This is a genomic window from Mucilaginibacter terrae, assembly GCF_042679325.1.
GTDB lineage: Bacteria > Bacteroidota > Bacteroidia > Sphingobacteriales > Sphingobacteriaceae > Mucilaginibacter > Mucilaginibacter terrae.
Map to the genome: position 1 here is coordinate 57,672 of NZ_JBHTMJ010000006.1, position 57,671 is coordinate 115,342.

General features: G+C 42.6%; 57 protein-coding genes (2 of these 57 cut by a window edge). 16 read left to right on the top strand and 41 right to left on the bottom strand.

Translation table 11 applies throughout. The features are described 5' to 3' along the window. On the top strand, positions 1 to 20 hold the 3' end of the coding sequence (locus tag ACFQ3S_RS06460; protein WP_377162484.1) for a hypothetical protein. It extends 505 nt beyond the left edge of the window; 20 of the gene's 525 nt are visible here — the last part of the coding sequence; its start codon lies beyond the left edge, outside the window; the stop codon is at positions 18 to 20. Positions 21 to 103: 83 nt separating this feature from the next. Then, on the top strand, positions 104 to 1,078 hold the full coding sequence (locus ACFQ3S_RS06465) for a lipid A deacylase LpxR family protein (protein WP_377162486.1): 975 nt from the start codon (positions 104 to 106) through the stop codon (positions 1,076 to 1,078). Positions 1,079 to 1,159: 81 nt separating this feature from the next. Here ACFQ3S_RS06465 and arfB read toward each other — a convergent pair whose 3' ends face one another. Beyond that, on the bottom strand, positions 1,160 to 1,573 hold the full coding sequence (gene arfB / locus ACFQ3S_RS06470; protein ID WP_377162488.1) for an alternative ribosome rescue aminoacyl-tRNA hydrolase ArfB: 414 nt from the start codon (positions 1,571 to 1,573) through the stop codon (positions 1,160 to 1,162). A 66-nt stretch (positions 1,574 to 1,639) separates the two neighbouring features. On the opposite strand from arfB, the gene cmk reads away from it, so the two are divergent. Then, on the top strand, positions 1,640 to 2,317 hold the full coding sequence (gene cmk / locus ACFQ3S_RS06475) for a (d)CMP kinase (protein ID WP_377162490.1): 678 nt from the start codon (positions 1,640 to 1,642) through the stop codon (positions 2,315 to 2,317). Here the strand turns inward: cmk and ACFQ3S_RS06480 are convergent. Beyond that, positions 2,307 to 2,783, bottom strand: a complete 477-nt coding sequence (locus ACFQ3S_RS06480) for a deoxycytidylate deaminase (protein ID WP_377162492.1) — start codon at positions 2,781 to 2,783, stop codon at positions 2,307 to 2,309. The genes cmk and ACFQ3S_RS06480 overlap by 11 nt on opposite strands. Positions 2,784 to 2,790: 7 nt before the next feature. Continuing rightward, positions 2,791 to 4,398: an MFS transporter gene (locus ACFQ3S_RS06485; RefSeq protein WP_377162494.1), complete on the bottom strand. Its 1,608-nt coding sequence runs from the start codon at positions 4,396 to 4,398 to the stop codon at positions 2,791 to 2,793. Between the two features lie 153 nt (positions 4,399 to 4,551). On the opposite strand from ACFQ3S_RS06485, the gene ACFQ3S_RS06490 reads away from it, so the two are divergent. Both ACFQ3S_RS06490 and ACFQ3S_RS06495 read left to right on the top strand, forming a co-directional pair. Then, positions 4,552 to 5,208, top strand: a complete 657-nt coding sequence (locus tag ACFQ3S_RS06490) for a LysE family translocator (RefSeq protein ID WP_377162496.1) — start codon at positions 4,552 to 4,554, stop codon at positions 5,206 to 5,208. 71 nt (positions 5,209 to 5,279) lie between these two features. Then, on the top strand, positions 5,280 to 5,807 hold the full coding sequence (locus tag ACFQ3S_RS06495; RefSeq protein WP_377162498.1) for a hypothetical protein: 528 nt from the start codon (positions 5,280 to 5,282) through the stop codon (positions 5,805 to 5,807). Positions 5,808 to 5,896: 89 nt separating this feature from the next. Here ACFQ3S_RS06495 and ACFQ3S_RS06500 read toward each other — a convergent pair whose 3' ends face one another. From ACFQ3S_RS06500 to ubiE, 22 genes are all read right to left on the bottom strand, one after another. Next, the gene (locus ACFQ3S_RS06500; protein ID WP_377162500.1) at positions 5,897 to 7,804 is read right to left on the bottom strand and encodes an amidophosphoribosyltransferase; all 1,908 of its coding nucleotides are present in this window, start codon (positions 7,802 to 7,804) and stop codon (positions 5,897 to 5,899) included. A gap of 131 nt (positions 7,805 to 7,935) precedes the next feature. Continuing rightward, positions 7,936 to 9,435: an NADH-quinone oxidoreductase subunit N gene (locus tag ACFQ3S_RS06505; protein WP_377162502.1), complete on the bottom strand. Its 1,500-nt coding sequence runs from the start codon at positions 9,433 to 9,435 to the stop codon at positions 7,936 to 7,938. Between the two features lies 1 nt (position 9,436). Beyond that, positions 9,437 to 11,035 carry a complex I subunit 4 family protein gene (locus tag ACFQ3S_RS06510; protein ID WP_377162504.1) on the bottom strand — a complete coding sequence of 533 codons (1,599 nt, stop codon included), beginning with the start codon at positions 11,033 to 11,035 and terminating at the stop codon, positions 9,437 to 9,439. 5 nt (positions 11,036 to 11,040) lie between these two features. After that, on the bottom strand, positions 11,041 to 13,098 hold the full coding sequence (locus ACFQ3S_RS06515; RefSeq protein WP_377162506.1) for an NADH-quinone oxidoreductase subunit 5 family protein: 2,058 nt from the start codon (positions 13,096 to 13,098) through the stop codon (positions 11,041 to 11,043). Between the two features lies 1 nt (position 13,099). Further along, a complete protein-coding gene (nuoK, locus tag ACFQ3S_RS06520; protein ID WP_377162653.1) occupies positions 13,100 to 13,405 on the bottom strand; it encodes an NADH-quinone oxidoreductase subunit NuoK in 306 nt (101 codons plus the stop codon). Then, entirely contained in the window at positions 13,405 to 13,926 is a 522-nt protein-coding gene (locus tag ACFQ3S_RS06525) for an NADH-quinone oxidoreductase subunit J family protein (RefSeq protein ID WP_377162508.1), read from the bottom strand. The genes nuoK and ACFQ3S_RS06525 overlap by 1 nt, the downstream gene beginning before the upstream one ends. 26 nt (positions 13,927 to 13,952) lie before the next feature. Next, positions 13,953 to 14,546, bottom strand: coding sequence for a 4Fe-4S dicluster domain-containing protein (locus ACFQ3S_RS06530; protein WP_377162510.1), 594 nt, complete (start codon positions 14,544 to 14,546; stop codon positions 13,953 to 13,955). Between the two features lie 138 nt (positions 14,547 to 14,684). Continuing rightward, positions 14,685 to 15,755 carry an NADH-quinone oxidoreductase subunit NuoH gene (gene nuoH / locus ACFQ3S_RS06535; RefSeq protein ID WP_377162512.1) on the bottom strand — a complete coding sequence of 357 codons (1,071 nt, stop codon included), beginning with the start codon at positions 15,753 to 15,755 and terminating at the stop codon, positions 14,685 to 14,687. A 381-nt stretch (positions 15,756 to 16,136) separates the two neighbouring features. Next, entirely contained in the window at positions 16,137 to 16,970 is an 834-nt protein-coding gene (gene murI, locus ACFQ3S_RS06540) for a glutamate racemase (RefSeq protein ID WP_377162514.1), read from the bottom strand. A 64-nt stretch (positions 16,971 to 17,034) separates the two neighbouring features. Then, complete coding sequence (locus ACFQ3S_RS06545) at positions 17,035 to 17,547, bottom strand: OmpH family outer membrane protein (RefSeq protein ID WP_377162516.1); 513 nt, start codon at positions 17,545 to 17,547, stop codon at positions 17,035 to 17,037. 50 nt (positions 17,548 to 17,597) lie between these two features. Further along, positions 17,598 to 18,128, bottom strand: coding sequence for an OmpH family outer membrane protein (locus ACFQ3S_RS06550; RefSeq protein ID WP_377162518.1), 531 nt, complete (start codon positions 18,126 to 18,128; stop codon positions 17,598 to 17,600). A gap of 10 nt (positions 18,129 to 18,138) precedes the next feature. After that, positions 18,139 to 20,685, bottom strand: a complete 2,547-nt coding sequence (bamA, locus tag ACFQ3S_RS06555; RefSeq protein WP_377162520.1) for an outer membrane protein assembly factor BamA — start codon at positions 20,683 to 20,685, stop codon at positions 18,139 to 18,141. A 58-nt stretch (positions 20,686 to 20,743) separates the two neighbouring features. Continuing rightward, on the bottom strand, positions 20,744 to 21,484 hold the full coding sequence (locus ACFQ3S_RS06560; protein ID WP_377162522.1) for an isoprenyl transferase: 741 nt from the start codon (positions 21,482 to 21,484) through the stop codon (positions 20,744 to 20,746). Between the two features lie 315 nt (positions 21,485 to 21,799). Next, positions 21,800 to 22,312 (bottom strand): ExbD/TolR family protein, encoded by a 513-nt coding sequence (locus tag ACFQ3S_RS06565; protein WP_377162524.1) that lies wholly within the window; start codon positions 22,310 to 22,312, stop codon positions 21,800 to 21,802. A 258-nt stretch (positions 22,313 to 22,570) separates the two neighbouring features. Next, on the bottom strand, positions 22,571 to 23,362 hold the full coding sequence (porG, locus tag ACFQ3S_RS06570) for a type IX secretion system protein PorG (RefSeq protein ID WP_377162526.1): 792 nt from the start codon (positions 23,360 to 23,362) through the stop codon (positions 22,571 to 22,573). Positions 23,363 to 23,371: 9 nt separating this feature from the next. Further along, the gene (locus ACFQ3S_RS06575; protein ID WP_377162528.1) at positions 23,372 to 24,250 is read right to left on the bottom strand and encodes an NAD kinase; all 879 of its coding nucleotides are present in this window, start codon (positions 24,248 to 24,250) and stop codon (positions 23,372 to 23,374) included. Between the two features lie 3 nt (positions 24,251 to 24,253). Continuing rightward, complete coding sequence (locus ACFQ3S_RS06580) at positions 24,254 to 24,913, bottom strand: CBS domain-containing protein (protein ID WP_377162530.1); 660 nt, start codon at positions 24,911 to 24,913, stop codon at positions 24,254 to 24,256. A 5-nt stretch (positions 24,914 to 24,918) separates the two neighbouring features. Then, on the bottom strand, positions 24,919 to 25,686 hold the full coding sequence (locus ACFQ3S_RS06585) for an alpha/beta fold hydrolase (RefSeq protein WP_377162532.1): 768 nt from the start codon (positions 25,684 to 25,686) through the stop codon (positions 24,919 to 24,921). 128 nt (positions 25,687 to 25,814) lie between these two features. Next, positions 25,815 to 26,264, bottom strand: coding sequence for a GatB/YqeY domain-containing protein (locus ACFQ3S_RS06590; RefSeq protein WP_377162534.1), 450 nt, complete (start codon positions 26,262 to 26,264; stop codon positions 25,815 to 25,817). 154 nt (positions 26,265 to 26,418) lie between these two features. After that, positions 26,419 to 27,177 carry an SDR family NAD(P)-dependent oxidoreductase gene (locus tag ACFQ3S_RS06595; RefSeq protein WP_377162536.1) on the bottom strand — a complete coding sequence of 253 codons (759 nt, stop codon included), beginning with the start codon at positions 27,175 to 27,177 and terminating at the stop codon, positions 26,419 to 26,421. Between the two features lie 295 nt (positions 27,178 to 27,472). Further along, entirely contained in the window at positions 27,473 to 28,198 is a 726-nt protein-coding gene (gene porT / locus ACFQ3S_RS06600; protein WP_377162538.1) for a type IX secretion/gliding motility protein PorT/SprT, read from the bottom strand. A gap of 3 nt (positions 28,199 to 28,201) precedes the next feature. Beyond that, on the bottom strand, positions 28,202 to 28,933 hold the full coding sequence (gene ubiE / locus ACFQ3S_RS06605; RefSeq protein ID WP_377162540.1) for a bifunctional demethylmenaquinone methyltransferase/2-methoxy-6-polyprenyl-1,4-benzoquinol methylase UbiE: 732 nt from the start codon (positions 28,931 to 28,933) through the stop codon (positions 28,202 to 28,204). Positions 28,934 to 29,110: 177 nt separating this feature from the next. Between ubiE and ACFQ3S_RS06610 the strand changes: the two genes are divergently transcribed. Beyond that, positions 29,111 to 29,386: a DUF3072 domain-containing protein gene (locus tag ACFQ3S_RS06610; RefSeq protein ID WP_377162542.1), complete on the top strand. Its 276-nt coding sequence runs from the start codon at positions 29,111 to 29,113 to the stop codon at positions 29,384 to 29,386. 579 nt (positions 29,387 to 29,965) lie between these two features. Here ACFQ3S_RS06610 and ACFQ3S_RS06615 read toward each other — a convergent pair. Further along, positions 29,966 to 30,337 carry a response regulator gene (locus ACFQ3S_RS06615; protein WP_377162544.1) on the bottom strand — a complete coding sequence of 124 codons (372 nt, stop codon included), beginning with the start codon at positions 30,335 to 30,337 and terminating at the stop codon, positions 29,966 to 29,968. Positions 30,338 to 30,489: 152 nt separating this feature from the next. Here ACFQ3S_RS06615 and ACFQ3S_RS06620 point away from each other — a divergent pair, with 152 nt between their 5' ends. The 4 genes from ACFQ3S_RS06620 (at position 30,490) to ACFQ3S_RS06635 (ending at position 34,184) form a co-directional block, all read left to right on the top strand. Then, positions 30,490 to 31,068: a Crp/Fnr family transcriptional regulator gene (locus ACFQ3S_RS06620; protein WP_377162546.1), complete on the top strand. Its 579-nt coding sequence runs from the start codon at positions 30,490 to 30,492 to the stop codon at positions 31,066 to 31,068. 91 nt (positions 31,069 to 31,159) lie between these two features. Then, entirely contained in the window at positions 31,160 to 31,630 is a 471-nt protein-coding gene (locus tag ACFQ3S_RS06625) for a DUF1905 domain-containing protein (protein WP_377162548.1), read from the top strand. Positions 31,631 to 31,950: 320 nt separating this feature from the next. Then, entirely contained in the window at positions 31,951 to 33,345 is a 1,395-nt protein-coding gene (locus ACFQ3S_RS06630; protein WP_377162550.1) for an arginine decarboxylase, read from the top strand. Between the two features lie 83 nt (positions 33,346 to 33,428). Further along, on the top strand, positions 33,429 to 34,184 hold the full coding sequence (locus ACFQ3S_RS06635; RefSeq protein WP_377162552.1) for a class I SAM-dependent methyltransferase: 756 nt from the start codon (positions 33,429 to 33,431) through the stop codon (positions 34,182 to 34,184). A gap of 232 nt (positions 34,185 to 34,416) precedes the next feature. Here ACFQ3S_RS06635 and ACFQ3S_RS06640 read toward each other — a convergent pair whose 3' ends face one another. From ACFQ3S_RS06640 to carA, 4 genes are all read right to left on the bottom strand, one after another. Continuing rightward, on the bottom strand, positions 34,417 to 34,632 hold the full coding sequence (locus ACFQ3S_RS06640; RefSeq protein ID WP_377162554.1) for a hypervirulence associated TUDOR domain-containing protein: 216 nt from the start codon (positions 34,630 to 34,632) through the stop codon (positions 34,417 to 34,419). Between the two features lie 81 nt (positions 34,633 to 34,713). Continuing rightward, positions 34,714 to 35,613: a DUF6694 family lipoprotein gene (locus ACFQ3S_RS06645; RefSeq protein ID WP_377162556.1), complete on the bottom strand. Its 900-nt coding sequence runs from the start codon at positions 35,611 to 35,613 to the stop codon at positions 34,714 to 34,716. 95 nt (positions 35,614 to 35,708) lie between these two features. Then, entirely contained in the window at positions 35,709 to 36,140 is a 432-nt protein-coding gene (locus ACFQ3S_RS06650) for a hypothetical protein (RefSeq protein WP_377162558.1), read from the bottom strand. Positions 36,141 to 36,614: 474 nt separating this feature from the next. Then, entirely contained in the window at positions 36,615 to 37,715 is a 1,101-nt protein-coding gene (gene carA / locus ACFQ3S_RS06655; RefSeq protein WP_377162560.1) for a glutamine-hydrolyzing carbamoyl-phosphate synthase small subunit, read from the bottom strand. A 251-nt stretch (positions 37,716 to 37,966) separates the two neighbouring features. Between carA and panB the strand changes: the two genes are divergently transcribed. Then, positions 37,967 to 38,782, top strand: a complete 816-nt coding sequence (panB, locus tag ACFQ3S_RS06660) for a 3-methyl-2-oxobutanoate hydroxymethyltransferase (RefSeq protein ID WP_377162562.1) — start codon at positions 37,967 to 37,969, stop codon at positions 38,780 to 38,782. Between the two features lie 49 nt (positions 38,783 to 38,831). Here panB and ACFQ3S_RS06665 read toward each other — a convergent pair whose 3' ends face one another. Then, on the bottom strand, positions 38,832 to 39,557 hold the full coding sequence (locus ACFQ3S_RS06665; RefSeq protein ID WP_377162564.1) for an RluA family pseudouridine synthase: 726 nt from the start codon (positions 39,555 to 39,557) through the stop codon (positions 38,832 to 38,834). Between the two features lie 351 nt (positions 39,558 to 39,908). Here ACFQ3S_RS06665 and ACFQ3S_RS06670 point away from each other — a divergent pair, with 351 nt between their 5' ends. Continuing rightward, a complete protein-coding gene (locus tag ACFQ3S_RS06670; protein WP_377162566.1) occupies positions 39,909 to 40,250 on the top strand; it encodes a hypothetical protein in 342 nt (113 codons plus the stop codon). A gap of 219 nt (positions 40,251 to 40,469) precedes the next feature. On the opposite strand, the gene ACFQ3S_RS06675 is transcribed toward ACFQ3S_RS06670, so the two are convergent. The 4 genes from ACFQ3S_RS06675 to ACFQ3S_RS06690 all read right to left on the bottom strand — a co-directional run bounded on the left by ACFQ3S_RS06675 (position 40,470) and on the right by ACFQ3S_RS06690 (position 45,847). Beyond that, positions 40,470 to 41,165 carry a response regulator transcription factor gene (locus ACFQ3S_RS06675; protein WP_377162568.1) on the bottom strand — a complete coding sequence of 232 codons (696 nt, stop codon included), beginning with the start codon at positions 41,163 to 41,165 and terminating at the stop codon, positions 40,470 to 40,472. An 87-nt stretch (positions 41,166 to 41,252) separates the two neighbouring features. Beyond that, the gene (locus ACFQ3S_RS06680) at positions 41,253 to 42,380 is read right to left on the bottom strand and encodes a redoxin domain-containing protein (RefSeq protein WP_377162570.1); all 1,128 of its coding nucleotides are present in this window, start codon (positions 42,378 to 42,380) and stop codon (positions 41,253 to 41,255) included. Continuing rightward, positions 42,377 to 43,846 (bottom strand): Asp-tRNA(Asn)/Glu-tRNA(Gln) amidotransferase subunit GatB, encoded by a 1,470-nt coding sequence (gene gatB / locus ACFQ3S_RS06685; RefSeq protein WP_377162572.1) that lies wholly within the window; start codon positions 43,844 to 43,846, stop codon positions 42,377 to 42,379. Before gatB ends, ACFQ3S_RS06680 begins: the two co-directional genes overlap by 4 nt. A 285-nt stretch (positions 43,847 to 44,131) precedes the next feature. Continuing rightward, positions 44,132 to 45,847 (bottom strand): alpha-amylase family glycosyl hydrolase, encoded by a 1,716-nt coding sequence (locus ACFQ3S_RS06690; protein WP_377162574.1) that lies wholly within the window; start codon positions 45,845 to 45,847, stop codon positions 44,132 to 44,134. A gap of 225 nt (positions 45,848 to 46,072) precedes the next feature. On the opposite strand from ACFQ3S_RS06690, the gene ACFQ3S_RS06695 reads away from it, so the two are divergent. Next, positions 46,073 to 48,505 carry a penicillin acylase family protein gene (locus ACFQ3S_RS06695; RefSeq protein ID WP_377162576.1) on the top strand — a complete coding sequence of 811 codons (2,433 nt, stop codon included), beginning with the start codon at positions 46,073 to 46,075 and terminating at the stop codon, positions 48,503 to 48,505. 116 nt (positions 48,506 to 48,621) lie between these two features. Next, positions 48,622 to 48,981, top strand: coding sequence for a hypothetical protein (locus ACFQ3S_RS06700; protein ID WP_377162578.1), 360 nt, complete (start codon positions 48,622 to 48,624; stop codon positions 48,979 to 48,981). Positions 48,982 to 49,015: 34 nt separating this feature from the next. Here ACFQ3S_RS06700 and ACFQ3S_RS06705 read toward each other — a convergent pair whose 3' ends face one another. Beyond that, positions 49,016 to 49,687, bottom strand: coding sequence for a lipid-binding SYLF domain-containing protein (locus ACFQ3S_RS06705; RefSeq protein WP_377162580.1), 672 nt, complete (start codon positions 49,685 to 49,687; stop codon positions 49,016 to 49,018). Positions 49,688 to 49,844: 157 nt separating this feature from the next. Between ACFQ3S_RS06705 and ACFQ3S_RS06710 the strand changes: the two genes are divergently transcribed. Continuing rightward, positions 49,845 to 50,831, top strand: a complete 987-nt coding sequence (locus ACFQ3S_RS06710; RefSeq protein ID WP_377162582.1) for a LuxE/PaaK family acyltransferase — start codon at positions 49,845 to 49,847, stop codon at positions 50,829 to 50,831. Between the two features lie 157 nt (positions 50,832 to 50,988). After that, positions 50,989 to 51,636: a PH domain-containing protein gene (locus tag ACFQ3S_RS06715; RefSeq protein ID WP_377162584.1), complete on the top strand. Its 648-nt coding sequence runs from the start codon at positions 50,989 to 50,991 to the stop codon at positions 51,634 to 51,636. Positions 51,637 to 51,941: 305 nt separating this feature from the next. On the opposite strand, the gene ACFQ3S_RS06720 is transcribed toward ACFQ3S_RS06715, so the two are convergent. The 5 genes from ACFQ3S_RS06720 to tyrS all read right to left on the bottom strand — a co-directional run. Further along, a complete protein-coding gene (locus ACFQ3S_RS06720) occupies positions 51,942 to 54,617 on the bottom strand; it encodes a hypothetical protein (protein WP_377162586.1) in 2,676 nt (891 codons plus the stop codon). Further along, entirely contained in the window at positions 54,614 to 55,588 is a 975-nt protein-coding gene (locus ACFQ3S_RS06725) for a GLPGLI family protein (RefSeq protein WP_377162588.1), read from the bottom strand. Before ACFQ3S_RS06725 ends, ACFQ3S_RS06720 begins: the two co-directional genes overlap by 4 nt. A 160-nt stretch (positions 55,589 to 55,748) precedes the next feature. Beyond that, a complete protein-coding gene (locus tag ACFQ3S_RS06730; RefSeq protein ID WP_377162590.1) occupies positions 55,749 to 56,201 on the bottom strand; it encodes an RES family NAD+ phosphorylase in 453 nt (150 codons plus the stop codon). After that, complete coding sequence (gene parS, locus ACFQ3S_RS06735; protein WP_377162592.1) at positions 56,201 to 56,695, bottom strand: type II RES/Xre toxin-antitoxin system antitoxin; 495 nt, start codon at positions 56,693 to 56,695, stop codon at positions 56,201 to 56,203. Before parS ends, ACFQ3S_RS06730 begins: the two co-directional genes overlap by 1 nt. A 37-nt stretch (positions 56,696 to 56,732) precedes the next feature. Further along, positions 56,733 to 57,671, bottom strand: the 3' portion of a protein-coding gene (gene tyrS / locus ACFQ3S_RS06740) for a tyrosine--tRNA ligase (protein WP_377162594.1). 345 nt of this gene lie beyond the right edge of the window; only the last 939 of its 1,284 coding nucleotides appear in the window; the start codon falls outside the window, past its right edge — the gene reads right to left on this strand; it ends in the stop codon at positions 56,733 to 56,735.

Sequence of the window (57,671 nt, forward strand, 5' to 3'; positions counted from 1 at the left end):
GCTTTGGCTATACATTTTAATATATAAAGATCTGTATTCTGTAACAAAAGCCCCGTTATACCGGGGCTTTTGTTATTTTAGCATCTGCTTACTAATTAATTGCATGAAATTTAAAGGATTTACCATAGCCCTGCTTTTATCTGTTGCTGCAACTCAGTTATTAGCTCAAAACCGTACCCAAGAATTTGGCTTCCAGTCGGATAACGATTCGTTTTTAGCACAAGGGTCAGATCGTTATTACACCAACGGCCTGTTTGTATTTTACCGTAGGGGTATGGATTTTAAAAACCCCAAACTGGCTAATAAAGTGTTAGGATTTGAAATAGGGCAGAAAATTTTTAATCCCATATCAGGCAGTGTGCCTGATGCTACTTACGTTGACCGTCCGTTTGCAGGATACCTGTACATCGGCGCTAATATCAATTACCTTTTCCGTAACGAAAGCAACTTTAAGTTCAGCCTGCAAACCGGTGTTATTGGTCCATCGGCCTTGGGTAGGCAGGTACAAATAGCCATTCATAAAACCTTTGGCTTTTACCAGCTTAACGGCTGGCAATACCAAATTAAAAACAACTTTCAGGTGAATGCGTCGGCAGAATATAACCGCTTATTGTTCAGGCAATCGTGGGTTGATTTAACAGCAACCGCTTATGCAAATGGGGGCACTGGCTTTACCGGGGCTGGCATTGGACCTTTGCTGCGTTTAGGTAATTATAACCTGCTCTTTAATTCGGTGAGTACCCAAAGTACCGCTACCCGCAACAGCATTGCTCCCATGCATGCCAAAGAGATCTTTTTACATTACAAACCCCAGTTTAACTATATTGCCTACGATGCTACCGTAAAAGGAAAACTGGGTAACCAGGAACTCGAACCCGGCAGCCTGGAAATTACCAGCGATCCAAAGTCTTTAACCTTTAGTCACCAGGTTGGGGTATCATACGCCGGCCCCCGCTGGATCTTTGATGCCACTGCCACCTTCGTTACCAAAGAAGTAAAAACGCAAACTTTCAACACCCACCAGTGGGGATCGGTGAGTGTGGTGTACCGCTTTAATGGGTACAAGCCAAAAATGTAATTTTTTGTAATTATTTGCGGAAATATGTAATTTTTTGAAAGAATATGAACTTTTATGAAGCGAAAATTAGCCAATAATAGGCTAATCCTCGCTTTTACCACCCTGCCGCATCTGCTTCTTAACCGACTGCATCCGCTTTTGGTCTAACCGTTTGGCCTTAACACCTTTGCTTACTTTGGTAGCCCGGCGAGCCTTTGGCTTATGTAGTGCCTGGGTAAGCAGGCTCACGAGTTTGTCCATCGCCCGCTCCTTGTTCAGGAACTGGCTCCGCTCCTCTTCGCTAATCACCTGCAAGTGGCCGTCCTTGTTCAATCTATTTTGCAACTTATTTATAATCAGCAATTTATCTTCATCAGTAAACAAACCCGACCGCTGAATATTGAACAACAGTTCTACCTTGGTTGACACCTTATTTACGTTTTGCCCTCCTTTACCCCCGCTTCGTGAAGTTTTGTAGATCACTTCTTTTTGAAGGTCGGCCTTATTAAAATCCATTATTCAAAGCTAACTTTAATCCTGCGACCCTCAAAATTTAACGCAAATTTGTACCTTAGCGGCACGATGAGCAAAAACATTGTAGTGGCTATTGATGGTTATTCATCATGCGGAAAAAGCACTTTAGCCAAAGCATTAGCCAAAAACCTTCATTTCATTTACGTTGATAGCGGCGCCATGTACCGCGCCGTAACGCTCTATTTTTTAAGGAATAACGTTGATTTAAATAACCCCGAGCAAGTTTCGGAGGCCCTTAAAAATATTCATCTCAACTTCCATTCTCGCGATTATCAAACGCATATTACCCTGAATGATGAAGAGGTTTCTGACGAGATCCGCTTAATGCCCGTATCGCAAAACGTGAGCCCTGTATCGGCCATACGGGAAGTTCGTAAGGAAATGGTGGCCCAGCAGCAACGGATGGGCAAATCTAAAAATATTATTATGGATGGCAGGGATATTGGCACGGCCGTATTCCCTAATGCGCAGGTAAAACTGTTTATGACCGCCGATCCGCATGTACGTGCCCAACGCCGTTATAAAGAACTGCAAGTTACTAACCCTGATGTTACTTTAGAAGAGATATTTGAGAACATTGCACACCGCGATTATTCGGATACCACCCGTAAAGAAAGCCCGTTGATGCGGGCCGAAGATGCCATTATTTTGGATAACACTAACATTACCCCTGAGGAGCAATTAGCCTTTGCATTAGAAAAAGTCAAACCTTTTATTAAGAGCTAACAGCATCTGTTTCAGGCTCAAACTTGAGGGCCTCCACACCAAAACGCTTTAAAAAGTCAACGCCTTCGTCGCTGGGCAGACCTTTGTATTCAGCGTAGGAATGCTGGTAATATACCTTGGTTATACCGGCCGAAAAGATAAGCCTTGCACAAGGCAAACATGGCGACAGCGTGGTGTACATGGTCGCTCCTTCTAACCGGGCCCCATTCTTTACCGCATAAAGTATCGTATTTTCTTCGGCGTGTAAAGCTAACGAACAGCTGCCCCTGGCATCGCGCGGACAGCCGTTTTCGGGCCATTCTATATCACAATTATGGGTACCTGCAGGCGGTCCGTTATAACCTACTGATATAATGCGGGTATCCTTAGTAAGTACCGCGCCAACCTGTGCTTTAACGCAGTGCGAACGCCTGGCAAAATCATTGGCCAGGTTCATAAATATCTGATCGAAAGAAAGTTTACTCATACCCCTTTTAATGGCCGCCGCCAGCTTCCACATGATCAAGGTCGATGCCTTGCTTTCTTAATTCACCGCTTACCTTCCAGGCAAAAAACGCCAGGTAAGCAAAGCCCAGTACCGGTACAATGTACGACAGGTGAATACCGCTGGTATCGGCCAAAATACCCTGTACAGGCGGAATAATTGCGCCACCAAGAATCATCATAATTAAAAAGGCCGAACCCTGACTGGTATATTTACCTAAACCGGTTATGGATAAAGCAAAAATGGAAGGCCACATAATAGAACAACATAAACCACCGCTAATGAAAGCGAAGGTGGATACGATACCAGTTGTAAATAAGCCTATCAGCATAAAAGCAATACCTAATATACCAAATACGGTAAGCGTACGGGCCGGTTTTTGCTTCCCCAAAAAGAAAGCGATTACCATCACTACAATACATATAGCATAAGGAAATAAATGACTGATTTTAGCACCGGTTAAATAGTTTACAAACAATACAACGCCAAATGCCACAAACGGCATTATAACCGTTAAAATATATTTGGTTGATGTTTTTAAATTGAAAGCTCCCACTGCACCAGCCCAGCGACCAATCATCAAGCTACCCCAATATAAAGAAATAAAAGGTGCTATAGATTTTTCAGAGTAACCGCCAAACTCAGGCAGTTTAAGCAGCGCTCCCATGTTACTTTGAATAGTAACCTCGGTACCTACATAGGTAAAAATAGCCAGCATACCGTAAATTAGCTGTGGGTATTGCATAGCACCCCAGCCCCTGTTATCTTTTTGTGCCGATAATAACGACCCAATAAGCGTAATTAAAATAATGGCTAAAGAAGCATATACAAAATAAGCTTTTGACAATCCGGTATAATTACTTAACGGGCTGGCAGCTAATATCAAGCAAAAAGCAACAAAAATAACACCCAGCGGTAAATTAGCTTTATGACTTTGCTCTATCTTTTCATCGCTGGTTACTTTAGGCAGGTTTGATATGTAGAAAAATGCCGCTACTGCTATAAACAAGCCCGCTAAGGCGTAGTAAAGATTATTAACCGATGCTATATCAACCTTAACGTTACTAGTTTCCTTAGCGGTGCCAAATAGCATCACACCTACTATAACGGGTCCCATTAAGCCACCAAAGTTATTAACGGCACCTGCAAAGTTCAAGCGGTTTGCACCTGTTTCGGGCGTTCCTAAAGCTATAACAAACGGGTTAGCAGCTGTTTGCTGCAAGGAAAATCCAATGGCTATCACAAAGAATGCAGCAAGGATAAATCCAAAAGCACCTGAGCCAATGGCCGGAACCATGCCTAAAGCGCCTACTGCCGAAATAACCAAACCAAGGATGATCCCGTTTTTGTAACCCAGTTTATTTAAAATATCTACCCGGCTGGCTTGCGATGCGAAGTACAATATCAACGAGCCAATGAAATATCCACCGTAAAAGGTAAAATCTATCAACTGCGATTCGAACTGAGTTAAACTAAAATGCTCCTTGCAAAAAGGAATAAATATGCCGTTTGAGGCGGCCAAAAATCCCCAGAAAAAGAAAACTGTAATTAAAGTATAAAGGGCTGAGCCGTAATTTTTTGACGTAGTATCTTGCATATTAAGCGGTTGTTAACTGGCATTTAAGTCTACTAACATAAATCAATTTTTGTGATTTTTAGTCATACTTTTACAACTAATTCGTCAACATTATTAACTTTTTTTGTTTAACAGATATGTTGCATATTCGTGAAAGGTTAATTTACCTGTAAAATGTTTGAAGCTATTATTTCAGGAATTGGTATCGGGCTTGTGCTCACGTTTTTAACCGGTCCTGTATTTTTCTCTTTAATTAAAACCAGCATCGAAAGAGGCTTCAGGGCCGGGTCGGCGCTGGCACTGGGTGTGGTTTGCAGCGATGTGGTATTTGTTGGCGCCATCATATTCGGCTCCCAATTTTTTGACGTGCCCGATAAAGTTAAATTTTGGCTGGGCGTTTTTGGTAGCATTATCCTGCTCCTGATAGGTATTTATTACATTTCTAAAAAGGCCGAAGTAAGCTACAATGCGCACACACCGCCAACTGTTAACCGTGCCGGTTACTTTTTTAAAGGATTTTTAATGTGCATTTTTAATCCTACCCTGCTCTTTCATTGGATAACCGTTATTGGAACGGCCAGTACGGTATATCACGAAGGTGTGGCCAACCGAAAGTTAAAAATTGCGGTGATGTTTCTTACTATTTTACTGGTTCAGTTTGGCATGGACCTGGTTAAGGCATTTTATGCCAATAAACTACGCGACCGTATTTCAGTGAAACTGGTACACCGCTTAAACTATGTGGCTGGTGCCGCCCTTATTATAGCCGCATTTGTCATCTTCGACAGGCTGGTAACCCATTATATATTTTCGCCGATAACAACAAGTTGAGTTTTGTGTTATATAACCAGATGTTATGCAATAAACACAGCAGGCATTATGGTTTCATTAAACATATAACCGTGAAAAAGCAATTATTAATCCTAACTTTCATACTCTCGCTATTCGCCGAATTTACTTATGCGCAGGGCAAAGAAAGTCTTAAAATAAGCTGGCCGGGTGAGTATAAATGGAAAGTTGGGGCAGATCAGCAGGTAAAAAACTCCCGCATGATAGAGCTCATTCCAAGCAATGAAACATTAAAGAACTGGACTATTATCGGCACTATGCTCTCTATGCAGGGCGTTAAAAACGTACCCATGAATACGGCCGTTAAAATGACGTTCGATAAGATGAAGGCTAATTCGCCCAAAGCAAGACTGGTAATTATTGAACGCGATGACGCAGCCAAAAACCCGTGGATCATTTTCAAAATAGAATCTCCTTATTTTAATAACAGCAAAACGCCCGAATCTCAGATGTATTACATTATACAGGGCAACGCCAGCCTGTACAGCAACTTTGTAGCCGTTAAGCAAGATCACCTGGGACCGCTTTTTGTAGAAAAGTGGGCCAGGATCTTCAAAAATAGTTCGCTCGTTTATAACTAATATCTCAACAAAAAAGCCTCGTTAGCATAACTAACGGGGCTTATATTTTATAGATATTGAGGAGCTTTAACTACTCTCCACTTATCAACCTACGCGTAAGCACGAATGTTTTTCCCTTCCATCCAGTTGGCAAAGGCTTTATTTACTACCTTATTACCACCAGGGGTTGGGTAATCGCCGCTGAAGTACCAATCGCCCAAATGGTTGGGGCAGGCAATATGCAGGTTATCTAATGTTTGATAAATCACCTGAATTTCGGCATTAGTGCCCTTGGGCGTAATAATCTGGGCAATACGGTCCGAGATCTGCTGATCGGTGAAAGGCTCATAAATGGCTTTAACATAATTTGATACCTCTTCTTTAGGCAAAGCCATACTGGCACTTGCCTTTTGATAAGCCTCCAGTAAAATATCCTCCTGTCCGGTTTCCTTCAACAAGCTCACTGCCGCTTCAAAAGCTACAAACTCACCCATCCGCGACATGTCGATACCGTAACAATCAGGGTAACGGATTTGCGGGGCAGATGATACCACCACGATCTTTTTAGGGCCAAGCCTGTCTAATATTTTCAGGATACTTTGTTTCAATGTAGTTCCGCGTACAATCGAATCATCCAGCACTACCAAGGTGTCGGCCCCATTTTTAATTAATCCATAAGTGGTATCATATACGTGCGCAACCATTTCGCTTCGGTCGGCATCCTGGGTTATAAACGTACGAAGCTTCACATCCTTAATGGCAATTTTCTCTACCCTTGGGGCTAAACTCAAAACCTCACTTAGTTCCTCATCGGTAATTTTGTCGTCGCGGTTAAGCAGGCGTTCACGCTGGTATTGTTTAACATACTTATTTATTCCTTCTACCATACCATAAAAAGCAATTTCGGCAGTGTTTGGAATGTATGAAAATACCGTATTCGTAATGTCGTTATCAACGGCCTCTAATATTTGAGGGCATAACAGGCGGCCTAATTGCTTACGCTCGCGGTAAATGGCGGCATCGCTGCCACGCGAGAAATAAATGCGTTCGAAAGAACAAGCTTTTTTCTCTTTAGGCTCGCTAAATTGCTGCTCGCTCACATGCCCGTCTTTTTTGATGATAAGGGCATGGCCTGGTCTAACTTCTCTTATTTTTTCAAACGGAATATTGAAAGCCGTTTGTATGGCCGGGCGCTCGGAAGTAGCTACCACAATTTCGTCATCATAATAGTAATAAGCCGGCCGGATTCCCGCCGGATCACGCATGATAAACGCATCTCCATGACCGAATATCCCTGCTATGGTGTAGCCCCCATCCCAGCTCTTAGCCGATTTTTTCAAGATTTTGGCTACGTCCATATTATCGGCTATCATTTTGGTGATCTCTATATTATCGTCGCTGCCTTCACGCTTAAACTGATCAAATAATCCCTGCACTTCACTATCCAGGAAATGGCCTATTTTTTCGAGCACGGTAACCGTATCCGCTTTTTCTTTAGGATGCTGGCCCAATTCGTAAAGCTGCTCTAAAAGCTCCTCTACATTAGTCATATTAAAATTACCAGCTATAACCAGGTTACGGGTCATCCAGTTGTTTTGACGCAGAAAGGGGTGGCAGCTTTCAATACTGTTTTTGCCGTGTGTACCGTAACGCAGATGCCCTAATAATACTTCACCGGTAAAACTGATATTTTCTTTCAGCCATTCCGTATCCTTCATTTTTTCGGGATACTCTTTCTCCACATCCGCAAACTTCTTTTGAATGTACTCAAAAATGTCGGCCACAGCATTGCTGGCCATTGACCGATGACGGCTGATATATCGCTTACCCGGAGCTATATCCAGTTTAATGGTGGCAACGCCCGCACCATCCTGGCCACGGTTATGCTGTTTTTCCATTAACAGATATAGCTTGTTTAAGCCATAAAGTGCCGTACCATATTTTTGCTGATAGTATGAGAGAGGTTTTAAAAGGCGGATAAAAGCCACGCCGCATTCATGCTTAATCTGATCGCTCATGATTTGAAATGAAGCCACAAAAGTAAGATTTTTTCTGTCTACTTAGTAGGAATAATTGTCATTATAAAGCATTTAAATTCCCGGTACGCAATTATTAATCTAACCTTACTTTAACAGCGCGATCATGCTGTTTAAATAAAGTTAGCCAGCAAATTTGGCAGTATTCCTATCAAAAGTGTGAAGATGGATATAATAACGATCATGATCAGCAGTTTTTTGTTTGCCGGATAATAACCTGAATCTTCTTCGGCCTTTTTCAAGAATAAATACAAGGGTATTTTAATATAATAGAACAACGCCACTACCGTAGTTACAGCGCCGGTAACCAACAAGGTCAGGAATAAGATATTGTGCCCGTTTTGATATGCCGAATACACCGACGAGAACACCAGCACCTTGGCATTGAACCCCGCCGATACCGGGATACCTGTTAACGAAATAAGCAGCAGCACAAAACACACCGATGCCACCGGGTATTGCGCTCCCAAGCCTTTAAGGTTATGCAAGGTATGCGCCTTCATGGTGTTGGCAAAATAGCTGGCCAGGGCCAAAACGCCAATATTGGCAACCGCGTAAACTGCAAGATAAAAGCTTAACGCATTTATACCCTGTTGGGTAAAGGTTGCAATGGACATAAGCGCAAAACCGGTATGCCCAATACTGGAATAGGCCAGCATGCGTTTGATGTTTTGCTGCCATATTGCAGCAAAATTACCAGCTATCATAGTAACTATGCCGGCTATAGAAACAATCCATACAAAATCTAACCTGTTCCATACAGGATTGGAAATAAATGGGGTTAAAAAGGTAATCAACAATCCAAAACCTGCAATTTTAGGCAGGGTAGACAGGTAGGCCGTTACCGGTGTGCTGGCCCCCTGGTAAACATCGGGCACCCAAAAGTGAAGGGGTACAAACGATAGCTTAAAAGCGATACCCGCCAGTATCAATACAACCGATAAGGCAACCATCATGCCGTTGGCTTGCTGCAAATTGGGTATGGTTTGTGGGGCGAAAAGATCGATAGTGCCGCTTAGCCCGTAAAATAGCGACATGCCATATAGCATTACCGCCGATGATGCCATACCAAACAATACATACTTCAGGGCAGCCTCGGCACTAAAGCCGCTTTCGGTGCGGTAAGCCACTAATAGGTACGAAGCAATGGAAACCATTTCAACCGATAAAAATATCGTTAAAAAGGTAGATGACATCAGCATTAAATGCAATCCCAAAACTGAGGCTATCATAATAGTATAAGCATCACCCAATCCTTTGGTATGCGCTTTTAACTGATCGTCCCACGGAAAATATAGCAGCAATATAAATGCTAATGCATCAATAGTAACTTTCAGCACAATATTGCTATGGTACAGTATAAGGTTATTGTTAAACAACGAAAGCACATCCTGCTTTACCTGCAGGTCCTGCCCCATATCGGCGGCTAAAACCAACAACATACCCGCACAGGCCAGCATACGACAGGCGTCACCACGGTCTTTACGGTAAATGAGATCTACAGCCAGTATCAGCAGAAACAATACCATAAGGCATAACTCTGGCCGAAACAGTTGCAGGCTGCTAAGCACATCATTGAGCTGCTGATGGATATATGGCAAAAACTGCTGCATATTAACGAGCCATCTGTTTAGTAAATTCAACCAGAGCCAGTACCGAGTCATTAATTTTGCTAAACACCAGCGAAGGCATTACGCCCAACACTAAAGCCAGCACGGCCAGCGGGAATAAGGCCAGCTTTTCCCGAACGGCCAAACCGGTTAAGGCTTGTTTCCAGGCATCGCCGCCTTTTAATAATTCTTTGCCGAAGAACATACGCTGTAAGGTCCACAAAAAGTATGCGGCACTCAGCAATATACCCACCGAACCGCAAACGGCCATCCAGTGAGGTATCAGGGTTGATTTAAAAGCACCTGTCAATGTAAAAGCTTCGGCGATAAAGGCTGAAAAGCCGGGCAAGCCTAAAGATGCAAAGAAAGCGATCATTACATAAGTAGTGTATTGCGGATTCACAGTTGCCAGTCCGCGGAAGTTGTAAATATCCCTATCGTGTACGCGAGTGTAAACCACCCCTACCAAAAAAAACAGCATCGACGATAAAAAGCCGTGACTGATCATCTGCATCATGGCGCCACTAACCCCTTCGGCTGTTTGTGAGGCTAAGCCCAACAACACAAAACCCATGTGCGATACCGAGGAATAAGCGATTAAACGTTTCAGATCGCGCTGGGCCAGGGCATTTAACGCACCGTATAATATCGACACTACACCCAATAATCCTAACCAAAAGGCTCCTGATATAGCCACTTCGGGGAAAATACCCATGCAAATACGGATGATACCATAACCGCCTACTTTTAGCAGTACTCCGGCCAGTATGATCGACACCGGCGTAGGCGCTTCCACGTGCGCGTCGGGTAGCCAGGTATGCAAGGGCACTACAGGAACCTTAATAGCAAAGGCCACAAATAACACCACAAAACCAAGCACACGTGCCGAGATACCAAATAAAGTTTGATGCCCCAATACCGAAAACACCGAACCTTGCTGGTAATTGGCGGGGTTCATCATTTGTATGATATTGAAGGTATGATTACCTGTAGCCGGATCGGTGACCGACAGGTATAAACCTACCATAATGAGCAGCATGAAAACAGAACCGAACAGCGTGTATAAGAAGAATTTAATAGCCGCATACTCACGCCGTACCCCGCCCCACATACCAATGAGAAAGTAAAGTGGCAAGAGCATTAACTCATAAAAGAGATAAAACAGGAAGAAATCCAGCGCGCAAAACACGCCAGCCACGGCCATATCCAGCATCAGGAACAATACAAAGAAGCCTTTCAAGTTGCTTTTGATTTCCCATGATGCCAGCACGGCAATCACCATTACTACGGCCGTCATTACCAGCAACAGTACCGATATACCGTCGATACCCACAAAGTAATCGATCTGCATTTTACCCGCGCTGCCCAAATCCAGACTAATCCATGGTGCTTTTTGAACGAACTGAAACTGGCTTTCCTGGTTAATGCCGCCATAAGCTGCACCTGTTTTAAAGTTGCAATACAGGAAAATACTTAACCCTAACTGTATGAGCGTAGCTGCTAAAGTGATATACTTAAAACTTTGCTTTAAAGAAGAAGGCAGCGCCAAAATGAGCAGCCCAAACAAGGCAGGAATAAATATTAATAGGGTTAATATATTCATCAGGTTCAGATCAATAATTTAATAATAAACACGGCCAGCACTATGGCCAGCATGCTAAACAAATAGTACTGCACACGCCCGCTTTGAAAGCCACGGAAAAAATCACCCATGAGTTTAACCAGTTGGGTTATTAGTAGCAAAGTGCCATCCACAATATAGCGGTCGGTCCATGCGGCAAGGCCCGATAGCAAGATTAGTGTAAGTTGCAGCAAATGTAAAAAACCATCCACTATAATACGGTCCAACCAAAACAGGGCATTGCTCAGCAGCAGTACAGCTTTAACAATAACCTGCCGATAAAAAGTATCGATATACCAATGGTGATACGAAAGCCGGAACAGAAAATTGGTTTGCGAAAACACCAGTTTGCTTTGCTGAATGTAAACAGCAAATGCCCAATAAACTATAAATACGCTGGCGATATTAATTCCTGCAGGTATTATGGTATGGTAGATGCTTTCCCGCGCTAAGTAATCTGTAGGTACAAATCCCTTATGCAGCCAGGCATGTTCATACAACAGCGGATGCAAAGAGAATAGCGGGAACAGGCAGCACAGCGATAAAAAGATCAGCGGAATACGAAAAGCCCAGCTCCCATCGCTAATGTGCAGGTGAATATTGGGTAAAACCTCTTTCAGCTTAAACTCGCCGAAGAATACTTTAAAAATTAAACGGGCTACATAAAATGCGGTAAGGCAACTGGTCAATAAAATACTGACAGGTATAATTTTGTACCAGGCACCTTTACCATCGGCCCATTCAAAAGCCTGGATGAGGATGCTATCTTTAGATAAATACCCCGATGTTAAAGGCAACCCAACCAATGCCAGGCAGCCAATAACAGTTGCTATAAAGGTAAGCGGCATTTTTTTGCGCAAGCCTCCCATGTACAATATATTCTGCGGATCAATGTCCAGTTGGTGCTCATCTTTAATATGCTGCATTTCGTGAATAATTACACCAGCACATAAAAATAGCAAGCACTTGAAAAACGCGTGCGTAGCCAAATGAAACAACGATGAAGCATAGGCGTTGATCCCCATAGCCATAATCATATACCCCAGTTGCGATATGGTAGAATATGCCAAGATGCGCTTCAAATCATTTTGCGTAAGGGCAATGGTCGCCGCCAAAAAAGCCGTAAAGCATCCTATAATAGCTAAGGTATTCAGCTCGTAAACGTTGAACATAGGATACACCCTGCCCAACAAAAACACACCCGCCGCAACCATAGTAGCTGCGTGGATTAAGGCAGATACCGAAGTTGGTCCCTCCATGGCATCGGGCAGCCAGGTATGTAATGGGAACTGCGCCGATTTAGCTGCCACCGCTAAGAATATGCCCACGAAAGCTACGTATTGCCAAACTTCAGGCATTTGCCCGGCAGGACTAATCCACACACCATTTTGTATAACCGACCGGTACACCAAACCATTATCGCCAAATAACTGAACCAGATCGAACGTATGGAACTGGGCAAACAAGATAATGATAGCCGAAAGCAGACCAATATCCCCTATCCTGTTCATGATGAACGCCTTTTTGTTAGCTTGTACGGCGCTATCTTTCGTAAACCAAAAACCTATGAGCAGGTACGATGAAAAACCCACCAGTTCCCAAAAAGCATACAACAAAACCAGGCTATCAATCACTACCAATGCCAGCATGCTAAAGCAAAAGAAACTGAGGTAAGTAAAGTAGCGGTTTTGCTCAGCCGTTTTAATGTAGGCAGTAGAATATACATGCACCGGCAAGGCGATCACCGTAACCAGCAGCAACATAAATACCGAAAGGTTATTCAACAACATCCCTGCGTAAACCGGCGTAGCGCCAATGGTAAACCACAATTGCTGGACATGGATCAGTGATTTATTCCAAACCTCAGCAAAAACCATAGCGGCCAGTACAACACTTACCAATATAGCCCCGGCTGATATAAAACCTGATATTTTACCGCTTTTACCTAGTAGCAATAAATTAATTATCGACGCAATAAGCGGCAACACCACGGCAGCAAGGGCGTAGTTTATAGTTGAAGCGTTATGTAAAAGCGTATAGGTCAATTTAATCTTTTAACTGGTTAACTTTCCCCGGATCAATTGTTCTATAACGGCGGTACACATTAAGCACAATAGCTAAAGCAACCGCTGTTGAGGCAGCAGCTAATATAATGGCAAACAGGGCAAATGTTTGTCCGCTATTTTTTAACTGGTCGAACTTGCCAAACGCCACTAAGTTTAAAATAGCCGCGTTTAGCATTAATTCAATGCCAATCAGTATTTGAATAGCATTCTTCTTCGACAGGATAATGTACAGCCCGATGCTAAACAAACCCGCGCTCACCAGCAGGTAATGGGTAAGGGTGATCATCATGTTGCTACTTCCTCCTTACGCGATAAGTGTGCCGCCCCTACCAAGGCCATCAGTAATAAAATAGAGATCACTTCAAAAGGCAACAGGTAATTGGTCATGAGGTTTACGCCCAGGTTGTTGATAGTTATCGTTTGAGGGGTTATCACATTATGCGAGGCAACCGCTTGCTTTAACCAACCGGCATCATCAACATTTGCCTTAATAAAAACATTGGCCAGCACTATAAAAAACAGCGAAGCCAGCAACAAGGCAGGCAAGTTATTTACGGAAAGTAAGCGGTTGTTCTGCTGTTGTAAACCTTCCAATGCCTCACGGCCTGAGAGCATAAAGGCGAACAGGATGAGCACTAAAATGCCGCCTACATAAACCACCACCTGGGTTACAGCCACAAAATCGGCCAGGCAAAGCACGTACAGGCCGGCCAATGCAAACAGGGTTACAAAGAACATAAACACCGAACGCACCAGGTTTTTACTGGCGGCCACAAATAAAGCCGAACCCAGCACAATGGCTGCCATAAGGTAGAACATTACCGTAACCAACATTATGCGCCGCCCTCCTTTGCTTTCATGGCAGCTTGTTTGGCGGCCATTTTTTCGGCTGCCTGTACCTCAAACTCCTGTTTTTTTTCGGCAATCAATTCGGGGCTCATGTCGGAAAAGCTGTAGGTTAAATCACCTATTTCGTACACGCTGCGGTCATACTGATTGGTCATCACTATACACTCGGTTGGGCATACTACCGTACATAAACCGCAATAAAGGCACTTGGCCATATCTATGTCGAATTTCTCGGCGTATAATCTTTTGGTCGACCCGTCCGAGGTTTGTCCGATAGCCTGTGTAGCCTTAATGGATACAATATCGATACAATCAACCGGACAAATCTTGGCGCAAAGATCGCACACAATACAATCGTCAATCTCCACCTCCAATTGGTAACGGCCTACTTCTGGAATAGGTAACTGTTGTTTGGGATATTGAATGGTATTGGTACCTTCATCTATCTGCTTAAAATAATTGTCGGATTTTACCGAAGTTATGGCACGCTTATGCTTACCAGCAAACATATGATGCAGCGTAAGCCCCAGGCCTTTCCAGGCGGTAACAAATGCGTTATATGTATTTTTAATTAACAACGATCAGAATTTTATTTATTTGTCTGAATCTGAATTTACAGAATTTATGAATTAACAGAATGCTTATACTGTACATCTAATTTCACTGACTCTTGACTCTTGACTCTTGACTCTTGACTCTTGACTCTTGACTCTTGACTACATTACCCACAACCGCCATATCCCCGATATTAACATACAACCAAATGCCAATGGCGTAAGCACTTTCCAGCACAGGTCCATGAGCTGATCAACGCGCAAGCGTGGCAAGGTCCAGCGTATCCATATTTGTACTCCTACCAAAATCAACGATTTGGTAAAAGTCCAGAAAATGCCCCAGGCCATGCCGGTTGTCCAGTCGGCCAGTTTTAAGCTGCCCATATTGGGGAGTATAGTATTCCACCCACCTAAAAATAACACCACGGCAATCATCGATACCAGGAACATCATCGAATACTCAGCTAAAAATACAAAGCCAAAATTCATCCCGGTAAACTCGGTATGAAAACCCGCAACGAGTTCCGATTCGGCTTCGGGAATATCGAACGGCGCCCGGTTACTTTCGGCCAGCGAAGATATGAAGTAGATGACAAAAGCCACCAGTAAATGCGGTGCCTTAAAAACATTCCAGCTGAGTAAACCACCTGAATGCGTTACCTCCCAAATGCCTAAAAACTTCACTTTCTCGGTCGATAATATACCTTGCTGCATTACAATCTCCTGCAAATCGAGCGTTTGGGCGATCATCACCACCGAAATTAAAGCAAAACCTGCCGGAATTTCGTAAGAGATGATCTGTGCTGCCGAACGCATAGCACCTAAAATGGAGTACTTGTTATTCGACCCCCAACCGGCCATTAAAATACCCAATGTTTCAACTGATACAATAGCGAATACATAATAAAGGCCTATATTAATTTTAGATGGAATGAGGTTAGGCCCCCAGGGCAGACAGGCAAAACCCATGTAAACCGATACGAAAATAATCACCGGTGCCAATATAAACAACACCTTATCGGCAGCTTTGGGTATAATAGATTCCTTTTGAAGGAGCTTTAAAGCATCGGCCAGGGTTTGCAGTAAACCGAACTTGCCGGTTTCGGTTGGGCCAAGCCTATCCTGTATAAAAGCAGATACTTTGCGTTCGGCATATACACCAAACAAAGCAAAGAGGGCCGCAAAAGCGAACAGGCCAATAGCTACGATAATATGGGTAATATAAAAACTCAAATACAACGTTTTATACACTAAACCGCAAACTTAGGGAATTAGTTGATTAGTTGAATGGTAAAGCCGTTGATTTGTTTGTATTGTGGTTCGGGGTTCGGGGTTCGGGGTTCGGGGTTCGGGGTTCGGGGTTCGGGGTTCGGGGTTCGGGGTTCGGGGTTCGGGGTTCGGGGTTCTTAGGGAAATTTGAATCGAAGGTGTTTGTTTGGAAAGAGTTTTATCTTCTGCCCTTTCATGGGAGAGGTGCGGCTGGAAAGTGTGTTTCGGGAGAGGTTTGTGAACATTATATAATCCACAGGTTAAACCCCTCCCCAAGGAGGGATAAAGTCCTTTAACAGCCGTAACTCAACCACTTAGCTACTCACTAATCAACCACTGACCAACTTATTTCATGGCAACATAAGATGACATTACTTCAGCATTAAAAAACAGTGACGCATGCTGGTCGAAATCGGCCGTATCATCGGTAGTGGTGAAAAACTGGCGGTTGCCGCCTTTGGTTAGATCTTGTTCTATTTCGGTATGACGTTGCAGATAGTCAGATAAGCTATCGGCTACAATATCGCCCTGGGCTACTACATTAATATGGGGTGGCAAGTAGGCTTTGATTTTATCTTGAAGCAGCGGATAGTGTGTACAGGCCAATAATAAGGTATCGATGTTGGCTGATTGCGCCATAATTTGATCCAAATATTGTTTTACATAGTAATCCGATCCTGGTTTATCGTACTCGCCGTTTTCTATAAGCGGCACCCAAAGCGGACAGGCCTGCTGGTGTACGGTAACCTCAGGAAAAAATTTATTGATTTCGATAGCGTAGGATTGAGATTGTACCGTTCCCTTGGTGCCTAATACACCAATTTCATGGGTTTGGGTGTAATTGCCAATTACTTCGGCCGTTGGCCTGATCACTCCCAGCACGCGCCTATCAGCATACCTACTGTTGGGCATATCTTGCTGTTGAATGGTGCGCAAGGCTTTGGCCGATGCCGTGTTACAAGCTAATATTACTAACGGGCAGCCCTGGTTAAACATCCATTGCACGCACTCCCAGGTGTATTGGTGAATGGTTTTAAACGAGCGGTTACCATACGGCGCGCGCGTATTATCGCCAAAATACAGATAATCGTACCCAGGCAACTTTTCTGCTATAGATCTGAAAACTGTTAACCCGCCTATACCCGAATCAAAAACACCTATTGGTTTGGTAACTTGCATTGTCCAAAAATAAAAAAAAGCGTGTCGCAATGCGGCACGCTTTTTTATCATTAAAAAATGTTTACTACTTTAAACCTAATTTCAGTTTTACTGAAGGTAAAAGGTCGTCACCTGCAGGCGATACGATCAATTCTGTTTGACCTGAATCGATCACATAAGCATATCCTTTTTCTTTAGCAACGGCGGTAACAGCAGCACGGGCTTTATCACCTAATGGTTTATAAAGCTCAGAGCTTTTAGCTTGCACTTGTTGTTGAGCAGTATTCTGGAAATCTTGAATCCGCTTGTTGATGTCTGCTAACTCTGTTTCTGTAGCTGTACGAGTTGCATCAGTCATGGTGGCACTGTTTTTTTGATAAGCTGCTCCTTTAGTTTGCAGCTCGGTGCTCATGGTTTGCAATTGGTCCATGAATGTTTTCTGGTAAGCCTGCAGTTGTGTTTGTACCGGTTTAAGCTCAGGCATTGCTTCTATTAACTGGTTAAAATTAATGTGCCCAATTTTAGTTTGCGCTTTAGCAAATCCCGCCGTCAGTAACATAAAACCTGCAACCAAAGCAACTTTAAATAATCTTTTCATTTGTTCTTTTTCTTCTGTGTTTAATCGTGTGCTATTTTAATCAAAATTTTTTACTTCGCAAAAGCCCCTGGTTTTAAACCTAAACGGGTAACTACCACATCGCTCTTATTGTAACGTGGATTGGCATACAGCATCATTACTTCGCTATTCTTGTCAAATACCATATCCAGGTTTTCGCCTTCGGCTACTGCTTGTATAGCTTTAGACACTCTTTCCTGAATAGGTTTAACCAGGCTGCTGCTTCTTTGTGCCAATTCGCCATCCGGGCCAAATTTAGACCGCTGAAAGTCTTTCGCGGCTTTCTCTTTATCTACAATTTCGGCCTCCCGACGCTTCTTCATATCGGCGGTCATTAAAACCTGATCGGCCTGGTATGATTTGTATAAACGGTCTATTTCCTGAAAACGACCGTCCACTTCTTTTTGCCACTGGTCTGACAAGGCTGCCAATTGCTTTTGCGAAGATGCATATTCGGGCACGTGTCTCAAAATATAATCCGAATCTACATAAGCAAAACGCTGCGCCCATGCGCTTGCCGCACATATCAACGTAAATGTTAAGGTAATAAATATTTTTTTCATGCTATTATTTTTAATTAAATCCGCCGCTCATGCTTTGTGCAATAGAGAAGTGGAACTGACCTTTATTTGCATCCCTGATACCCGGAATTTTATCGAAGCCATAACCATAATCCAAACCAAGCAAGCCAAATATAGGCAAGAAAATCCTGGCGCCAACACCCACCGAACGACGGATATTAAACGGATTATAATCGCGGAAATTGTTCCAGGTATTACCACCTTCGGCAAAGGTTAACAGGAATATAGTGGCCGACTGGCTGGCAATAACCGGGTAACGCAATTCCATGGTAAACTTATTATAAATAGGGCTACCCGGGTTGTTATCGGCCGTATAATTACTACCCACAGGTATTAGCGAGAAGTTTTGATAACCACGTAAACCAACAATTTCGCTACCCTGTAAAAACTGATAAGTAGCCATACCATCACCACCTAATTTGAAACGCTCGAACGGTGATTGGCCAACCAGCTTATTGTAGCTTCCTAAGAAACCAAAACGGGTTTGCGACATTAACACCAGTTTCCCGGCAATGCGTTGAAACCATTGCGCATCAAATTTCCATTTATGATATTCCACAAAACGGTAACGCTCCTCGGGGGTGGCAATACGGTAATTAGTATTGTTAAACAACGAGTAGGGCGGTGTAACCTGTAATGTGAACTTGATGTTTGAACCACTGGTTGGGTATATAGGCGCATCAACCGAGTTGCGGCTAAACTCCTGCGTTAATTTAATGTTGTATGATGTACCCGTTTGGAACAGGTATCCCGAAAACCTGTCGAGCGTATAATGATCGAAGTTTAAGGAGTAGTTTAGCTGGAAGTAGTTATCGGGCCAGTTTAAGCGCTTACCTAAAGTAACACCTACACCGTTAATGCGTAAAAAGTTGTACCGGCTATCGGTTTTGGCATAAAACTGGCCGGTTGAGCTCAACTGCGTGTAAGCCGATAAACTGAAATAGATAGGTTTTTTACCCCCCAGCCACGGTTCAGAAAAGGTGAATGAAAAGTTTTGATAGTTACGGCCGTTAGCCTGACCACGTAAGCTCAGTTTTTGACCATCGCCTTTAGGCAGCGGTTTGTAAGCTTTACCGTTGAACAGGTTTTTTACCGAGAAGTTGTTAAACGTTAAACCCAGTGTACCCACCAATTGTCCACCACCAAAACCACCCGAAAGCTCAATTTGATCCGAAGGTTTTTCAACCACGTTGTAAATAATATCCACCGTACCATCCTGTGGGTTAATGTTGGTTGGCTTAGGATCAATTTTTTGCTCATCGAAATTACCCAGTTGAGTAATTTGACGGGTACTGCGCACAATTGCCGCTTTTGAAAACTTTTGGCCGGGTTTGGTAGCCAACTCACGCAATACTACCTTATCGTTAGTTACATCGTTACCTTTAACCATTACACGGTTAATGGTGTATTGCGCACCTTCATAAATACGGATGTTCAGGTCTATGGTATCGTTATAAATACGTGTTTGTACGGCCTCGGAGTTGAAGGTCAGGTATCCATCGTCCAGGTAAAGCGAGTTGATGTCCTGTCCATCAGGACCACCACCGTTAAGCCGCTTGCTCAATTCCTCTTCACTAAAAACATCTCCTTTTTTTATACGCAATATTTTTTCGAGGCCCGATGCCGGGTAACGGGCGTTACCAGCCCAGGTAATATTACCAAAGTAATACTTGTGGCCTTCATACACCTTTATTTTTACGTTTACCGCATCATCGTTATGGCGCCAAACAGAATCGCTTATAATTTCGGCATCGCGGTAACCTTTACCCTGCATGGTCTCAATCAGCGTTTGCTTGTCTTCGTCATAAGCATCCTGCTTAAACTTTTTAGAACCGAATACATTATAGAACTTTCGTTCGCGGGTTTTCTTTAAATATTTTTTAAGCTTTGAGCTGCTAAAAGCTTCGTTACCTTCAAAAATTACTTTATTAATTTTTACCTTTTGCTTTTTATCGATACCCACATTCAGGATAACGCTGTTGGAATCGGCCGGGTCCTTTTGCTGTTTAATATCTACCGTGGTATTCAGGTAGCCTTTTTCGTTAAAGTGCTTTTTAATAATGGCTGTGGTGGTGCTTAACAGGTTTTCGTTTACAATTTTACCTGTTTTATCGTTCAGCTTTTTTTGAATGTCTTCAATCTCGCCTTTACGGATACCGTTTAAACGAAGACGCGATAAGCGCGGCCGCTCGGTTACATATAGTTCGAGGTAAACTGTATCGAGGTTTATTTTGGTGATGTTCAGCTGTACATCATCAAACAAACCCTGCGACCACATATTTTTCAACACATTGGCCGATGCCTCACCCGGCAAATTAATACGGTCGCCTTTGCTGATCTTGGCAATTTGTATCAATACATCTTTATCGAGGTATTTTGTACCGGCAACAGTTATATCACCAATTATATAATCCTTTGGATTAAGGTAACTTAAGCTATCGGAAGGGATAGTTGATTTACTCAGCCGGCTGCCGCCAATTTGGGCAAATGCCGCTGTGCTTATCACAGAAAAAAGAATAGCAAAAAAGAATTTATTCATCCGAATATTTTGGCGCTAAAGTAATTTAAACGTTTGTTAAAATTTGTTAAAAGAAAATTTAGTTTACCTGTTCACTGGTCATTCCAAAGCGACGTTCACGCTTCTGATAATCTAAAATAGCCTCGTAAAAGTCTTCGCGCCTAAAATCGGGCCAAAGCTTATCGGTAAAATAAAGCTCGGCATAAGCAATTTGCCATAACAGGTAGTTGCTGATGCGAAATTCTCCGCTGGTCCTGATGAGCAGTTCAGGATCGGGCAGGTTATGCGTATATAAATTTTGTGCAAATACGTCTTCAGTAATATCTTCAGTATTTAACGTTCCGGCCTTCACCTGCTCGGCTATACCTTTGGCTGCCTGCATTAACTCACGGCGCGAGCTATAACTTAAAGCCAAAGTTAATACCAGGCCTGTATTAGCCGATGTTTTTTCGATAGCCCCTGTTAATTCTTTATAGCACTTGCCGGGCAGTTGAGCAAGATCGCCTATGGCATTAAGCTTAACGTTATTTTTCATTAACTGCTTAATTTCTTTATTAATGGTACTCACCAACAGTTCCATAATAGCGGTAACTTCAAAACTTGGTCGGTTCCAGTTCTCGGCCGAAAAAGTGTACAGGGTTAAATACTTAATACCTAACTCACCTGCGCCCTCAACCACATCGCGCACCGAAAGTACCCCGTTGTGATGACCGAATACCCGTAATTTGCCTTTACCCTTAGCCCAACGGCCGTTACCATCCATAATAATAGCTACATGCTGCGGAAGCCGTAATAAGTCGATCTGATCTTTATACCCCATAATTACTGAAGCTTACAGCCCTTGGGTGTAATAAGCAAGTTAAATAACCTGTTGTTATACAAGCCCTGCACGTAACGTTATTGCTTTGAGTTATCACTTAATTAATTAAAAAATGTGTTTTAGGCGAGTATATATGTCGCCGAAACTCAATTTTTTTCAGGGTACAAAGGTAAAACTATAGTTTGATTTTTTTATTAATCAAAAAAACAAAAAGAAAATGTGTTTGTAAGCAACAGGCCGTGTTTTTAACGCTTTTTAACAAAAAAGCAGCTTTGCACTGGCAAAGCTGCTTCATACTTTATAGTGATACTCTGTTTAATAAATCGCCTTGGCTTTAAGCAGGTCAACATCCTGGGGTGTTATATCAACCACCGCATAGATATTGGTTTTAGTAATATTTAACTCGTCGAGGGTATCAACCAAATTGCCGTATATGGAGTGGTCGCTTGGTTTAACCAGTACAATGGCCTCTTTGCCTGTATTGGCTATAATTTCGGCTTTAGCTTCAATAAGTGCCTTACGCAGGCTATTTTTACTGTAAGTGAGCGTTTGCGGCAATTTTGATAAGCCTTTATACATTAATAACTGGTTGTTGTTGCCCAAACATAAAGTGACTGTGCGCTTGGCGCTAACATCCGTTGTTGCAGGACCTTTATCGGGCATGGCCAGATCCATAGCTTTGGGTTTGGATAGAGTGGTGGTCAGCATAAAAAAAGTAACCAGCAGAAAAGCCAGATCAACCATGGCGGTAAGGTCTACCCGCATGCTTTTGGGTTGACGTGCTTTTTTTCCATCATTTTTTTCGGGAGAAGAATTTAGCTCAGCCATAACAATAAAATTTAAAGGTTAAATAATTGACAATTAGTTATTAAACGAATATAATTAATTATTTGTTCCTATTGAAATGGTTATTATTGACGTAATACACCGATTTCATTTTTCTTCATTAAACCGCATTATTTCTTCATAAAACCTCAAAATTCTTCCTATTTATAGAAAATGCTGATAATACTTAGTTCAATAAAATATTTTCAACTTTTAATAGACACTATTGCATCCTCATGGTGAAAATATCAGACTCGGATATTACTTATAATAACACTTCTGCCCCAAAAAGGTATAGGAGATACCTACGCTGAAAAACATATAGGTGTCGTGCTTACGGCCATCGCCTCTTTGGGTGCCGGGGGTACCGATGTTAATGCCACCTGTACGCTCGCCCGATCGGTCGGATAATGCATAGCCTATAGGGTCGGTAAAGGAACTGGGCGATGCATAAAGCCCGCTTACATCATCGAGCCGGTCGGTGTAGGCGGTGCGGTAACCAGCATCGGCCGTAAGGCTCAACTTACCCCAAATGTTGTATTTTACACCTGCCCCAAAAGGTATGGCAATGGCACTACCTTTATAAGGTTGCCGGGTACGCTCAGTGTTGAGCGAGCGCAGATCGTAAGTTTGATTGTTATAGTTGGCTTGCGGAGTATAATTAACAAAGGCTACTCCTGCATATATGAAAGGGGTGAAACTGTTGTAGCCGCTGCCGGGCAGGTATTCCATAAAGTTAAGCTCCCCTACCATGGCAATTTCATAAAAGGGTGTAAAAAAGCTGAGGTTACGGTCGCGTTGCTGCTGGTATTTGGAGGTACTGTCGGCACCTTCTATCTGCGCTTTGCTGATGCTGGCCTTAATAGTGGCATAACCGTTAAAATTATACCGTACCAACAAACCGGCCATAATGCCGCTCACCTGTAATGGATTGCGCTGGTTTAAATCGCCCTGATAGCCTGCCGCCCCGGCTTGCATGCCAACCTCCCATTTCTGGGCTTGTGCCTGCGTTGCCAGTAAAACAAGCAGCATCAAAGTAATTAACCGGAACATGCTATAAATTTAATAATTGCGGGCATCTAATCCCCACAATAGTTTGGTACGCAGGGTATCGAGGTAGCTTTCGTTATTGAGCCTGATGAGGTTCAGATTAAAGCCGGCCTGGCGTATCTCGAATTTCATGTTGGTATCAATTACCGCCGTACGCGAATCGCACGAGATCAGATAATTGGCGCTACGGGTTTCCACCTCGAAAGTTAGGGTACAGGTATCGGGCAGTACAATTGGCCGCACGTTTAAGTTATGGGGCGATATAGGTGTAACTACAATGGTATCCGATTGCGGATAGATAATTGGACCGCCGCAGCTTAACGAATAAGCAGTTGAACCCGTAGCGGTTGATATGATGATACCATCGCCCCAGTAAGTATTTAAAAACTCACCGTTAAGGTAGGCATGCATGGTAATCATTGCCGAATCATCGCGCTTATGGATGGTAATATCGTTCAGCGCGAAATTATCCTTGCCAAAAATTTCGGCCTCCGAAACGATGCTGATCAGTTCGCGTTCATCCAAAGTAAATTGCTGATTGACCACCGCATGTATAGCGGCCGAAACATCGTTTTTGTTAACGCTGGCCAAAAAGCCCAGGCGACCAAAGTTAATGCCTATAACCGGTATGCCACTATCGCGGATGAGGCTTACCATATCCAGCAGGGTACCATCGCCGCCAAGGGTTATTACCACATCAATAAAACCGGCAAAGGGCTGATTAGCATCCAGTATTTTATACTGTACGTTATTAATTTGGCCTTGCAGCGAGGTGTGGAGCTGGTGATGGATAAACACCTCAACCGGGTGTTGTGCAAGGGCATCGAATACCTGCTGTATAAAAGGTAGTACCGTATCGTTAAATTGCCTGCCGTAAACTGCTATCTTCATTATTTATATGTTCAGGTAATTCATGAACGACTCATACCTGTTCAGTGAATCATCATTGCCATGATTATGGTTAAAGGTGGCTTTAACATCGTACCCGTACCTCAAAAACGCCGCGTTAATAGACGATATATCTTGTTTGTTTAATTTTAAGGTTACTTCCAGCCTGGTAGAATCAGTAAACGGCCGCACGTATGAACTCAGGATCTGCGCATTATCCGACTCTACTATTTGAGCCATTTGCGACATGGAATTTTCCTTGTTGCTAATTTCGAGCACGATAACACCACCTGGCTGCGCTATGGCCGTAATTTCGGCAAAGTAGGCGTTCATGGCATTCAGGCTCACTACGCCCGTATAATTTTTAGCAGCATCCAATACGGGCACCAGGGTTAGCTGATGTTCGTAAAACATACGTACCACATCATACACATGCTGCTCCTGGTAAACAAAGGTGTTCACATGCAGGTGGGGCAGCGAACTTACCGGCAGGTTATGATCAGGCTCTGTAATATCGTTTTCGGTGAGTAGCCCTATAAATTGATGGTCGTTTACAACAGGGAGGTGCCGCACCCGATACTCCACCATACGGTCTATAGCCTGTTGAATGGTATCGGTAGTGGTAACCGGAGGTATGGTATCGGCAGCTAACTCTATTGTAAGCATACTTTTTAAACTTTTAATTTAACATGATCTAAAAACTCGTTGAGCAGTTTGTTAAACGCTTTGGGCTGTTCCATCATTGGGGCGTGGCCGCATTCGTCTATCCAATATAATTTCGAATCGGGTAGCAGTTGATTAAATTCTACAGCAACCTCGGGCGGTGTAATTTTATCATTCTTTCCCCATATTAACCCTACGGGGATCCTTATTTTATGCAGATCTTTAGCCATATTATGCCTGATGGCCGACTTGGCCATAGCCAATATACGTATTACTTTTGAACGGTCGTTAATCATGATAAAAACTTCGTCTACCAGGTCTTTGGTGGCCGTTGCCGGATCGTAAAAGGTATATTCCACCTTTTCCTTAACAAACTCATAGTTCTCGCGTTTGGGGAACGAACCGCCAAAGGCGTTTTCGTACAAGCCCGAACTGCCGGTAAGTACCAGCGTTTTAATTCGCTCGGGGTGTGCCAGTGTGTATATTAAGCCAACATGCCCGCCTAAAGAATTACCAATCAGCGTAATGTTATGCAGGTCTTTATGTTTAATAAAACGGTGAACATGTTTACTTAACGTTTTTACACCAGTGGTTAATATAGGCAGATCATAGATTGGCAATATGGGTATAATAACCCTGTAATTGTCTTTAAAACCGTCTATTACTTCTTCCCAGTTGCTTAAAGCACCCATGAGGCCGTGCAACAGCAGCAGAACTTCGCCCTGGCCTTCATCAATGTATATAAATCCTTTTTCTTCTTTAAGCACAAATTTCATATCGGGATGTAAAAAGCTATAATTGTAGTTAACAGCTGTTTATACCATTTTTAATAACGGTATATAAACGGCATAATTTCTTGATAAAATTAGGTTTTTGAAGCAGACTTGCAATAATTAATAATTAATTATGCCAGCAATTGTTTTACTACCTCCGATATGGTTTTACCATCGGCCTTACCGGCCAGCTCTTTATTGGCGGTACCCATAACCTTGCCCATATCTTTAACCGAGGTTGCCCCTACCCTGCTAATAAGCTCTTTTAAATAAACTTCCACATCCTCACGGCTCATTTGTTGCGGCAGGTAAGCTTCTATAAACTCCTGTTCTTCCTTTTCTATCTGGTACAGATCGGGGCGGTTTTGTGCCTGGTAAATATCGGCCGATTCCTTGCGTTGTTTCACCAGCTTTTGCAATACCTTAATCTCGGCCTCTTCACTAATTTCTTCCGAGGCGCCTTTTTCGGTTTTAGCCAGCAGTAACGCCGATTTTACCGAGCGCAAGGCCCGCAATTTATCGGCCTGTTTAGCCAACATGGCTTGTTTAATATCCTGGTCTATTTTGGTTATGAGTGACATTATTTTTGGTTATGGAGTTGTTGTGTTGTTAGTAATTGGGGTGTTTGTTGTTGGTTATTGAGTTGTTAAGTTATTGGTTGTTGTTGCTGAATTACTTAATAACCCAAAAACATAATAACTACATAAGAACCTAATAACTCAATAACCAAACAACCTATCCCCTAAATATCATACTTCCCGTTGCTTGTGCGGCTGGCATGAGCACCAGGTCGTTTATGTTTACGTGTGCAGGGCGCGAGGCTACATACCAAATGGTATCGGCCACATCCTGCGCGCTGAGTGGGGTAAAACCTTCGTACACTTTTTTAGCACGGTCTTTATCGCCTTTAAAGCGCACTTCCGAAAACTCAGTTTCCACCGCGCCGGGGTGTACTGCCGTTACTTTAATGCCGTGCGGTAACAGATCCATACGCATTCCTTTATTCAGCGCGTCAACCGCGGCTTTGGTGGCGCAGTACACATTGCCATTAGGGTAAACATCTTTACCGGCAATAGAACCCAGGTTAATGATGTGGCCAAAACCGTTTGTAATCATCCAATTGGCCACCAGCTTGCTTACGTATAACAGTCCTTTAATATTGGTATCTATCATGGTGTCCCAATCGGCAAAGCTACCGTTTTGTATAGGTTCCAGTCCCTGGCTCAAGCCGGCGTTGTTCACCAGTACATCCACCAGTTTCATTTCGGCGGGCAAGCTCTCTAAGTGATGGGTTACCTGCTCCTGCTTCCGAATATCGAACGCGGCAACGGCAATGCGCACATTATAAGTAGTATTGAGTTGTTGCGCCAGTTGATTCAGCCTGTCCTCGCGGCGGCCGGTGAGTATGAGATCGTAACCTTCGCGGGCAAAGGTGTGGGCACAGGCCTCGCCAATTCCGGCGGTAGCCCCTGTTATTAAAGCAATTTTAGCCATAGTTATTTAACTAAGCTGGCGAAATTATGTTTTTTTAGATAAAATGAAGAGACAAAAGAACAGAAGCAGGGAACAAGAGGTAATAAACAAGTAAGATTACGGTTTGGTGATGATGAGTATAGTTGATAATTGAACTTAATTGTAATGCTGAACTTGTTTTAGCACCCCGCTTGCTCAATATACATTTGATAGGTATGCATGTTTACCCTTTGGCCGGGATGCCAATATTCATCGGCACCCCGGTGGTTGTAACTTCTGTAAATTCTAAAATTCAGTAAATTCAGATTCAGACACATTACTCAAAATGCAAACTGAACATAATGCTATGCAAAAACAGCTTACTGATGGGAGTGGCCAGCGGAACATTATTACCGGCCAGTATATTGCCGAACGAATTGCCCACCTTAATTTCGGGCGACATTTTAAAGAACTCGAAATAAATATCGCAGCCAAAGCCGGCTTCGTACGAGGCAAAGCCACGCTTGTTCAGGATCTTTTGCTGCAACGGTGCTTCATTTTCATCGATCTTGCCTTTACTTACGGCCACAGAATATTTTACGCCACCCAATATATAGGCCCTGATGTTATTGATCCGGTCGCTCCTGAGCTTGAGCAGTAGCGGCACGTCAACAGAGGTGGTTTGGATCTGGCGGTTGAGGTTATCGGAGGTTTTCTCGAACGTATAATTCAGCTCCCTATCGGCAAAAACTAACGCGGGCGTGGTGCGGGCTTCCAAATGTTCGGTCAACCGGTAACGGGTGATAAAACCCACAGTAAAACCCGGCGAACTACGCGAAGTAATACTGGTAAGCGGACTGGTTATATTATTGCCGGTCTCTGGGTCAATAATAGCATTGCGCCAGGTGGGCTGCTTAACAATCTTATAATCTTGTATAATGTATTGAAAACTAAAACCAAAGCTCAGATCGTTTTGGTCGGCACCGCCCCCCCATGCCTGAGCCCTAACCCATTGGGTTAGCAGCAATGCCGTAAAAAAAATTATGGCTTTTTTAAAGATCATGTTTTACTTAATACCGGTATATATAGAACAAATGCCAAAAGTAAGCGGACGGTTTTTGGTGCTTTTAAAACCTACTTTATTCATTAGGGCTACAAAGTCTTTACCATCGGGGAAGGCGGCTACCGACTCGGGCAGGTAAGAGTAAGCACGGGCATCTTTAGAAAACAGCTTACCAATTCCCGGTGTTATGTATTTAAAATAAAAATTATATAACTGCTTAACCGGAAACCCTTTAGGTTTAGAAAATTCGAGTACAACGGCTTTACCACCCGGCTTTAATACACGAAACATATCGGCCAGGCCATTTTCCAGGTTTTCAAAGTTTCGTACACCGTAAGCCACCGTAAGGGCATCAAACTCATTATCGGCAAAGGGCAGTTTCTCCGAATCGCCCAGACGTACTTCAAACTTATCATTTAAATTACGTTTTAATATCTTTTCATCTGCAATTTTTAACATCCCTGCCGATATATCTACCCCGATAATTTTTTCGGGCTTTAGTATAGTCAGGGCTTCAAAGGCAAAATCTCCGGTACCGGTGGCTACATCCAGTATGCGTTTAGGCTTCAGCGCTTTCAGCTCGTTTATAGCTATTTTACGCCAAATAATATCAATACCCAGCGATAAGAAATGGTTTAAAAAATCGTAGGTTTTCGATATATTGTTAAACATATCGGCCACTTGTTCTTTTTTGGTTGTATGCTGGTTTTGGTAAGGTGTAACTGTTTTATTCATCAGGCTGTAAAGATAATGTTTTTGTTGTTAAGCAAATGAAAGGTTATGAGGCGAGAAGAGCGTATATCTGTATTTAATGTTAGTATTTATACTTGAATATGACTTAATGCAATTTTATGCATCCGCAAACAATTATCCGACTATGCGGGTTTATTTAATTTAAAGCTAACAAAGACCATGATAAACGAAAATACCGACCAAACCGGCGACCTTTTTGAAGAAAATGATGCCGATAACACCAACACAAGCAGTGATGAGTTAAAAGGATCGAACACGGAAAAAGACCCGGATGACTGGACCACAGGCGATGAGCCCATGACGGGTGCCCAACAATCTTATTTGAAAACCCTGTCAGACGAGGCTAAGGAAACCTTTGATGAAACCCTAACCAAAGCCGAAGCATCGAAGAAAATAGATGAACTGCAGCACAAAACAGGAAGAGGGCTTTCCTAAAGGGAGTATTAAAAACTGCAAACTGTAATCTTCGGTTATAGTGAGAAGTCTTTTTTTAAAGTGGTTAGTTTAAAAAACTTACTGCTTTAGAAAGATTTCTCATTATTACTACAACGTATTTTCAACTGCCAGTGTAAATTATTCCTCGTTTTATATACCAGCATAATTTAAAACCGATATTCATCGTAAAATATTGTGGTGCTAACCCGGCTTTGCAAATTGATATTTACCCAGCAAGCAATTGGCATAGGCAAAGGTTATAATCATACTTGCTATATCATTACTGATAGCTTCAGATAAAAAGGCATTGTTGTACAGATTAGCATGGCCATTGAGTTCAGTTAATTCCTGAACTTTAACAGCCCTAAAACACATTGCCCAACCGTTAAAATTGCGTTCGGCAATTTTGCCTTCTATACCTCAATAATAATTTTATTACTCCAATATCCTTTTGCAGTTTCACAGGTTTTGTCAAAGGTTTGACCATTGCCTTAATTTAGCTGCATTAAAGTCAAAACATCCAGTAAGCTATAACACTATATAAGGTTGCAGTAATTGATATTGATTTTACAATTACTATTAGGCAGCTAAAGGTAACTTTTCGCACATTAAGTTAATAAGTTGGCGCATATCAAATGGCTTTTGCAAAATACCGTCTGGCGGACTTTGCTGGTTATAACAGTCTTTTAAATCATCTAATGCTGAGCACATTACTACAGATATATCCTGCATTTGAACAGATTGTTTAATTTGACGGCACAGGTCGCGGCCATCACCGTCGGGCAGTTGAACATCTAAAATGATCAGGTTTGGCTGATAGGCATTTATTTGCTCCATTAAGCCTTCGGCGTGATTATAGGTTTCTACCTGGTATCCTTCGTTGTCCAAAATATGACTGATCAGCGTTAACATAAATTCATTGTCGTCTACTACTAAAACCCTGTTTTCCATATCTACAATTATTAAGTGCAAAAAACATTAAACAAAGAGCATGCCGGTAATCAACCCGCGTTTGATATATACTTAAGAGATTTAATTAAGTTTTCCACATCGCCTTACCGGCTATAATTTATGTTTGATATTAAATTTATACTTTAGCTTTAATGGATACCCCACTGCAAATGATAATTAACAATGTGAGCAAACACATTGTACTCACTTCTGCCGAAAAGGACATTTTTACCGGCATGCTGCAAGCTAAAAACTTGAAACGCAAACAGCCCTGGATTTCTACAGGTGATGTTTGCAGGCATTCGGCATTTGTAACCGCGGGTTGTTTACGTGGCTATACGGTTGATAGTAATGGATTTGAACATGTGTTGAGCTTTGCCCCTACCGATTGGTGGATGGCCGATATGTACAGCCTGCTTACCCACCAGCCCGGTAACCTTAACATAGAAGCTTTAGAGGATACCGAAATGCTGCTACTACCTAAAACCAGCCAGGAAGAACTTTATAAACTGGTGCCCAAATTTGAGCGTGTGTTTCGCATACTGGCCGAAAAATCATTAGTGGCCTATCAAATACGATTAATAGATAACCTGAGCCTGCCCGCCGCCGAGCGGTATGCCCGCTTTTGCCGCCGATACCCTACCCTTATTTACCAATTGCCCCAAAAACAGATCGCCTCGTACATTGGTGTTACACCCGAGTTTTTCAGTAAAATGAGGAAGGGGATGTAGGGGATTATTAGTTAAATGGGATAACCTCATAACTGATTTTTTTAAATACCGGAAACAATTTTTATTTAAGCAACTCGCGCTCAGTGTAAAAATGAACCATCGATCTACCCAAATAATTAAACAGCTCGAAAAAAGGAAAGGCGGCTACTATTACCTTATTATAGAGGCCGATATAGTTAACGTATTTGAAAAAAAACGGCATACGAGGCTCATTTGCACCATTGATGATCAATTAACTTACAGCTGTGGCTTAAACCATTTAGGTGATGGAAACTTTTTCATCATCCTATCGGGTAAAAACTTTAAAAAGCTTAACAAACAATTGGGTGACCCCATTACCTATGAAATTAAAGAGGATCCGAACCCTTTAGGCATAGAAATACCTGAAGTTTTGGAAGCATTTTTGACCCAGGATGAAGAAGCGCAAAGTATTTTTAATAACCTCACCGACGGCAAAAAGCGGAGTATTATTCATACCATAAACAAAATTAAAGACATTGATAAACAAGTGCAAAGCATTTGGAAGTTTATGTACGAGGCTACCAAGTCAAGAAAAAAGTAATGTAGCTTTCAGCATAAGATACACGCTTATTGTGAATTCTTAACACCAATTAAACACTGATTTAATAGTGCATATTGACATTTTTTTGCCTAAAACATTAATTAGTTACAAAATGTAAAATATGGCAGGTTTAAATGTCTTGTCTCATATATTTAATACCTATGTAATAACCACATAATCAATATATTATGTTACAATAAACATTTTTTAAATACTTTTGGTAAACAATTTACAATACAGCGATAAAATAGTAGTTTTTTCAAGCAATTATTAGCTAAAAATAATTCATTTTTGCGCAAACAAAAAAGCACTAATAAAGAATGCAAAGCTACCAGGAATTTCTGGACCTGAGCGTGGGTTTCCCACAAGAAGGTTTCGAAATTATAGATGACGAATTATACTTTAACGATTTGAACCTGATGGAGATGATTGAAACGTATGGTACCCCGCTACGGTTTACCTATGTGCCCATGATTTCCAAAAAAATACAGCAGGCTAAGCTGATGTTTCAGCAGGCAATTATTAAAAATAACTACCGGGGCAGTTATAAATACTGCTATTGTACCAAAAGTTCGCACTTTAAGCATGTTGTTGAAGAGGCTTTAAGGAACGGGATCCACCTTGAAACCTCATCGGCCTTTGATATGCCCATGATTGACGCGCTTGAGAAAAAAGGCGTACTGAGCAAAGATATTACCGTGATATGCAACGGTTTTAAAACCTACCAGTACAAGCAGTACATTGTTGACATGCTGCACGACGGCTTTACCAACATTATCCCGGTGCTGGATAACAAGGAGGAATTTAATATTTATGATGACGAGATTGAAATGGATACGCCTTGTAATTTGGGTATCCGTATCGCATCTGAAGAGCAACCCGATTCGCAATTTTATACCTCACGTTTAGGCATCCGAATAGAAGATGTGATTGATCTTTATTACAATAAGATCGAAAAAAATCCAAATTTCCGCGTTAAGTTGCTGCATTTCTTTATAAACTCCGGCATTTCAGATACGCCATACTATTGGAACGAGTTAGAGCGATATGTAACGCTGTACTGTAAGTTCAAAAAAATAAATCCCGAACTGGATACCCTTGATATTGGTGGTGGTATGCCGTTTAAAGATTCGCTGGTATTTGATTTTGATTACGAGTACATGATTAACGAAATTGTGAGCCGGATCAAAGAAATTTGCGCTGAACACGATGTGGAAGAACCGGATATTATTACCGAATTTGGTAAATATACCTGTGCCGAAGCGTCGGGGATTTTGTACAAGGTACTGGGCCGAAAGCAACAAAACGACCGCGAAAAATGGCTCATGCTGGATGGCTCGTTTATAACCAACCTGCCCGATGTTTGGGCGCTGAACCAGAAATATATTTTACTGCCTATAAATAACTGGGACTCGGAATATGAGCGGGTTAACTTAGGCGGCATTACGTGCGACGGTCAGGATTATTACAACCAGGAGGCGCACATGAATAGTGTGTATATGCCTAAAACGCGTAAAATACAGTACCTGGGCTTTTTCCATACGGGCGCTTACCAGGAAGTACTGAGCGGCTATGGTGGCATACACCACTGCCTGCTACCATCGCCTAAGCACGTACTCATTCGCCGCAACCGCGATGAAACCTTTAACTTTGAGGTGTTTGGCGAAGAGCAGAATAGTAAACAGGTTTTAAAAATTTTAGGTTATACTACCTAAATCAAATTACCCGGCCCTCAAAAAAGAGGGCTTTTTTTGTTAACCATTTTTGAAACAAATGAGTTAAATTAGCATTGCTGAATATGATATATACTTATGCTATGTACAACCTGAAAACATGCCTGTTATTTGCTGCCATATTTATTGGTGCCTGTACTCACCCTACCCGGCAAAAAAATGCCGACCAGCAATCGGCCGAGCAAAAAGACACGATATATACCTATAAAAAAGCAACTAAAAACGGCATTGGAAAGCTATATAAAGGCAGGGAAATTGCACAGGTAATGGGCTTTAGTGGTGCCGGTTGGCTGGAACGTGATACCCGCAACCAGGAAGAGAATGTAGAACTTGCCGTTACCAACCTGCCTGTAGATAAGAAAAGCGTTGTGGCCGATATTGGTGCCGGAACCGGGTTTTATACCTTTCGGATTGCGCCTAAGGTAAGCAAGGTATTGGCTATTGAACTGGAAGATGAAGCGCTGGATTACCTCAAACAACGCGGTAAAATTTTAAAACAAAGCAATGTGGATGTGGTGAAGGGATCTGAAAAAGCACCTGCACTACCCGACAACAGCATTGACCTGGCTCTTATGGTTGATGTTTACCACGAATTGGAATACCCGCACGAATACCTGCAAGCCCTTTACAAAGCTCTAAAACCCGGCGGTAAAATTGTACTGATAGAATACAAGGGTGAAGATCCTGAAATACCTATTAAAGACTTGCACAAAACTACCATTTCGCAAATTAGCAAAGAAGTTACCGCCAATGGTTTTGTTTATATAGAAGACAAAGCAGGCTTACCTATGCAGCATTTTTTAATTTATAAAAAGAAATAAAAATCTATTTTACATATCAATGCAATCTGTAATACCGAGGGAGAATATGTAAGATGCAATTTGTGCTTTAGAGAGCACACTGGCATTGAGCATGGGGTGGTATATTACACGTCAGTTTATATGCCTGATCACAATCTGTGAAAGATGTGTACACCCTCCACCCGTCTCCAAAGTAAAATTACACCCGCCCCTAATTTTAAAACTGATATAACTTTCTGTAATCTTAATATCCCTATTTCTTCGCCCCTTTTTTTAATTCACTTTCCGATTTCAGCACTTTGGTTCCGTTATCCTGTTTAATTTCATAAGCAGGTTCGTTTTTATTGGCCTTACGTTTTATAGTAGAACCTTTGCTTTTTATTTGAGCATCTTCAGTGTGCTTCTTTTCAACCTTTCCTTCAGCTTCTGATTTGCCCCACTCCCAGTGTACGGTGTCTCCTTTTTTCATAATTGATGATGTTTCTTAAATAATAGCAAAACACAGGCCAAGCCAAACAGCCAAGTAAGGCGTATATAATAAATGCAGTTGCTATTTATTATTTGTAAGCTCCAGTTCGTCCAAAGTACCTTTGGAATTTTTAACATTGGTCAACTCTACTCTTTTTTCTTTGATCTCTGCCGCCAGTGCCGCATCATTTGTTTTAGGCATAGTGTAGTGTTTGCCGTTTAAGGTAAAGCTAACCGGATGCACATCTAATCGCAATCCAAGACTTTGCAGGTCAGGATTCTTGATTGGGTATTTTAAAGCATTCCACTTTTGAGGATCACTTTCTTTAGGTTCTCTTAGTAATAGGTGATCTTCAATTGCTTCACCATGCTGCCAAATGCGGTTCCCATCCCCGCGTGTGCTTATTATTCCTACAACAGGTTCCGGCTTTCCTTTTTTGTAAACTTCGTAAGATATTGCTAACTCTCCGCTTAAAGGCTGCTTACCGATATAGGCGTAACTTACATCTAATGAAGGGATACTATCATTAAAAAAGTCCACTTTATCTATACTCAAGTAATCTATCTTAAATAATGATGACATGCTTTTTCGGACATTCACATCAGCAGTTTTCCGCTTTTCTAAACTGTCTATTTCGTGTGAAAGTTTGTCTGCCTCTTTTTTGTTATAATCCTGAAGGATCTCTTCGGCTTTATCCACCACCGAAGAATAAGTGCGACCATCAATCATTTTCAACACTATACTATCGAAAGATTTATTCTGATATTTATTGGGTTCTACAAACTTTAAGCGCATACACTCACCTGCAATTACTCGCAGCGCCTTTTCGAGTGTTACCTTTTCATCTTTGGATAAGTTAGCTTCTATCTTTTTCCTGGATGCTTCATAATCCTTTTCGGAGTGTCCGTTAAGTTTTTCGCCACATCCATAAAGGGTGATAATAAGGAGCATGAACAAATAAAACGTGACAGATCTTTTCATAACGCAGGTTTAACCATGTAAGCAGTGGCAAACGCTTTTTGTTTGAAAAAGTGGTGATGGTCTCTCTAAAAAGAAGAGATTTCGGAGAAGTATAATTACTTGGCTGGCTTAATTACCGTTAAGGTATCTACAATGGGCGTTGCTAAACCATCGGCGCCAAAAAACTTGAGGTAATAAGTGCCGCTCCTGGTAGGTTTAAATTTGAACACTTTAGAGCGTTTAATTTCTTTACCCGTACAATCTTCCAGTCTATTGGTAACGGTAAACAATTTAATGTTGGTAGTATCGCTTAGCGTATCAGTTTTAAAACTGCTGAACTTTTCGCAGTCACCGTTATAAGGCCATGCAATGTTGAAGGTTACCTCCTGGTTAACGTTAGCTGTAGTTGGTCCGTTAACACTGGCAATAGCTGCCTGCTTTACGCTAATAAAATTATCAGGATTAACTATATCCGCCATCTCCGACTTCGTACACGAAGCAGCAAATAACATCAAAAAAACAGCTAATACAGATAAAAGTTTATTCATTGCGGTTGAGGCATTATGGTTATAACAACACCAGTTTCAGATAATTATACGATTAAGTTTAAAATAGGTTATAGTATTATTGTAAATCTACTGGTTAGTTGTTAAAATAACAACAATTTTGGGTAAAACTTATAATTGTATTTATAAAGTTGCACAAGGCAACAAAAGCCGGTATTTTGGGTACCGGCTTTTGTTGTTTACATTTATAAAATCCTCCCTCCCGGGCAATGTGATTAAGTTAAGGTTTCATGCCCCTTAGGGGATACCTTTTTATAGGGATTTGATATAACTTAATTATTTGCGCCGCAGGTGCTACCCTACATAACCACTCATGGGTAACCTCTACGAGGTATAAACAGAACGCTTATCTGTGTTGTTATAAACAGGTAGCTCCTACGGAGCATTCTCAATCTTCCTCAAATTAATGACTTTAACATCACAAGGAAGAAATCCAGGGAAGATTAAGAGGGGCTACTACTTCATTGAGTCCACAAAATCATCAAATAAATAACGGCTATCATGCGGGCCGGGAGATGATTCGGGGTGATATTGTACCGAGAAAGCTTTTTTGTCTTTCACACGGATCCCTTCTATCGATTGGTCGTTTAGGTTAATGTGCGTAATTTCCACTTTTTCCGATGCACGAACCGCATCCTGTACCACACCAAAACCGTGGTTTTGTGAGGTAACCTCGCAATGATCTTTCACAATATTTTTTACCGGGTGGTTTAAACCGCGGTGACCGTTAAACATTTTTTTAGTGGGAATATCGTTAGCCAAAGCCAGCAACTGGTGACCTAAACAAATACCGAACATCGGTTTATTGGCAGCTAAAATATCTTTTACGGTATCAATGGCGTAAGGCATAGCCGATGGATCGCCGGGACCGTTGGAGATAAAGTAACCGTTTGGTTTAAAATCGGCTTCCATTTCCTCGAACGAGGTTTTGGCCGGGTAAACTTTGGCGTAAACATCGCGGTCGTGAAAGTTGCGCAAGATGTTTTTCTTCACACCCAAATCCAGCACCGCAACACGGTAGGTAGCATCTTCATTACCAAATGTGTAGGTTTCGGTTGTTGATACTTGTGATGACAGTTCCAGCCCATCCATCGATGGAACAGAAGCAAGCCTGGCCTTTAATTCTTCTACATCTAAGATCTCCGAAGAAATAATGGCATTCATAGCACCCTTATCGCGGATATGGCGCACCAACTGGCGGGTATCAATATCTGATATGCAGCTGATATTTTGCTCCTGAAAATAATCCTGTATTGATTCATCAGCCTGTTTGCGGCTGTAAGCAATATTATAATTCTTACATACTAAACCGGCAATTTGAATTTTGCCCGACTCGGTTTCTTCATTACTGATACCGTAGTTACCAATATGCGCATTGGTGGTTACCATTATTTGCCCAAAGTAAGATGGATCGGTAAAAATTTCCTGGTAGCCCGTCATACCGGTGTTAAAGCATATTTCGCCGGTGGTAGTACCTATTTTTCCGGCTGCTTTACCATGAAAAACGGTACCGTCTGCCAGTAACAAAATAGCTGGTAACTTGGTGTAATTGGTCATTTTACAAAAAAATTAAATGGATGGAAAATAAGCCGGTTGGCCTGGTGTGCAGCTCCGTGAAAGCAGTAAGTATGCAGCATGATTGGCGCTTCTGTATTCACGCTGCAAAAATAGGTTATTTTTATATAGAAGTCAAGAGTACAGAGTCAAGAATATAGACAACTATTTATTAGTTTTGCGTATTGTCTGTATCCGGATTCTTGACTTCATACTCTTGATTCTTGATTTTATACTCTTGATTCTCTTACACCATGTCTGTAAATAAAGAAATAAAACGCGTTACCACACATAACCTGCAGGCCATGAAAAGCAAGGGCGAAAAAATTGCCATGCTTACCGCATACGATTACACCATGGCCAAAATTGTGGATGATGCCGGTATAGATATTATCCTCGTGGGCGATTCGGCCTCTAACGTAATGGCCGGCCATGAAACTACGCTGCCCATCACGCTCGATCAGATGATCTACCATGCTTCGTCGGTTGTGCGGGCGGCTACCAGGGCTTTAGTGGTAGTTGATCTTCCTTTCGGCTCCTACCAGGGCAACTCCAAGGAGGCATTGAGTTCGGCCATTCGTATTATGAAAGAATCGGGCGCGCATGCAGTAAAGCTGGAAGGCGGCGTAGAGATTGCAGAATCTATAAGCCGGATATTAACCGCGGGCATCCCGGTAATGGGGCATCTGGGTTTAACGCCCCAATCTATTTATAAATTTGGAACTTATACCGTACGTGCCAAGGAAGAGGCTGAAGCTCAAAAACTACGTGAAGATGCTTTAAAGCTGGAAGAATTAGGTTGTTTTGGTGTGGTATTGGAAAAAATACCTGCCGAACTGGCCAAAAAAGTAAGTGCCAGTTTACATGTGCCAACCATTGGTATAGGCGCCGGTCAGCATTGCGATGGACAGGTGCTGGTGATACATGATATGCTGGGACTGAATAAAGGTTTTCGTCCACGTTTTTTACGCCAGTATGCCAACCTTTACGAGGTTATGAACGAGGCCATTCAACATTACGTAAGTGATGTTAAGGCCAACGATTTCCCGAACGAAACGGAGCAGTATTAAGCTGCATTATTAGTTGGTTTAGTATTATCCCTTTTAGGAGATTTGGGGTTTAACTGTCAAATTTGTCCAGCAGCTTCAATAGCGTTTCAAAATCTTTGGGATAAGGCGCGTGAATGGTAACTTCTTGAGTCTCGTTTACCTTAAAGGTAACTTCGTAAGCATGCAGGGCAAAGCGTTTCATAATAGGCAGTTCTTCCTGATCTTTGCCCAAGTGATATTTGCGTTTTAACTGCGAAAGTAAAACAGGCTTCCCTTTATACATTTCATCACCTGCAATAGAGGCCCTTTGCGTAGCCAGGTGAATACGGATCTGGTGCATACGGCCGGTTACCGGGCGGCACTCTACCAAGGTATAATGCTTATAATATTTTAACGATTGAAACCAGGTTTCGGCACGTTTACCTTCCTGACGGCTGATAGATACCGTATTTTTACCGGTGTTTAAAATAGGCAGGTCTACTTGCAGTTCGTCAAATACATGGGTTCCCTCAATAACGGCATGATACACCTTTTTAACTTTACGATGCTCAAACTGCATCGATACCAAACGGTAAGCTTCAGGATTTTTTGCAATGATCAAAGCACCGGAGGTTTCCTTATCCAACCGGTGACAAATTTGCGCGTCTTCCACGTAGTTTTTAGCCAGCCTTAACATACTAATCTCACTGCTGCCGTCGCCACGCTCATCGAGCGAACTAATAAAGGCGGGCTTATTAACCACCATTAGGTTATCGTCTTCGTATATAATAAGGTCGGTAAACTTCGGAATTTTCATATTTAACAAATAGGGTGCAAAAATACGCTTATTATGCTAAAAGCTACCTTATCAAATTATTTAAGAAGGGAAATCGCTTTTAAAATGGGGAGTGGGGTGCGGTTCACCTCTCAAAAAAGGTGGGGGTATCTTTCTTTTACAGGCTATGTTCAACGTATAATTGATCTACAACACAACCCGTTTACGTTCAATTCAGCCCTACCCTTCTCAACACGGGAATAAAACTTAAAACTATTTCCATGGTAATATAAGCTCATACTGCCGTTTATTCAAAGCAAAACAATTACAAACAAAAGTCGGTTAATAGAGTAACAAGCAATTTTTTAGTCTCTTCAACATTAATTTATAGTCATGAGTAAAGCTGCCAAACCATTAAAAACAAAGGAAGAAAACTTGTTTGATAAAGCAAAAGGTGTTATGGGCGATCTTTGGAATATAACCACAGATACAGCCGATGAAATAAAAGATAACGTTAAAGAAAATATTGAAGACATCAAAGAAAAGATGACCTCCAAAAAAGCTAAGCCAGTTAAAAAAGCATCAACAGCAAAAGCGAAGGTGAGCCATCAAAGTTCCCCGGCAAAAAAAGCGAGTTTAACAAAAACAGCACTAACAGCCACAAAAAGAGTGATTGCTAAAAAGGCGTCGGTTTCGGCTTCTAAGGCCAAAAAGAAATTGGCTGCGGGTAAGTAATTAATAGCATGCAAAATACGTTATGGCGAGTTATTGACCAATAGCTACAAAACAGGTAAACACGCTACTATACCCTACACGGATGCAATGATAACGAAGAATTTAATAATAAACTGTAGTAGCAGTAGATGAGAATAAGGCGCCGTGCTCAAGGAGTACAACGCCTTATAATACTTTGGCATATAAAGCCCTCCCTACAGGCGAGAGATTAAGAAGGTTTTAATTGGTGTATTCAAATTTATAACCTACCCCTTTAACGGTAGATACATACATTTCGCCCAATTTTTCGCGCAATTTACGAATGTGTACGTCAATAGTACGGTTAGTAACCACAACCGAATCTTCCCAAATATTTTTCAGGATCACCTCGCGGGTATATACCTTGCCTGGCTTAGAAGCCAGCAAGTACAATAATTCAAATTCCTTTTTAGCTAATACTACCTTAGCCCCGTTCTGGTAAACCAGGTAACTTTCCCGGTCAATTACCAAATCTCCAACTTCCAGTTTATTATCTGATACCTCATCGGTACCGGTATTGCGGCGAAGTATAGCATTTATACGGCTTACCAGGGCACGCGGCTTAATAGGCTTAGCTATATAATCATCGGCACCAACGTTAAAACCGGCAATTTCAGAGTATTCTTCGCTACGGGCGGTTAAAAATACCATAAAAGTATTTTTAAACTCGGGCATGGTACGCATAATACGACAAGCCTCTATACCATCCATTTTGGGCATCATTATGTCCAGAACAATCAAGTCGGGCAGTACCTTTTTAGCCTCGGCAACTGCTTCCTGTCCGTTATGCGCTAAATGTACCTGGTAGCCTTCTTTTTTCAGGTTATATTCTATTAACTCTAAAATATCAGGCTCGTCATCAACAATTAGTATTTTTTGTTTTGCAGTTGTGCTCATCAGGTCGAATTTTGGGATAAAGGTAACAGCAATACAAAAGCAAATGGTTAAACCATTGTTAATAAATTGTTAAGACTTAATATAGATTTAAAGTTTAGCGAAGGTTTTGTTTAAAAAGTCTTCCAGATCTTTGCCCGTAATATTTTTAGCAACTATATTTCCCTGAGGATCAATAATAAAATTAGATGGTATGGCTTCGATATGGTATAGCTTTTCGGTAGCACCTTCAAATTTTTTCAGGTTAGATGCATGTTGCCATGTTAATTTATCTGCATCAACGGCCTGCTGCCAGGCACTTTTATCATCATCTAAAGAGATGCCCAATATGTTCAGGCCTTTATCACTATACTGGTTGTATAGCTTAACCACATTAGGGTTTTCCTGGCGGCAAGGCGCACACCACGATGCCCAGAAATCGAGCATAACATATTTACCTTTATAATCGGTTAATTTAATTGGTTTACCATTTATACCGGTAATAGTAAACGCAGGCGCCTTGTGCCCTACCGATAGTGGTTTGGCCAGTTCCATTTGTTGTTTAAAGCGTTGTACGGTAACATTATCTTTAAACTCGTCTTTAATATCATCGGCGTAAGCCACTAATTGAGTTTCGTATTTAAAAGGCTCCAGGGTTTGCGCAGCATAAAAAGCGGCTAACGTTTTTTTATTTTTGTTAATAAACGTAAGTGTTTCCTTACTGCCGTCTTCAATATTTTTAATGAAACCCGGCTGGTAAATTTTCAGTAACGAATCCTGGTTTTTGGTGCTTTGCGATTTTAATTGAAACTCATTTACCAATTTGGCGTTCTTTTCGCCATAGGTGTTACTTATTTTTACAAACTCCTGCAACCTTTCCGATTCGTTCGATCCGCTGATCTTGTACTGGTGTGCAGCATCTTTAAGGTCGGTTTCAAAAGTAATATTTTCGCCGTTTTGGGCAATAAAATCAAAAATGGCACCGTTTACATCCTTGCCTATTTGTAATTTAAACAGGTTAACACTGGCAGCCTGATTTTTAAATGTAAACTTACCGTCCACAATTTCAACCGAATCTATCTTGCTTACCTGGTTGCTATCGGCCCGTAACAGGAAAACCTTGGATGCCTTTTCGGCGTTTTTAATAATTCCTTCCACCTTGAAGGCCGAATTATCTTTACAAGAATACATGCCCAGGGTTATTAGGGCTAAACTATAGATGATGAAATGATTTTTCATTTATATTGAAGTGCTTTAATTAATAACTGATTGGTTTTCTGCGGATCGATTTTACCTTTCGAGCGTTTCATGATCTCGCCCATAAACAAACCTAATACGCCTTTTTTTCCTTTTTGGTATTCAACTACCTTATCGGGGTATTTATTTAACGCTTCCTGTATAAAGCCGTCCAGTTCATTGCCGTCCTCGCTAATCAGCAAATTCAACTCGCCCGCTATCTGTTCGGCTGTTTTACCAGTATCTTTTAACAGTTCAGGAAATATTTTGTGTGCGGCAACCGTGTTGTTCACCTTTCCGGTATCAACTAACTGAATTAACCCGGCTAATTGCCTGGGCGATAACGGCAATTCATCCATAGTTTGATGGTGTTCGTTGAGGTACGATTTCACCGTGCCCATTAACCAATGCACCGCCGATTTATAATTACCAGTTTGCGCTATCAACTGCTCAAAATACATTACCAGTTCATGATCGGCCGTTATAACCGAGGCGTCATACGGTGAAAGTCCAAGCTGATGGATATACTTTTCATACAATTCTTCGGGCAGTGCGGGCATGCTCTGGCGTATGCTTTCCAGGTATTCATCACTCAATTGCAGCGGTTGCAAATCGGGTTCGGGGAAATAACGGTAATCATTAGCCATTTCCTTACTGCGCAATACCGATGTTTCGCCGGTATCGGCATTAAAGTTCAGGGTGTTCTGATCGATGTGGCCGCCGGCTTCTATAATTGCCACCTGGCGTAAAAACTCATGCTCAATAGCCCGCTGCACATTACGGATGGAGTTTAGATTTTTTACTTCGCAGCGGTTACCTAAAGTGGTAGCCCCTTTTAAACGGATAGAAATATTGGCATCGCAGCGCATACTGCCTTCTTCCATATTGCCATCGCAAATACCTAAATAACGCACCAGCTTGCGCATTTCGGTGAGGTATAAACCGGCTTCTTCGGCGCTGTGCATATCGGGTTCGGATACAATTTCCAGCAGCGGTACACCGGCGCGGTTCAAATCAATGAGCGAATACGTATCGCTTTGGTCGTGCATGCTTTTGCCGGCATCTTCTTCCATGTGAATATGATGGATAGCGAGCGTTTTGATATTGCCATCAGCCAGCTTAACGGTTATATAACCACCCTTTGTAATGGGCAGTTGATCCTGGCTAATTTGGTATCCTTTTGGCAAATCGGCGTAAAAATAATTCTTACGGGCAAAATTATTATACTGATTAATAAGGCCGTGCGTTGCAAAACCTAATTTTACGGCGTACTCTACCACTTTTTTATTTAAAAAAGGCAAGGTACCAGGATGCCCTAAAGATACCATACTGATATGCTCATTAGGCCCCGCGCCAAACTGCGCCGAGTCGGGCGCGAAGATCTTGCTTTGCGTTGATAACTGCGCATGCACCTCCAGGCCTACTACCAGCTCATATTTCCCGCTTGCTTCGGTGTTATTATTAATCATTATCCAAACAGGATAGCTATACCTACCCTAACAGGGCAAATATATATTTATTCATTTGTTATTGGCTAAAAACCGCATAAAGTTTGGTTTTTATGCCCTATATGTTCATATAATATGGTTATGCACCTAAAGCGATTTATTGTTTTAACTTATAGTAAAAAAATGGTATTGACTATATCCGCGCTGGCTTAGCTCAAAGTGGGCATATTTACATTATTAAGTAATTACAAAATCCAAAACATCTTCACATTCGCATATTCGCACATCTTCAATCTGCACATCTGCTTAAAATTCCAGCAGCACCCCGCCCATTAAAGGAAGCGTGACAGGCAACCCTTTTTTAATGTTGGGCGTTATAAATACAGTTCCGCTCAGCAGATCTACAAAACTGACTTCGCCGCTTAAATTAAACGCTGCAAGCAAATCATCAGGCAATTTCAACAACAGCGGCTGGTTTTGCCTGTTGAAGTTTACGGCAACCAATACACGCTGCTCACCGGTATAACGCAGGTAAATATACAAGCGTTGGTTAAAACCCTGACTATGCTCATTAGCCATCATCAGCTCATAAAATTTCCCTTCGGCAATGGCGACATTTTTGCGCGATACATTGAGTAAACGGCTATAAAAAAAGCGTAACACCTGCTGGCTCTCGCTTAGCCCACCACCATCATAAGCACCGCCGTTCAGCCATTTCTGATGCTCGGGCACACCGTAATAATCAAATATGGTAGTACGGCCATCGGCACCGCTAAATCCTTCGGCTGCAACGGCAGGCTCCCCTACCTCTTGCCCAAAGTAGATCATCACCGGTCCGCTTGCCAGGGTTGTCGTTATAATCATACCCGGTACGGCCAGCCAGGCATCGCCCGCGAAGTATTCCGATGCTATGCGCTGCTCATCGTGGTTTTCCATAAAGCGCAGCATGCGCTCGTCAAAGCCCCGGCAATCGTGGTTCCAAACGCGGTTTATTTCCCAGGTACTGGCACCGGGCTCGTTGCGGGTAAGGCGTTTAATGGCGTCATACAAGCCTACCTTATCGTACAAATAATCGAAATGGCCTTTAAATAAATAATTGCTATACTCTCCGGTTTGATAAGCTTCGCCAATGAAAATAAGATCAGGATAGTGTTGTTTCATTCGGGGTATGAGCCACGCCCAAAACTCCTGGGGTACGTATTCCACCATATCGCACCGAAAACCATCCACTCCCTTTTTAGCCCAGTAGCACAGTATATCCAGCATTTTTTGCCAAACCGGGGGTATGGGGTCAAAGTGCATCTCATAACCATGACTATAATCTGCCCCGTAATTCAACTTAATGGTCTCAAACCAGTTGTTAATGCTTGGACTTGCGGTAAAAACATCATCGCCCGTGCCTTTAGCCGGACTTTCTACGTAAGACGCATTTTTCAATTCTCCAACAAAGTTTTCCCCACCAGGTACATATCCCTGCGGCACCACAAAATCCTGACCGGGGATATAATAAAAATCATTTTTAGGGCTGAAAGCTTGCGTCACGTCATCATCTTCACCAAAATCGTGCACACCATTGGGCTTAACATCCGAATTATAGGTACGCGCAACATGGTTAGGCACAAAGTCGATGATCACTTTCAGCCCTTCTTGCTGCGTGCGCAACACCAACGCTTCAAACTCGGCCATTCGGTTAGGCACATCAACGGCCAGGTCTGGGTCTACATCGTAATAGTCCTTAATGGCATAGGGCGAACCGGCACGGCCTTTCACTACGGCTGGGGCATCGGGCTTAATGCCGTATGCGGAGTAATTGGTCATGGTGGCGTGTTCAATTATGCCGGTGTACCAAATGTGGGTAAAGCCCACGGCCTTAATTTCGGTAATGGCTTTTTCGGTAATATCGTTAAACTTACCGCTGCCGTTCTCCTCCATAGCGCCGTAAAATTTATTGGTGGTGTTGGCATTGCCAAACAAGCGCGGCAATAGCTGGTATATAACGAGTTTATGGTTTGATGCTGACATAGTGTTCTACCGGCAATAATAACCGTTTTTTAGCTAAACCCCAGCTTTAAGTTTCAGTTTTGGTAATGCATTAATACACGCTAATAACCAGTTCTACAACCAATGCCAAAACAACGTAACTTGCGCTAAATGCCTTTAGTAAAAACAAATACTATAAATTGGTTCTTGTACAACGCTGGGCTATCAGCATTAATGCATAATACCGTTACATTCGTTCACCCCTACATGAAAATTTTTAAAGCGCTGCTCTCTATAACCCTTACCTTAGTGCTATTATGGGCTTTACAAACACAATTTGGCCCCATACCTCCTATTGGTAAGTTTTTAAACCCGGGTACCGGATTTTGGCAAAATGCCGAAAGCAAGAATTTGAAAGCTCAGGAAGAATTAAAGCTGGATGGCTTACGCGAACAGGTGATCATAAAATACGACGACAACCACATCCCACACATTTTCGCCAAAAATGAGCATGATTTGTATTATGCGCAGGGCTATGTTACGGCTACCGACCGGCTTTGGCAAATGGATATTCAAACCCGAAGCGCCGCCGGGAGGTTGGCCGAGGTAATTGGTCCGCAGGTGCTGGAAGTTGACCGGTATCACCGCCGTATGGGTATGGTTTATGGTGCCGAAAACACCTTACGCGGCATGATGAAAGACCCGCAGATCCGTATAGCGGTACAAGCTTATACCGATGGCATTAACCAATACATTAAAAACTTAGACGTACGCAGTTACCCAATCGAATACAAACTCCTGAATTACAAACCTGAGCTTTGGAAGCCTTTAAACTGTGCCCTGCTGCTCAAATTAATGTCGGAAACGCTTGCCGGAGGATCGGACGATATGGAAATGACCGCAACGCTCAACAAGTTTGGCGCTGCCGTTACCAACGAACTTTTTCCCGATCAGCCTTTTCAGAAAGAACCTATTATACCGGCCGGTACTACATGGAATTTTAAGCCATTACCGGTGCCCAAGCCATCGCCAAGTTTTAAAGCCCAGATGATGGGCAGTAATAAACCTACCTCTAAATTAGAGGGCATAGGCAGTAACAACTGGGCTGTATCGGGCAATAAAACGGCTTCTGGCTATCCTATTTTAGCTAACGACCCACACCTGCATTTAACGTTCCCTTCTATTTGGTACCAGGTACAGCTTACCGCGCCGGGTGTAAATGTTTATGGTGTATCGTTACCCGGTTCGCCCAATGTAATTATTGGTTATAACGAAAAAATAAGCTGGGGCGTTACCAATGTAGATGCCGATGTGCTGGACTGGTACCATATTAAATTTAAAGATGCCAATAAAAACGAGTACTGGCATAACAACCGCTGGAATAAAACCACCCGCCGTACCGAGGTTATTAAAGTGAAAGGGCAGCCCGATGTTACCGAGCAGGTGATATACACACACATTGGTCCGGTAGTTTATGAAGACAGCACCAAAAAAGTAAGAAACTACCCCGCAAATGTACCCACTGGTACGGCCCTGCGCTGGATAGCCCACGATGAATCGGACGATTTGAAAACCTTTTACCTGCTTAACCGAAGCAAAAATTACAATGATTACCGCAAGGCTTTAACCTACTATACCGCACCGGCGCAAAACTTCATTTTCGCCAGCTCCCAAAACGATATTGCCATTACGCCTAATGGTAAGATTCCGCTTAAATACAAAGAGCAGGGCAAATTTATTTTAGACGGTACCGATCCGGCTAACGATTGGCAAGGCTGGATACCTGCCGACCAAAACCCAACGGTTAAAAACCCCGCACGAGGCTACGTAAGTTCGGCCAACCAGGAAAGCACCGATAATACTTATCCTTATTACATTAACTGGCAATTTGGCCCCTACCAGCGTGGCACACGGATCAACAACCGATTGGCAGCTATGAACAAAATTACTGTAGACAGCATGCGCCTGTTGCAAACCGATAATTATAGCATCAGCGCCCGAGATATTCTACCAACGCTGATAAAGTATATTGATCCGACTAAATTAGACGACAATCAACTGCTTGCGCTTAAGCTATTAAAACAATGGGACCTGCGGTACGATGCTAATTCGGAAGGAGCTACCCTCTTTAATGATTGGTGGTTGAAAATTTATGACATGATATGGAAGGATGACTTTGGTAATCCCAACGGCTTACGCTGGCCAACGCGCGATAAAACTGTTCAGCTTATTTTACAGCAGCCTAACTCTAAATGGTTCGATATTAAAAGGACGCCATCTGTAGAAACCTGCGCCGATATTGTAAACAGTACCTTCACAGTAGCTGTAGATGAACTGACCGGCAAATACGGCAAACCGGGCAAGGCCTGGGAATGGGGAACTACACGGCCTACCGAAATTGAGCATCTGGCCAGCATTGCAGGTTTCGGGTCGGGAAAATTTGTTTCGGGTGGATCAGGCGGGGTTATCAATGCTATATCGGGCGGTAACGGACCATCGTGGCGCATGGTGGTTGAAATGGGTCCGCAGGTAAAAGGTTACGGCCTTTACCCCGGCGGACAATCGGGCAACCCGGGCAGTTTTTACTACACCAATATGCTGCAAACCTGGAAAGACGGTAAATTGAACGAACTGCTATTTTTAAAATCTGCAGGTGAAAGTTCGGGCCGGATTAAGAGCAGTTTAACCTTAAATAAATAACGTATGAACCGGAATTTTCATGAATTAAAGAATTTGCAGAATTACCTTATACGATATGAGTTAATCATTAACCAAATTCGACATTGAACATTCGAATTTCGAAATTAAAAAACATCATGCTTTTCTTAATCATCTTTATTGCCACCTTAGCTACCAGTTACGTACTACCCTGGTGGGCTATGGCCGTTATAGCTTTTGGTGCATCTTTATATGCCGGAACCCGGACTACAGCCACATTCTGGTCGGGTTTTGCAGCCGTGTTCTTAGTTTATACTATTATAGCCTTATTGAAGAGTGCACCAAACGACCACTTGTTAGCTAATAGGGTAGCTGTGTTATTTCATTTACCCAACTGGATATTTCTGCTGGCGGTTACCGCAACCATAGGCGGATTAGTCGGCGGAGCTTCTGCTTTATCGGGCCTATACGTGAGGAGAGTGTTTATTAATGATGATGCACAAAAAAAGGCATCCTAAAACTAAGATGCCTTTCAATAAATTTCGATTACAATTACAAACCCTTCAAAGCAGTTTTTAAAGCCAAAACGGGTGTTGATGTACTTTTTCCGGTTTCAAATATTTGTTGGGAGGTAGTACCCGCTCCGTAGAAGGTGGCGTTAGCCGATTTATCGATAGACAAGTTAGAGCCATTGATACTAATACCAGCGAACAAGCCACGGCTTCGGGAGTAGGAATATACTTCGGCTTCCAGCGTATGGTCGGTGCTGGCTGTTGAGCTGCGGCCAACCGGACCGGCAGCAGCAGATATATCACCGCCAATGGTAAAGTCGCCGTTTTTAACTTTGGTTAACACGCCTTTGTGTTTAAATACCAACACCAGGTCAACCGATTGTACCCCGATCTGAAAACCGAAACTACCGCCCGTAAGTGTAATAAATACGGGGTTGCTCCAGCTGCCATCGGCCAGTTTGACGGTGGCTAAACCTTTACCGCGTTTACCGCCCACCCCAAAGCTGGCGTTAATCATTTTAGGGATCACCACAATACCTTCGCTCTCTTTCAACAGATCCTGCGGAATGCTCTCATCCGAGTTGGCAAAAGTGGTTAATACCTTAGTAGAATTCTGGATCCGTTCGGTTTCTTTGCCTGCTTTTTGAAACGAGGCCAATACCAGCACCGCACTCAATAATACAGGTACCGATAACATTTTTAATATTTTCATAGTAGTAGTTTTTGTTTTGAACAGTGTTGATTGCCGTTGCTAATTAAACCACAACCGGGCTTCAAAGTTTAACTGGAATGCGGTTATGATTGTTGAATGACTGTAATCAATACTGGTTATATAACGCTTAAAACCTAAGCCTTGTTATATTTGCCCCATGCAAAAGCCGCAACAGCAGCAAGTATTCTCTATTGAAACCGAACAGCAGTTTACCGATATGGCCTTGCAGGCATTCCGCTACCAGGCGCAGCATTGTGCGGTTTATCAGCAGTTTATCAGTGGTTTAAATATAGATGCGGCGAGCATAACCCAACTTACAGACATTCCTTTTTTACCTATCGAGTTTTTCAAGAACCACCAAGTTTTAAGCAGTTTAGATGCACCGGAAGTTACCTTTACCAGTTCGGGCACTACCGGGATGATCCCCAGTAGCCATTTGGTTACCGAGGTAAGCTGGTACCAGCAAAGTTTTCGCCGTGCATTTGACATATTTTATGGTGATATTAAACATTATTGCGTTTTAGCGCTGCTACCTGCTTACCTGGAACGCGCGGGATCGTCGTTAGTGTACATGGCCAACGACCTGATCAAGCAATCGGCCCACCTCCATAGCGGCTTCTACCTGTACAACCATGAGGAATTTCATCAGCAATTAATTAAACAGCAACAGGCCGGCACACCTACCCTGTTGATTGGCGTTACCTTTGCCCTGCTCAATTTTGTGGAGCAGCACGCCATCAACTTCCCTCAACTTATAGTGATGGAAACCGGCGGCATGAAAGGTCGCCGTAAAGAAATGATCCGCGAAGAACTGCACGATATTTTATGCAAGGGATTTGGCGTTAATGCTATCCATTCCGAGTATGGCATGACGGAACTACTTTCGCAGGCTTACTCTAACGGACAAGGCATTTTTAACTGCCCGCCTTGGATGCGCATCCAAACCCGCGATACCAACGACCCTATCAGCCCTGTTGGTTACGGCAAAATGGGTGGTGTAAATATTATAGATCTGGCCAATATCAACTCCTGCTCCTTTTTAGCTACGCAGGATCTGGGAAAGGTTTATGCAGACAACAGCTTTGAAATTTTAGGGCGGTTTGATGCTTCGGATATCAGGGGGTGTAATTTGCTGATAGCGTAGAGCCCCTCCCAAACCCTCCCCGGGAGGAGCCCCCTCTAAATCTCCCCCGGGAGGGGAGACTTTAAAAAAAGATAGGATTTAAAGCCCTCCCTTTTGGGGAGGGTTTGGGAGGGGTGTTATTTATTATTACTTTTACAACAAGATATTCAATCTGTATATGATCGAAAAATTTTTAAACGACCAGCAAGACCCTAAAGCGGTTGAAAAGGTGTACTCACGCTTAATTGAGTTATTACCCCCTGGCGAAGACACTTTATATATTGCCGTGCAAAAAAAGCCGGTGGTAAACTTACTTCCCGATTGTATAGTAGTGACCAACCGTCGTGTGCTTTTCTTTAGTGCTACCAACCTTGGGTTTTCTATCACCTTTGTTGATTTTATTTGGAAAGACATTGCCGATGTGAACATGAAGGAAGAGATCATTGGGGCAGTATTCACCATTAAAACCACCAAAGGTGCCGAAATGAGTGTAGATTACCTGCCTAAAATTCAGGCGCGTAAGCTTTACCAGTTTTCGCAGGAATGCCGCGAAAACGAGCGCAAGCGTGAGGAATTGCAAAAGATCCAGCAAACGCTTCCACCACCGCCTGCTCCCGTTGAAAAACCCGTAGAGCAATTGTTTGCACCAAGGCCCGCCCCGGTTGAAGCCCCTGCCCCGCCACCACCAGCCCCCGAGCCGGTAGTAGAACAAAAACCCGATGAACTGACCGAAAAGCTTAAAAAACTAAAAATGCTTTTTGATAACGGCCTGATATCGCAGGAAGAATATAACCAAAAGAAACTCGAACTACTAAGTGAACTGTAGTCGGTATGCGTAACATAAAAAATCCTCCGTCATGTGAATGAGGGAGGATTTTTGCGTTTAAGGCGAGGAGGAAGCGCTTGATTAACTATTCTATTAACTGACTTAAAAAACTAATTTTTCACTTCACTCCTCGCCTCAAACTTGTTATTTCATATTTAACTGCCAAACTTCTCCGTCATGCCGATGAATATCGGCACCCCACTTGCTAAGTAGCCAGCCTCCTAATTGGTTACGCGTTCACCTCTCTAATGGGATGCCGATATTCATTGGCATGACGAGATATTGCATGAGCATAGAATTCTCTCTTAAAAATTAAACGCCACCTTCATCGTCATCATTCTGCCGGGCAGGGTATAAACACTGTTAGTAAAATTATTAGCTGTTAGCAAAGGTGAACTGTAGGTTTTGGTATCGAACAAATTGAGCACGTTCAGCTCAATGTCCGTTTTCATTTTATTAAACTTATAACGGGCCGAAAAATCGGCGAAGGAATAATTCAAATCGTCCCGAAGACTTTGATTGGTGTAGTAATGATCGCCCGAAAGTTTCAGGAACAAATTATTGAGCGGATTATAATTGATAGCGCCCTGGTGCTGCAACTGGGTAACTACCGCGCTGCCCGATCCCGCTATCGGCGTTCTACTGGTAGTACGGGCGGCATTCAGTCGGTAGCTAATGTTTAAATTATCGGTGATCTTGGTTTCTATACTGCCGTTTAGCCCTGTGGTTATGGTATTATAAGGCAAAAGATCGCCGTTAATGAACTGGTTGAGTTTGCTATTTTGCCAGGTAACGCCCATGCCAAAGGTGGTGTGCAAACTATATACGTATTTGCTTGTGCTGCCTGCTAAATTCAGCATATTCAAGTTGTTGGCATACGGCAATACAATTTGCCGCTGAAAATTATCAGTTAAAACCGATGAGGTAATATTGTTCAGATCTACGTGACTATAGCTGGCGTTCACACCCCAAAAAAACATTTTAATAGCTTTACGATAGTTGTAACCCAACGAGGCCGTTTGGGTTTTGCGTTCGCTCAGGTTGGCATTGTTGGCGTTCAGCGTGCGGTAATTGGTCAAAATATCACCCTGGTATGCCTGGTTTATATCGCCAATGTCATTCTTGAAATTATACCCCATAGTGATATATTGCTCTGCTGTGGTATTGTACCGGGCCTGTATAGATGGATCGAAGTATAAACGGGTAAGCGATTTATCCAGCGCGTATAACGGGTCCGAAAAGCTGATTTGCTGTAAATTTACAGGCAACCTCATATTCAGCTTAAATTGATCGCCGGGCATATCAAACGCCGCTTCAGTATATATCTTGGATTTATACCAGTCGAGGTTATTGGCCGATGTACCCGTGGCAGCCACCACGCTACCATCACTTTGCACTACTGTTAAAGCCGAAACCAAATTTTGCGATTGCAGGCTGAATCCTGCCCTGTACGATTGGGTGATCTTGCTACCCGCATGCTTATATGACAAGTAATTATTAGTAAACCAGGTGGGAATATTAGCTGTTTGCACCAACTGCGCGTAAGGCTGGTTCTGGTTAAATACATCCTGGTTAATTCCCGGTAACAAGCCACGATTTTCGGGATTATTAATGCGGTTAACGTACGAGTAAGCTTCATACACATTGCCCGCTTTGCCTGTTTTCATGATGTTAAACTCGTTAGAAAAATCGAGCCTGGTGTTCTTCAGCACCTGGTTTGAACCTATGCCGTTGGTATTTAAACCCGAGTAAGATGCATTGTGCTCATAATCGGTAAGGAGGGTATTATTGAGGTAATAGTTCAATTTGTTGATGTTAAGCGTAGCCTGGGCATGTAACAGATCGGGTCGGCGGCGGTTGTCCTGCAGTTCGGTATAGCGTATGGTGTCGCCCGGTAAATAAGTTTCGCGCAGCTTTACATAGTTTTGCAATTGCCTATCGTGCAGGTACGATAAGTTACCTTTTACCTGTACATCTTTTTGAAGGTTGACCAGGTTGTTCAAATTTACTAACCCCGACTGGTTAAACATATACCTGTTGGTTGGCAAGTTGGGATTACCCGCCGCACCCAGCGAAAGCAAATCAGCCGGTTTATTATTGTCGAGCCTGCTCAGGTAACTGCTCAAGTTGTGCGATAGCAGATCGTTTTGCACATCAACACCCGTATTGTTACCCTTTATGTAATTGATAGCTTTGTATTTATCTTTAAACATCATGGCGTTAATGTTGCCGTCGTATTTACCGGGTAAACCGCCGCCTACGTTGCCCTGCCCTACCAGCTGCATTTTAGCGTTATCTTTCAGGGTAATGTTGAGGGCTACGTCGTCGCTTACCACCTTATCGCGCAGCATTTTAATAGGCTGATGGTTTTCCATTACCTGTACCTTATCTACCGCGCTGCTGGGTATGGTGCTGGTGGCAATGTTATATTTATCATCCAGCAGGTTATCACCGCCAATGTAAAAGTTGGATATGGCTTTACCGTTGTACTTTATCTTACCATTGGCATCCATTTCTACGCCTGGTAACTTCCTGATTACGTCGCCTATAACCCTATCCTGCGGACTCACAAAGTCGGACACGCTATAGTTCAGTGTATCCCCTTTTACACTCAGGCGCGGGGTTTTATTTTTAACCGTAACGGCCTGTAACTGGTTGGTAGCCGAACCCAAAACAAAGTTATACACGCCCAATAGATCGGTTACTGCTTTACTTTGCTTTTTAAACCCAACCGAGCTTATTTCTATGCTCAATGCTTTTTTATCGGCATCGGCAGGTATGGTAATGCTGTAGTTACCCTTATTATCGCTTGCGGTAAAGGCTACAATAAGCTTGCCGGTGGTTATTAATTTGGCGTTGGCGTAAGGCACCGCCTTACCCGCGCTATCGGTAATTGTACCTTTTAATGTTTGCGCAATTCCTTCTTTCGACGTAAACAAGGCACATATACCAATTACAATGGCTATGGCTACCTGCTTCATTTCTTTTCGGGCAGTTCAATAGGATTATTGATAACGGTTTGCGCTGTAGGGCTTACCTGGCGCATAGTTACAGTTGGCGAGCCCGCACCACCGGCACCACCTCCACCGGAAAACCGCACCGAACCGCCCATTTGTGCCTGCATGGCTGCCATTTGCGATTGCGCAAAAGCCTGCGGATCTTTTTCGGCAATCTTTTTAAGTTCAGCCAGTTCTTTAGCCGTGGTTTTAATACCATTCTTTGGCAGCGCTATCAGGTTAGGGTCCTGGCTACCATTATCCGAACTTGACGACATCACGATAGTTCGCCCTCCCATACCCGTAGGTGCATTATTAGCCGGAGCAGGTACCTGATTTGGGTCTACTTTTTCTAAACCATCGAAGGCAAATACAACTTCCTTTTTACTGTCATAAGCTTCTACAATTAGCCCCGGTAAACCGTTTAATTTCCACGGACCGGCACGGTATGGCAAATCGGCACAAAACCAGGCCGTGTAATCGCGTCCTTTAAAACGGGTGGTGGCCTTTTGGCATTGCAAGCCTTTAAAAGTAGCCGTATCAGCACTTATTTTCCAGTTCAGCACCGGCATAGCCTCTTCAACAATATAATTATTGAACATACGCTCCTTGCTAAAAAACTTCTTCTCGTTAGGGAATTGAAAATATTCTACGTTAGGGCCTAATGGCGCTCCTGCCGGTGGCATGTTAATATTACCTGTACCCGAACTAAGCTGGGCCATTAAATTTTTGCGCATTTGATCATCGCGCTGCTTGCGGTCGTAGCTTTTGTACCAACTGGCATTACGGCCAATCAACAACATCATGTTTTCGTTCAGGGGCTTGTCCTTATTTAGCGTATCGCGCACATGAGTAAATTTATAGTGTACTATAGCTTGTGCGGTATCAGCCTGTTGGGCTTTGGCAAACGCTGTAATCAACAGCAACAAAATTGTGAAATAAGGTTTAGGTGTCATATTAAATTTGGTAACTGTTAACTAAGGTTACGGCATTGCGCTGTAACAACTATCTGAAAACAAATATAACTAATTATTTAGTTTTACAACTAAAAACTTAGTCAGTTAACATTTTTTAACATTTGTGATGAAATAACGGAGAGTACAAAAGTGACAGTTATTAGGAGATCAGGCGCTCGTCAAAGCTAAATACCTGCTTATCCATCATTTTAACTTTACTTATTAAATGGTGAGCAGGGTTAAGCAGGTAATTAAACTCTTCTTTCACCACAGCCGATGGTACTTTAAGCAACAAGTGAGCGCTTTGCTGCAAAAAAGCATCGCCCATAGTTTTCAATATAGATGGTTCGGGGTATTCCTGCCAATTAGAAGGCAAAGTGTTAATATCCAGTTCCTCCACATCTTCGGGAACCTGGAACACAGCCTGGCAAAAATCGTTGGGGATTAAAGCGGGAGGCAAGTGTACCAACACTTCGAGCACAGCCAGCGCACGGCTCGAAGCCAGGTAAACCATGGGCTTACCAATGTTGTTCCAACGGCCGCCATACAGGCGGGAGCCCGTACCGCTCAAGTCGTTAATATAAATACACTTCGAAATGCGGTATAACAGCATCAGACAAAAACACCATGCTCAATGCGGCCTAACTCCCGTAAAACCAAATCGAAGCCTATGGAGGTATCTAATAAGGATACCGGGGTATCGCCCTTAAAAACATGGCCGGGCGTTTTCATCCATATTTTAAATTTATCCATAGAACCAAAAACTTCCTGACCGCGGGTGTATAGGCGGGCCAGTTCTACGGCCTTTTCGGCATACTCGGTTTTAAGCACGGCATCGTCTTCGTAGCGTTGCAGGGTGCGCTCGCTCATGTGCATAATACCGGCTAACTCTTGCAGGGTTAACGATATTTTTAGAGCCAGCGCGGTAAGCACCTTTTTAGGCAGCCCCTGGCGAGCCAGTTTAATGACATCAAATTCGGAAGATGCCTTGACCGGATTGATACCAGTAAGCAAATGATAAAATGAGGTTACACTATCAGTGGTTATATAAGCAGCCATTGGTTCATGAACCTCATTTTGAACGATATGTTTTTTACTTTGCGACATTTATCCAAAAATATAGCATTAATGTCGTAAATGCAAATTATTCGGCAATAATCAGGAAATAATTCTTCTTTCCTTTTTGTACTACTAAAAACTTATTATTAATCAGGTTCTCCGCATTGTAAACGTCATCCACCGAGGCGATCTTGGTTTTATTGATAGCAGATCCCCCACCCTGTATCATTTTTTTAGCTTCGCCTTTAGATGCGAACACCGCGGTTTGTGTAGCAAGCAGATCCAACACATTAACACCGGCCTGTAAATCAGCGAGGCTTACTTTGTAATTAGGTACGCCTTCAAATATGCCCAGCACTTCGTCATCGGTCAGTTCACTTAAAAATTCGATGCCGGTGTTACCGAACAAGAAATCGGACGATTGGATAGCTTTATTATAAGCCGCCTCACCGTGTACCCGTATGGTAATATCTTTAGCCAGCGTTTTTTGCAAGCTGCGCTGATGCGGTGCGGCATCATGCTCAGCTTCCATCACTTCAATGGCTTCTTTATCAAACAAAGTAAAAATGCGGATGAACTTCTTAACATCCTCATCGGTAGCATTCAGCCAAAACTGGTAAAATTTGTAGGGTGAAGTTTTCTGCGGATCGAGCCAGATGTTGCCACCTTCCGATTTACCGAACTTGGAACCATCGGCCTTTTTAATAAGCTGCGTGGTTAATGCATAAGCCTCTCCCGCATCTTTACGGCGAATGAGCTCAGTACCGGTAACAATGTTACCCCATTGGTCGCTGCCTCCCATTTGTATTACGCAGTTCTTGTTTTTCCACAAGTAGTAAAAATCGTACCCCTGTATCAGCTGGTAGCTGAATTCGGTGAACGACATGCCGCTATCGCCGCTTAAACGGCTTTTAACCGAATCTTTGGCCATCATATAATTTACGGTGAGGTGCTTGCCCACGTCGCGTATAAAGTGCAGGAACGAGAACTCCTTAAACCAGTCGTAATTGTTAACGATTTCGGC

What these genes read in the sequence shown, in the direction of transcription:
- ACFQ3S_RS06465 (WP_377162486.1), top strand. Translation starts at nt 104, where the DNA reads ATGAAATTTAAAGGATTTACCATAGCCCTGCTTTTATCTGTTGCTGCA.
- arfB (WP_377162488.1), bottom strand. Translation starts at nt 1,573, where the DNA reads ATGGATTTTAATAAGGCCGACCTTCAAAAAGAAGTGATCTACAAAACT.
- cmk (WP_377162490.1), top strand. Translation starts at nt 1,640, where the DNA reads ATGAGCAAAAACATTGTAGTGGCTATTGATGGTTATTCATCATGCGGA.
- ACFQ3S_RS06480 (WP_377162492.1), bottom strand. Translation starts at nt 2,783, where the DNA reads ATGAGTAAACTTTCTTTCGATCAGATATTTATGAACCTGGCCAATGAT.
- ACFQ3S_RS06485 (WP_377162494.1), bottom strand. Translation starts at nt 4,398, where the DNA reads ATGCAAGATACTACGTCAAAAAATTACGGCTCAGCCCTTTATACTTTA.
- ACFQ3S_RS06490 (WP_377162496.1), top strand. Translation starts at nt 4,552, where the DNA reads ATGTTTGAAGCTATTATTTCAGGAATTGGTATCGGGCTTGTGCTCACG.
- ACFQ3S_RS06500 (WP_377162500.1), bottom strand. Translation starts at nt 7,804, where the DNA reads ATGAGCGATCAGATTAAGCATGAATGCGGCGTGGCTTTTATCCGCCTT.
- ACFQ3S_RS06505 (WP_377162502.1), bottom strand. Translation starts at nt 9,435, where the DNA reads ATGCAGCAGTTTTTGCCATATATCCATCAGCAGCTCAATGATGTGCTT.
- ACFQ3S_RS06510 (WP_377162504.1), bottom strand. Translation starts at nt 11,035, where the DNA reads ATGAATATATTAACCCTATTAATATTTATTCCTGCCTTGTTTGGGCTG.
- nuoK (WP_377162653.1), bottom strand. Translation starts at nt 13,405, where the DNA reads ATGATCACCCTTACCCATTACCTGCTGGTGAGCGCGGGTTTGTTTAGC.
- ACFQ3S_RS06525 (WP_377162508.1), bottom strand. Translation starts at nt 13,926, where the DNA reads ATGGCAGCCATTGTGCTGGGTTCGGCTTTATTTGTGGCCGCCAGTAAA.
- murI (WP_377162514.1), bottom strand. Translation starts at nt 16,970, where the DNA reads ATGCAAGTTACCAAACCAATAGGTGTTTTTGATTCGGGTATAGGCGGG.
- ACFQ3S_RS06545 (WP_377162516.1), bottom strand. Translation starts at nt 17,547, where the DNA reads ATGAAAAGATTATTTAAAGTTGCTTTGGTTGCAGGTTTTATGTTACTG.
- ACFQ3S_RS06550 (WP_377162518.1), bottom strand. Translation starts at nt 18,128, where the DNA reads ATGAAAAAAATATTTATTACCTTAACATTTACGTTGATATGTGCGGCA.
- bamA (WP_377162520.1), bottom strand. Translation starts at nt 20,685, where the DNA reads ATGAATAAATTCTTTTTTGCTATTCTTTTTTCTGTGATAAGCACAGCG.
- ACFQ3S_RS06560 (WP_377162522.1), bottom strand. Translation starts at nt 21,484, where the DNA reads ATGGGGTATAAAGATCAGATCGACTTATTACGGCTTCCGCAGCATGTA.
- ACFQ3S_RS06565 (WP_377162524.1), bottom strand. Translation starts at nt 22,312, where the DNA reads ATGGCTGAGCTAAATTCTTCTCCCGAAAAAAATGATGGAAAAAAAGCA.
- porG (WP_377162526.1), bottom strand. Translation starts at nt 23,362, where the DNA reads ATGTTCCGGTTAATTACTTTGATGCTGCTTGTTTTACTGGCAACGCAG.
- ACFQ3S_RS06575 (WP_377162528.1), bottom strand. Translation starts at nt 24,250, where the DNA reads ATGAAGATAGCAGTTTACGGCAGGCAATTTAACGATACGGTACTACCT.
- ACFQ3S_RS06580 (WP_377162530.1), bottom strand. Translation starts at nt 24,913, where the DNA reads ATGCTTACAATAGAGTTAGCTGCCGATACCATACCTCCGGTTACCACT.
- ACFQ3S_RS06585 (WP_377162532.1), bottom strand. Translation starts at nt 25,686, where the DNA reads ATGAAATTTGTGCTTAAAGAAGAAAAAGGATTTATATACATTGATGAA.
- ACFQ3S_RS06590 (WP_377162534.1), bottom strand. Translation starts at nt 26,264, where the DNA reads ATGTCACTCATAACCAAAATAGACCAGGATATTAAACAAGCCATGTTG.
- ACFQ3S_RS06595 (WP_377162536.1), bottom strand. Translation starts at nt 27,177, where the DNA reads ATGGCTAAAATTGCTTTAATAACAGGGGCTACCGCCGGAATTGGCGAG.
- porT (WP_377162538.1), bottom strand. Translation starts at nt 28,198, where the DNA reads ATGATCTTTAAAAAAGCCATAATTTTTTTTACGGCATTGCTGCTAACC.
- ubiE (WP_377162540.1), bottom strand. Translation starts at nt 28,933, where the DNA reads ATGAATAAAACAGTTACACCTTACCAAAACCAGCATACAACCAAAAAA.
- ACFQ3S_RS06610 (WP_377162542.1), top strand. Translation starts at nt 29,111, where the DNA reads ATGATAAACGAAAATACCGACCAAACCGGCGACCTTTTTGAAGAAAAT.
- ACFQ3S_RS06615 (WP_377162544.1), bottom strand. Translation starts at nt 30,337, where the DNA reads ATGGAAAACAGGGTTTTAGTAGTAGACGACAATGAATTTATGTTAACG.
- ACFQ3S_RS06620 (WP_377162546.1), top strand. Translation starts at nt 30,490, where the DNA reads ATGGATACCCCACTGCAAATGATAATTAACAATGTGAGCAAACACATT.
- ACFQ3S_RS06625 (WP_377162548.1), top strand. Translation starts at nt 31,160, where the DNA reads ATGAACCATCGATCTACCCAAATAATTAAACAGCTCGAAAAAAGGAAA.
- ACFQ3S_RS06630 (WP_377162550.1), top strand. Translation starts at nt 31,951, where the DNA reads ATGCAAAGCTACCAGGAATTTCTGGACCTGAGCGTGGGTTTCCCACAA.
- ACFQ3S_RS06635 (WP_377162552.1), top strand. Translation starts at nt 33,429, where the DNA reads ATGATATATACTTATGCTATGTACAACCTGAAAACATGCCTGTTATTT.
- ACFQ3S_RS06640 (WP_377162554.1), bottom strand. Translation starts at nt 34,632, where the DNA reads ATGAAAAAAGGAGACACCGTACACTGGGAGTGGGGCAAATCAGAAGCT.
- ACFQ3S_RS06645 (WP_377162556.1), bottom strand. Translation starts at nt 35,613, where the DNA reads ATGAAAAGATCTGTCACGTTTTATTTGTTCATGCTCCTTATTATCACC.
- ACFQ3S_RS06650 (WP_377162558.1), bottom strand. Translation starts at nt 36,140, where the DNA reads ATGAATAAACTTTTATCTGTATTAGCTGTTTTTTTGATGTTATTTGCT.
- carA (WP_377162560.1), bottom strand. Translation starts at nt 37,715, where the DNA reads ATGACCAATTACACCAAGTTACCAGCTATTTTGTTACTGGCAGACGGT.
- panB (WP_377162562.1), top strand. Translation starts at nt 37,967, where the DNA reads ATGTCTGTAAATAAAGAAATAAAACGCGTTACCACACATAACCTGCAG.
- ACFQ3S_RS06665 (WP_377162564.1), bottom strand. Translation starts at nt 39,557, where the DNA reads ATGAAAATTCCGAAGTTTACCGACCTTATTATATACGAAGACGATAAC.
- ACFQ3S_RS06670 (WP_377162566.1), top strand. Translation starts at nt 39,909, where the DNA reads ATGAGTAAAGCTGCCAAACCATTAAAAACAAAGGAAGAAAACTTGTTT.
- ACFQ3S_RS06675 (WP_377162568.1), bottom strand. Translation starts at nt 41,165, where the DNA reads ATGAGCACAACTGCAAAACAAAAAATACTAATTGTTGATGACGAGCCT.
- ACFQ3S_RS06680 (WP_377162570.1), bottom strand. Translation starts at nt 42,380, where the DNA reads ATGAAAAATCATTTCATCATCTATAGTTTAGCCCTAATAACCCTGGGC.
- gatB (WP_377162572.1), bottom strand. Translation starts at nt 43,846, where the DNA reads ATGATTAATAATAACACCGAAGCAAGCGGGAAATATGAGCTGGTAGTA.
- ACFQ3S_RS06690 (WP_377162574.1), bottom strand. Translation starts at nt 45,847, where the DNA reads ATGTCAGCATCAAACCATAAACTCGTTATATACCAGCTATTGCCGCGC.
- ACFQ3S_RS06695 (WP_377162576.1), top strand. Translation starts at nt 46,073, where the DNA reads ATGAAAATTTTTAAAGCGCTGCTCTCTATAACCCTTACCTTAGTGCTA.
- ACFQ3S_RS06700 (WP_377162578.1), top strand. Translation starts at nt 48,622, where the DNA reads ATGCTTTTCTTAATCATCTTTATTGCCACCTTAGCTACCAGTTACGTA.
- ACFQ3S_RS06705 (WP_377162580.1), bottom strand. Translation starts at nt 49,687, where the DNA reads ATGAAAATATTAAAAATGTTATCGGTACCTGTATTATTGAGTGCGGTG.
- ACFQ3S_RS06710 (WP_377162582.1), top strand. Translation starts at nt 49,845, where the DNA reads ATGCAAAAGCCGCAACAGCAGCAAGTATTCTCTATTGAAACCGAACAG.
- ACFQ3S_RS06715 (WP_377162584.1), top strand. Translation starts at nt 50,989, where the DNA reads ATGATCGAAAAATTTTTAAACGACCAGCAAGACCCTAAAGCGGTTGAA.
- ACFQ3S_RS06720 (WP_377162586.1), bottom strand. Translation starts at nt 54,617, where the DNA reads ATGAAGCAGGTAGCCATAGCCATTGTAATTGGTATATGTGCCTTGTTT.
- ACFQ3S_RS06725 (WP_377162588.1), bottom strand. Translation starts at nt 55,588, where the DNA reads ATGACACCTAAACCTTATTTCACAATTTTGTTGCTGTTGATTACAGCG.
- ACFQ3S_RS06730 (WP_377162590.1), bottom strand. Translation starts at nt 56,201, where the DNA reads ATGCTGTTATACCGCATTTCGAAGTGTATTTATATTAACGACTTGAGC.
- parS (WP_377162592.1), bottom strand. Translation starts at nt 56,695, where the DNA reads ATGTCGCAAAGTAAAAAACATATCGTTCAAAATGAGGTTCATGAACCA.